Genomic DNA, 55,866 nt, shown 5'->3' with positions numbered 1-55,866 from the left:
CGCCGACGCAGACATCTCCTGGATGAGGGCACCTCCCGGTGCCCCGACCGGCATCCGAGGGGGATCCCATGAACCAGCCCTGCACCTCCACCACACGACGGGTCGCTGCCATCGGCGCAGCCGTCGCCATCGTCACCGCGTCGTCGGCGTTCGGCATCGGCGCCGCGACCGCCGTCGCGGCCGAGCCCACGACCGCCACGAGCACGGCGACACCCGGTACGCCGGCCGAGCCCGCCGCGCCCGTCACGACGGTCGACACCGACGAACAGCCGGGAGGCCCGTCCACCGACCCGACGCCGACTGCGGTCCCCGAAACGGCGACACCAGAGCCCACGGCACCCGCCGCACCGGCGACACCTGCGGCACCCGCGGCACCCGCGGCCGACGACGGCAGCGACCTCGCCTTCACGGAACCGTCGACCGCCGAGGACCCGATCGAGCTCACCGCCACCAGCGGCACGCCCTTCACGCACACCTTCGAGACCACCGGCGGCGACGGCACCGTCGGCTACGCCATCCAGGACGCCCCGTCCTCCGACTACTGGGTCAACGTCGACACCGGCGTCCTGAGCGGCGACCCGAAGGAGGCCGGGACCTTCCGGTTCCAGGTCGTCGCCCTGAGCGGCTCGACCGAGATCACGCAGTACGTCGAGCTGACGGTCGCACCCGGTGACCCCGTGGGCGTGACGTTCGGCGTCGCCACCCCCGACTACAACGGGCTGTGGCAGGTCGAGACCGACGGCACGATCTGGGAACAGGCAGCCGGTCAGGGCCGCGTCCGCATCGTGCCGAGCATCCCCGTCGCCGAGGACACCCCGCTCACGCTCGCCGGGCTCGCGGTCGACGCGTACGGCAACCGGACCACGCCGGGTCCGGACTACCCCCGTTCGACCGTCACGAGCACGGACGACTCCGACTCGGCGGTGTGGAACGACGGGGACTCCTCGAACACCGTGACCTTCGGTGGCACCGGCACCCGGACCGTGACGGTCTCCGAAGGGGGCGTCTCCACGTCCTTCGAGGTCGTGGTCGGCGCCGAGGACACCGACGAGCCCGCCGCCCCGGACACCATCACGTTCACCGAGCCCTCGACGCCCGAGTCCCCCATCCGCATCGAGACCACCGCGGGCGAGCAGATCGAGCGCACCTTCACCGCGACGGGGTCGTCGACGGAGCTGCACTACGTCCTGCTGACCGGCCCGACGGCGTTCCCCGTCCCGGGCAACGAACACCCGATCGCACCGCTCGGCCTCGCCGTCGGTGACACCAGTGGGGTCCTGAGCGGCGCCCCGACGGCGGCTGGCGAGTACGACTTCCAGGTCATGGCGATGAACGGGTCCCGCGCTGCCACCCAGTACGTCCACCTGTCCATCCGTCCCGCCGCGACGGAGGAACTCAGCCTGCTCGTCGGCACGATCGGGTCCCCGAAGGGGTGGCTCCGCGACGCCGAGGGCCTGCGCGAGATCTTCGCGGAGAGCCCGAAATCGATCCCGGTCGACGCCGTCCCGGTGGCCCAGGGGGCGACGATGGTCGTCCGGGTGACGGCCCTCGACGCGTTCGGGAACAGCACGAAGGAGTCCGACGGCGCGCAGCCCGTCGTGACGAGCAGCGTGGCCAGCGACGAAGTGACGATGCCGTACGGCGAGTGGGAGCCCCGCGTCGGGTTCCCGCACGCCTCGCCGCACACCATCACGGTCGCCCTCGGTGACGTCTCGACCACGTTCGACGTGGACGTGCGGCCGTCGGTCGCGACCGTCGGCGACACGACCCCGACGGCCGGCGGCGGTGGGCACCTCGCCTACACGGGCGCTGACGCCTCCGGGCCGCTCGCGTGGGCGCTGGGCCTGCTCGCCGCCGGCGGCGGTCTGCTGGTCCACCGGCTGCGTCGCCGTCGCGCCTGAGACGCGGCCCCGGACGGACGGGAGGCGCGGTGCGGGCCCGCACCGCGCCTCCCGTCCGTCCTTCCGCGCCCACAGGGCACGCCGCGCGTGCGGGGGTCCGGCGGTTTCCCGCACGCACCCCCAACCCGGGTCACATTCCGGTGAATCGTCACAGCCCGGCAACGTCATCCCGCTACGATCCGAGAACGCCGACATTCTCGGCAAATTCACATGATCTGGGCGATGAGCCCGGACCGAATCCCTGGGGGATCCCGTGCACCGCAGCACCTCCACTGTCCGTCGCGCCTGCGCCGTCGGCACCACCGTCGCCCTGGTCGGCCTGACCACCGGCCTCGGCATCATGACCGCGACGGCCGCCAACGCCGAAACGCTCGACACCACGCAGCCGATCGTGGCCGCCGAGACGCCCGCTCCGGTTGTCTCCGACGAGACGCCCACGCCGACGGACCCGCCCGTCGAGACCGCGCCCGAGACCCCGGCTCCGGTCGAGGAAGCCCCGGCGCCCACCCCCGAGGCCACCGAGCCCGCCGCGCCGGAGACCACCGCGCCGGCCGCCACCGAGGCTCCGAAGCCGACCGAGACCCCGAAGCCGGACGTCACGGCCAAGGCCGCCGACGCCACCGTCACCATCGAGGGCACGGCCAAGGTCGGCACCCGACTCGTCGCCGTCGTCACCGGCTTCGACGACGAGGCGGGGTACAAGTACTCCTGGACCGACCAGGACGGCAACGTCCTGTCGAAGGCCGCGAGCTACGTCGTCGACCCGACCGACGTCCGCAAGACCATCACGGTCGCCGTGACGGGCACGCTGCCCGGCGCGACCGAGACCTCCACGGTCGAGTCCGAGGCCACCGCCGCCGTGACGCAGACCCCGGCGTTCCTCGGTGAGGACGGCCAGCCCACCAAGGCCGGTGCCACGCAGGACAGCCCGCTCGAGCTGAGCACCGCCGCCGGTGACGTCTTCTCGCACACCTTCCGTGCGCAGGGCTTCCCGGAGCCGAAGTACAGCCTCACCTGGTTCGACGACGAGGAGCTCGAGGACACCACGTACTTCGACGAGAACGGCGACGAGTACATCCCCGAACCCGACGAGCAGCTGCCCTACGGCATCTCCTTCGACGCCTCGACCGGTGAGCTCAGCGGCGTCACGACCGAAGCGTGGGACTACCAGTTCGCGGTGACCGCGACGAGCGGCACCGAGTCCGTCACCCAGTACGTCTCAGTGACCGTCGAGGCGGGTGCGCCCGCGGGTGTGATGGTTTACACCACGGATCGCGCGACCCTGCTCGCCGACGAGGAGAGCGATGACCAGAAGACCTGGATCATCGAACCCGACGGCAGTGTCATCACGCTGACCCCGGACGAGTTCATCATGGGCGGCCGACCGACGATCAAGCAGGGCGGCACGCTCGTCGTCACCGGCGATCTGGTCGACCGATGGGGCAACTCGATCGAAGACGGTGACGATGAAGAGGTGCCGGAGTCCGCGATGACTCCCCCGACGGTCACGTCCGACGTGGCCAGCGACGTGATCGCGCCCGATCCCGAGTACGGGCCCGACCTGGTGAACGTCACGTTCCCGCACGCCTCGATCCACAACCTGTCCGTGACTGCAGGCGCGTTCAGCACCACGTTCGCCGTCGACGTCCAGCCGACCGCGGTCGCCGGCATCGCCGACCCGACCCCGGTCGCGCCGGCAGCAGCCCCGGTCGCCCCGGTCAACACCGGCGGCCAGCTCGCCTACACCGGTTCGGACACCACCGACGCGCTGCCGTGGGCCCTGGGCCTGCTCGTCGCCGGTGCCGGCCTCATCGGCGCCCGCTTCGCGCGTCGTCGTCGCGCCCAGCGCTGACACCCTGAGACGTCTCCCGTCCGTCGCGTGCCCGCGCGGTGGACGGGAGGCCCGTGACGGCCCCGCCTGCTCCTCCACCGGAGCAGGCGGGGCCGTTTCGCATCCGCGCCCGGCCGGGTCCGCGCCGGTAGCGTTGGCGACATGCCCACGCTGCTGCACATCGACTCCTCGGCCGACCTGTCCCACTCCCGCTCGCGCGCACTGACCGCGGCCTTCGCCGACGCCTGGCGCGCCCGCGGCCCGGAGTACACGGTCGTCCGACGGGACCTGCACGTCGACCAGCTCCCCCACCTGGAGAGCTCGGCGCTGCACTGGGCGGCCGCCGACCGCACCGCCGAGGAGACCGTCGCGCCCGAGGCCGAGGCCCTTCGTCAGGAGGTCATCGACGAGCTCCTGGCCGCCGACGTCGTCGTGGTGGGTGCGCCGCTGTACAACTACACCGTGCCGTCGACCCTGAAGGCCTGGATCGACCGCATCCACGTGCCCGGCATCCTGACCGGCGGCGTGCAGCCCCTGGCCGGACGACCCGTCGTCACCGTGGTGAGCCGCGGCGCGACCTACGACGCCGGCACTCCGACCGAGGGCTGGGACCACGGCTCCCCCGTCCTGCACATCGTGCTCGGCACCGCGCTCGGCATGAAGCTGTACCCGATCACCGTCAGCGCGACCCTGGCCGACCGGCTGCCGGACCTCGCACCGCTGGCCGACCACGCCGCCGCGGAGTTCGCCGACGCGAAGACGACGATCGAGCGCCTGGCGACGACGCTCGGCTGACCCGCGCGTCCGCGGCGCTCGTCAGGCGGGCCGCACCTCGTCGGCCCGCCCGAGCAGCTCCGCGTGGAAGGCCGTCTGCGTCAGCGCGCTCGCGAGCAGGAACCCGGTCATCGACTCGATCCCGCCGCTGAAGGGCACCCGGGCGGCGACCTCGAACAGCGTCGGACGGTCCAGTGCGTCGAGGGCCGCGGCGACGTGGCGGGAGCGTTCCTCCCGGTGCCGAGCCAGGGTCTGCGCGCGGGTGACGACGTCGCGGAACCGGTACTCGTGCCCCGGGCAGACCTCGAGGTCGGCGTACGGGTCGAGCCGCGCGAGGGACGCCAGGTAGTCGCCGAGCGGGTTCGTCGCGGTCCGGCCGCCGAGCCCGATGCCGGAGTTGATCCGCGGCAGCACGTGGTCGCCGGAGAACAGCAGCCCGTCGGCCTCGTCGAGGAAGCACACGTGCCCGCTCGTGTGCCCCGGGGTCCACAACGTGCGGATCGTCCGACCGGGGATCGGCAGCAGGTCGCCGTCCTCGAGCAGCACGTCGGCGTACGGCGCCTCGATCCGGCCCATCCCGATCCGGCGTCCGCTGCCCCACGCCTCGACGACCCCGGCCCGCAGGTGTTCCGGCAGCCCCCACGTCGCGATGTCGGCGTCGTTCCGCTCGGCGTCGGCGCGTTCCCGTTCGAGCGCACGGACCTCGAGGCCGTGCATCGCCACGCGTGCTCCCGTCGCCCGGCGGACGGCCGCCGCGGCACCCAGGTGGTCGGCGTGCAGGTGCGTCACGGCCACGAGCGACACGTCGTCCAGGGTCCGTCCGATCGTGGCGAGACCGTCCCGCAGCTCGGCGAGCCCGCCGTCGGCAGACCACCCCGGGTCGATCACCGCGAGCGACCCGTCCGACCCCTCGACGACGTAGACCAGGGTCGCGTCGGGCACCCCGAACCGGAACGGCACCGCGAGGGTCCAGATGCCCGGCCGGACCTGCTCGACGGGTGGCAGGACGCCGTTGCGGAGCGCGGCGGCCTGCACGGGGCTGATCGGTTCCGGGGCCGGCGCTGCCGGCGGAGGCACGGTCGTCACGCCGGCCACCCTACCGACGCTGGCCGACCTGCCCGGGGTGATCCGGGCCTCCCGGCCGCGCATCGTGAGCAGAAGATGTCGGGTCGTCGAGCCGAACCCGACCATTCCTGCTCACGAAGTGCGCAGCCCCGCCGACTCCCACGAGTAGACAGGACCCATGGAGATCGCACCGATGCTCGCCAAGGCCGTCGCAACCGTCCCCGACCCGGACAGCACGAAGGGCGGGCTGCGGTACGAACCGAAGTGGGACGGCTTCCGCGGCATCGTGACCATCGACGGCGACGACGTCGAGATCGGCAGCCGCGGGGCCAAGCCGCTCACCCGGTACTTCCCCGAGCTCGTCGAGGCGTTCCGCGCCCAGTTCGGCGGCCGCGACCACCCGGTCGTCCTGGACGGCGAGGTGATCCTGCGTTCCGGCGAGCCCGGTGCCGAGCGCCTCGACTGGGAGGCGCTGTCGCAGCGCATCCATCCGGCAGCCTCGCGGATCGCCAAGCTCAGCGTCGAGACGCCGGCGCAGTTCGTGGCCTTCGACCTGCTGGCGGTGGACGGCGAGGAGCTGGTGGACCGCCCCTTCGACGAGCGCCGCGAGCGCCTGGAGCAGCTCAGCGACGCGATGACCGACCCGCTCTTCGTCACCCGCACCACCCTCGACGTCGAGCAGGCGCGCGAGTGGCTCACCACCTTCGAGGGCGCCGGGCTCGACGGCGTCGTCGCGAAGCCCCGAGCGCGGCCCTACGAACCGAACAAGCGCTCGATGCTCAAGATCAAGCACCACCGCACCGCCGACGTCGTCGCCATCGGCTACCGCGTGCACAAGAGCGGCTCCGGCGTCGGGTCGCTGCTGGTCGGCCTGTACGACGCGGACGGCGAGCTCCGCCAGGTCGGCGGCGTCTCCGCCTTCTCGGACAAGCGCCGGGCCGCGTTGATCGACGAGCTCGAGCCCGTCGTGCTCCACGATGCGGACGGGAGGCCCGTCACCGGTGACGGGGAACGGTCGCGGTTCTCGTCGGGTCGCGACACGTCGTTCGTCCGGCTGGCGCCGGAACTGGTGCTCGAGGTCCGGTACGACCAGATGGAGGGCGACCGGTTCCGGCACACGGTGCAGTTCGAGCGGTGGCGGCCCGACCGTGACGCGACGTCGTGCGGGTTCGAGCAGCTCGAGGTGCCGAGTGCGTACGACCTGAACGACGTGCTGTCATGACGACGGAACGCACTGCGGTGTCCGTTTGTCGCTGTTCTGTCACGTTCGGGGAAAAGTAGTTAGCCGAACTAGCGAAGCCGTGCCAGGATGATCTCAGCAGCACGAGGCGTCCAGTTCGGACGCCCGGATCGAAAGCGGTCGACATGAGCACCAGCACGCTTGTCCGCCACCCTCGGCGGAGCCCCTTCACAGAAGTCCGAGAGGCACGGCGCCAGCGCGTCCTGCAGCTCAGCGCGGTCATCAGCGCCATCGCCGGCGTGACCGCCACGGCGCTCGCACTCGTCACGGTCGGACTCGGCTCGTGATCGTCGACGGCATCACCGACGTGCACCGCGGCACCTGGTCGCGACTCACCCGCCTGCACACCGCCAGCATCGGGCTGCCGACGCACACCACGCGCGTTGAGGACCCGGACCGTCAGCGGGACGTCTCCTCCGCCGCCTGAGGTTCGGCTCGGCTGGGCCCGGTTGCTCGGCCGTTGGGCCGCTCGGCCTCAGCTCGGCTTCTTCGCCCGTGAGGGCTGCACGCGCGGTGGCTCCCCCGGCATCTTCGGGAAGTCGGGCGGGAACGGCAGCTCGCCCTCGCCGTTCGCCAGGTCCCGCTCCCACCACTCGAGCAGCGGTGCGATGCTGCCCGGCTGCTCCCCCATCGACTCCCACGGGTCGCCCGTGGTCCGCAGCCGCTCCGGCACCGTGCGGATCGTGAAGGTCGTCGGGTCCGCGGTGCGCAGTTCGTCCCAGGTGATCGGCGTGGACACCGAGGCGTGTGCGAGAGCTCGGGGGCTGTAGGCACCTGCCATGGTCCGGTCGCGGTTCGCCTGGTTGAAGTCGACGAAGATCCGCTGTCCCCGTTCTTCCTTCCACCACGCCGTCGTGACCTGGTCGGGCATCCGGCGTTCGAGCTCGCGCGCCGCGGCGATCACCGCGTGCCGCACGTCGAGGAACTCGTGCTCGGGGCGGATCGGCGCGAACACGTGCAGGCCGCGGTTGCCACTCGTCTTGATCCAGGTGGTCAGGCCGACCTCGTCGAGGACCTTCCGGAGTTCCTCGGCCACCGGAACCGTGTCGCCGAAGTCGGTGCCGGGCTGCGGGTCGAGGTCGATGCGGAGCTGGTCCGGGTGGTCGCTGTCCTCGGCACGAGAGGCCCACGGGTGGAACACCACCGTGTTCATCTGTGCGGCCCACACCGCCACGGCCGGCTCGTCGATCACGAGCTGCGGGTGCGACCGGGCACTCGGGTAGGTCACCGTCACCGAGCGGACGTAGTCGGGCGCACCCTTGGGCGGGTTCTTCGAGAAGAACTGCTCGCCGTCGACGCCGCCGGGGAACCGCTGCAGCGAGATCGGCCGGTCCCCGTTCGCCCGGACGAAGGCGTCGCCCACCGTGACGAGGTACTCCGCGAGGTCGAGCTTCGTGATGCCCGCCTCGGGCCAGAGCACCCGCGAGGGGCTGCTGATCCGGACCTCGCGGTCACCGTCGGGCCCCGGCACCCGCACCATCGTCGCTTCGCTCGCCATGCAGCGGACCGTACACGCGTGGCGGCCGCCCGCCCGCAGCCGGGTGTGCGCCGCCGTGTTCCCGCACGGCAGGATGGGCGGGTGAACGCGTACCTCGGCATCGACCTGGCGTGGGGGCTCGGCTCCGAGCGGAAGGCCGCGAACGAGACCGGGCTGGTCGCGATGGACCACGACGGCACGATCACCAACGCCGGGTGGGCCCGCGGGGTGGACGCCGTCACGGACTGGATCGCCGAGCACCTCGGGCCACGGTCCCTGATCGCCGTGGACGCCTCACTCGTCGTGACGAACCCGACGGGCATCCGCGAGTCCGAGCGGCAGGTCGGGCAGCGGTACGGCCGGTGGAAGGTCGCGGCGAACCCGACGAACCAGGCATCGGCGGCGAGCGCCGGCTCAGCGCTGCTCGACCGGCTGACCGCGCTGGGCGTGGGGTACGTCTCCGACACGGACTCGATGCGCCGACGCACCGGTCCGGCGATGTTCGAGTGCTACCCGTACACGACGCTGGTCGGCGTGGAGGAGCTCGGCTACGACGTGGAACGACCCCGGTACAAGCGGCTCGACCTCCGGATCCCTGCGGCCGAGGCACGTGCCCGTCGCGCCGAGGCCTTCGACGAGCTGGTCCGGCGGCTGCGCGAGACCCCGCTCGACCCGCCGCTGCTGCTCGACTCCCACCCGCTGACGCAGCGGCTCGCCGACCCGTCGGTGCTGCACGGTCCGACGCACAAGCACCGCGAGGACCTGCTCGACGGGGCGCTGTGTGCGTGGACGGCGGCGTTCTGGGAGCGACACGGCGACCAGCGCGTGCAGATCCTGGGAGGTGATCCGGCCCTCCCGTGCGACCCGCTGGACGAGGCGGGCCGCCGGCCCGTCGTGGTGGCGACCGCACGCCCGTCGCAGCGGAGGCCGCGCGGCTAGGGTTGAGCGGTGAGCACGACGACCGAACCCCTGCACATCGGGCTGGTGTCGCTGCACACCTCCCCCGGAGACGAACCCGGTTCGGGCGAGGTCGGCGGCATGAACGTCGTCGTCCGGCACCAGGCCGAGGCACTGGCCGACCTGGGCCACCACGTGGACATCATCACGCGCCGGTCTGCACCGACGCAGCCGGACTCGGTGTCGCTCGTGCCGGGCGTGTGCCTGCGGTTCCTGTCCGCGGGGCCGGCCGAGCCGGTGCCGAAGGGCGAGCACGACGCGTTCATCGAACCGTTCCGCCACGAGCTGGAGCAGCTCGGGCCCTTCGACGTCCTGCACTCGCACCACTGGTTCTCCGGCGCCGCCGCGCTGCCCGTCGCCCGCGAGCGCGGCATCCCCCACGTGCAGTCGTTCCACTCCATCGCCGCCGACCCGGCGACGCCGCTGTCCGAGGGCGAACGTCCCGAGTCGGCGGGCCGCATCGCCGGCGAGGAACTGCTCGCCCGCGAGTCGGACGCCGTCGTCGTGGTGTCCGAGGCAGAGGCCTCGACCGTGCGCACCCGGCTCGGCGGCGACGACGCCCGCATCTGGATCGTGCCGCCGGGGGTCGACGGGTCCGTCTTCCGGCCCGCGGCGGTCGGTGCGCGCCGCGCCGCCACCCCCTACGTGGTCGCGGCGGCCCGCGTGCAGCCGCTCAAGGGCCTGGACCTGGCGATCGAGGCGATCGCGGACATCAGCCTGGAGGCCCGCCCCACCCTGGTCATCGCGGGCGACGTCTCGAGTGAGGCGGGCGACTACGTGGACGAACTGCGTCGGCTCGCCGACGCGCGGGGCATCGCCGACCACGTCACCTTCATCGGGCCGCAGTCGCGCGCCGACCTGGCGTTCCTGTTCCGTGGCGCGGCAGCCGTGCTCGTGCCGTCCCACTCCGAGACGTACGGGCTCGTCGCGCTCGAGGGCTCCGCTTCCGGGGTGCCGGTCGTGGCCGCCGCTGCCGGGGGCCTGCGTGAGGCCGTGGTCGACGGGGAGACGGGCGTCGTGCTCGAGTCCCGTGACCCGCAGGAGTGGGCGGCCGAGATCGAGCGGATCCTGACGGATGCGCCGTACGCTGCCGGGCTCGCCGCTGCGGGGCGGGAGCACGCGGAGCGCCTGAGCTGGGAGCGGTCGGCCGCGGGGCTCGAGGACGTCTACCGCCGGGTGCTCGGGCGCTCGTGAGCGGGACGGGTGGCCGGTTCGCGGCGTTCTGGGCCGCGCTCGACGCGGTGCCCGTCGAGTCGGACGCCGAGGCGCTCTACGACGTCGGATCGGCCGAGGGACGACTCCGGCGAGCGAACCTGACGCGGTACCTGGAGCAGTCCGGGCCGGGGGCTGACACGTTGCTCGTGGCCGAGGCCCCGGGGTGGCGCGGCATGACGAACACGGGTGTGCCGTTCACGAGCATGCGCGAGCTCGGACCCGAGTACGGCGTCCCACCGGAGCCGACGGCACCGTGGGAGGCCTCGTCGCGCGTCGTGCACGCCGCGCTGGAGGGCTGGCGCGGTGCCCTCCCCGTCGCGTGGGCGATCTTCCCGCACCACCCCTTCGTGGCGCCGGACCGGCTGACGAACCGGACGCCGCGGCCCGCCGAGGTCCACTCGGGAGCGCCCGTCGCCCTCGCGCTGCTGGAGGCCCTCGGCGGCGTGGAGCGGGTCCGGGTGGTCGCCGTCGGTCGGAAAGCGCAAGGAGCGCTCGCCCTGGCCGGCATCGAGGCGACCGCCGTGCGGCACCCGGCGCAGGGCGGCGCGACGCAGTTCACCGAGCAGCTGCGGGCGCTGGACCGCTAGCCGTCCGTCCGCCCGGGTGCGTCCAGGTCGCGTCCCGGTCGCGTCCCGCTCAGGCGGAGCGGACCTCAATGCCCTTGGCCGCGAGCCGCTCGGCGACGTGGGCGGGCAGTGGTGCGGCGGCGTACACGGTGCGGAGTTCCGGCAGGTCGAGCAGGTCGTCCCAGTTCTGCGGGTCGAAGCGGTCGTCCGAGCCGTCCCAGCCGGGGTGGACGTCCTGCAGGACCTCGAGGTCGGAGTCCACGGTGATCTCGGTGACGAGCGACAGGTGCGACGGCAGCAGGTCGAGGTCGTCGTAGTACTCGCGCGCCCGGTCGTCCTGCCCGTCGACGTCGAGGTCCTCGTCGGTCTCGTCCTCGGCGTCCGGGTCGTAGGGGTCGAGGACGTCGAGGTCGTAGCAGAGGACGTCGAGCACCAGGAGCTTCGCGTTGAAGTCCGCGAACTCGATGGGCTCCTCGGTGGTGTTCGACTGCTGGTCCATGGCCGGAGCGTATCCGTCGCCGAGCGACCGTGTTGCGATCGCGAGAAACCTTCCTGTGGGACTGGACAGAAAGGCATTCCGCGCGCAAGGGTGACGCATGGCCACCACCAAGACGGACCGCCCACAGCAGGAGCAGCACGAGCTCCGCCGGGTCATCGGTCCCAAGCTCCTGCTGCTCTTCATCGTCGGCGACATCCTCGGCACGGGTGTCTACGCGCTCACCGGCCAGGTCGCGGCCGAGGTCGGCGGGGCAGCGTGGCTCCCCTTCCTCATCGCGTTCGCGGTCGCGCTGCTGACGGCGTTCTCGTACCTCGAACTCGTGACGAAGTACCCCCAGACCGCCGGTGCCGCCCTCTACGTGCACAAGGCGTTCGGCATCCACTTCGTCACCTTCATCGTGACGTTCATCGTGATGTGTTCCGGGATCACCTCGGCATCGACGGCATCGCGGGCGTTCGCGGCGAATCTCGGCGCCGGGTTCGGCATCGAGCTGCCGAACGGCGTGGTGATGCTCATCGCGATGGGCTTCATGCTCGCGGTGATGTTCATCAACTTCCGCGGGGTGAGCGAGAGCGTCAAGACGAACGTCGTGCTGACGCTCGTCGAGCTGTCCGGTCTCGTCATGGTGATCCTGATCGGGTTCTGGGCGATCGCGGGCGGCAACGCGGACTTCTCGCGGGTCGTGATGTTCGAGACGCCGGAGGACAAGTCCCTGCTGCTGTCGATCAGCACCGCGACGTCGCTGGCGTTCTTCGCGATGGTCGGGTTCGAGGACTCGGTCAACATGGCCGAGGAGACCAAGGACCCCTCGCGCATCTTCCCGAAGATCATGCTCACCGGTCTCGGCATCACCGCCGTGATCTACGTCCTCGTGTCCATCTGCGCCGTGGCCGTGGTGCCGATCGGTGAGCTGGCCGGCAACGAGACCCCGCTCGTCACCGTCGTGCAGACCGCCGCACCGGACTTCCCGATCGCCGACCTACTGCCCTTCATCTCGATGTTCGCCGTCGCCAACACCGCCCTGATCAACATGATGATGGCGTCGCGCCTGCTCTACGGCATGAGCAAGCAGGGCGTGCTGCCGGGCTTCCTGTCCCGCATCTCCCCCGCCCGTCGTACCCCGTCGACCGCGATCGTCTTCACCACGCTCATCTCGCTGCTGCTGATCGGGTGGGTCTCGCTCGACCCCGACTCCCCCATCGTCGTCGTCCTCGGTGGCACCACCTCGCTGTTGCTGCTGACGGTGTTCGCCGTCGTGAACGTGACCGTGCTCGTGCTGCGCCGTGACAAGGTCGACCACAAGCACTTCCGCGCGGGCGTCATCATCCCGGTCATCGGCATCATCACGTGCCTGTGGCTCGTCCTGCCGTTCTCGTCCGGTCGTGACCCGCAGCAGTACCAGATCGCCGGCGCGCTGCTGGCCCTGGGCGTGCTGCTCTGGATCCTGACCTGGTTCACCCACGGACGGAAGCAGGCCGAGAAGGCCCCGACCGGACTCGTGACGGAGCCGACGAAGGTGCAGCGCCCGCCGCACGACCACCGCGACGTTTGATGGACGCGACCAGTGTCATCTGGACCGTCGTCATCGCGGTGATCGCCGCGCTGTCCCTGTCCGCCGGAGGCTGGCGCCTGCGTCGGGGTCGGCAGGACGGTCGACGCAGGCGGTGACCGCCGTGCACGAATGACCCGTGACGGTTCTGGTTCGCGAAGCCCCCGCTTCGTGAACCAGAACCGTCATTCGTGAAGCGTGCGACCACGGCGGGCCGCCGCAGGCTTCCCAGGAGGCGCCCGTACGCTCGTGCTGCTCTTCCCGCTCCGCCCGCCCAGCACCCGCCCAGCCCCTCGAGAGGTCCCGTCATGCGCCGTGTCGGCATCACCCTCGCCTCGGTGTTCGGCGCGGGGATCGTGGCGGTCGGCATCGGCGTGGTCGTCCTCGTGGTGATCGCGGTCAACTCGCTCGCCGGCATCGCGAAGTCGAGCGCCGCCACCCCGACGCCCGCGTGCCCGGCCGTCGCCTCGAAGACGATCGGCGGGATGGTCGTGCCGGCCGGACCCGTCGGTGGCTTCTGCCAGGACCGCTTGGTGAACGCCGCGCACGTGATCGAAGCCGCCCAGGCGCTCGGCATCGGCCCCCACACGCAGGCCGTCGGGGTGATGACCGCGATCGGCGAGTCGAGCCTGGTGAACCTGGACCACGGCGACGCCGCGGGCCCGGACAGCCGCGGCCTGTTCCAGCAGCGCGACAACGGCGCGTGGGGCACGTACGAGCAGCGGATGGACCCGTACACGGCCGCGACGATGTTCTACACGAAGCTCGTGAAGGTCCCCGGCTGGAAGACGATGAGCCCGACGCAGATGGCGCACGCGGTGCAGATCAACTCCGATCCGGACCACTACGCGAAGTCGTGGCCGCAGGCGAAGGCGATCGTCGAGGAGCTCACCGGCCAGGACGTGCCGGACGCCGCGCCCCAGGGCTGACCGCTCACGAGGCCACCGCCTGCGTCTCCTCGTCGAACTCGACGATCGCGGCTCCGCCGGAGTGCACGACGACCTGGGCGCGGAGCCGGACGGACTGCTCGTCGAGGGCGCAGGCACAGGCGTCGACCCACTCCCAGTCCACCGGGTAGAGCCGGTCGGCGTCGGGGCGTTCCCACACGAGCACGACGTCGACGGCCCCGAGCTGCGCCACGATGTCGGCGATCAGGGCCGCGAAGTCGTCGACGTGTTCGTCCGGGGAGTACGGCAGGTCGGCGATCGGCAGCAGGAACGGGATCGACATCCCGCGGTCGTCGAGGAACAGCACCCAGCACTGCCGGCGCAGCGGCCGTTCGACGACGGCTTCGACGAGTCGGACGACGTCGTCGTCGGTGCGGACGGGTTCACGGATCAGGCGGTCGAGCATCTCGGTGTCAGGCATGGCTCCAGCGTGGCGAACCGGGAGCCACCGCCCGAGGCGCGATCTGGGTTCTGTGGAGAACCGCTCCACGAACACGGCCTGTGAGGGAAGAGTCCCTCAGATGCCGTGCGTGACCGAGCTGTCGACGAGCAGCAGCGAGGCGAAGAACACCGCCACGATCGCCGCCATGCCGACGAGCACCACCGGCCAGGTCAGCCGACGCCGCACGAGCCGCAGCACGCACACCACGATCGTCGCGACCAGCACCGCCGCCACGATGATCGGTCCCACGACGACGACGGAGTCCCCCAGCGTCTCGTTGCAGGTGTTGCCCGGCGCCGCACACGACACGAACGCCAGCGACATGAGCTTGATCCCCCACCCCGCTGCCAACGCACCGATCGTGAGCACGACGAGCAGCGCGGTGGACGCGACCACGTCCGCAACGCGAGCGCGTCCTGCCAGGGGGTGCCGGGCCTCCCGACCGAAGCGCGCCGGACCGGACCCGAGCGGATCCGGTCCCGACGCAGGACCCGCCCCAGGACCCGCCCCAGGACCCGTCCCGGGGGCCGGGCCGGTCTGACGCGCGGGCGCGCCCATCAGGAGCGCCGGCCGCGCGTCGACCAGAGGGCGAGCACGATGAGGACGGGCTGACCGAACAGGCGGACGAAGCGCTTCTCGTCGCTGTCCAGGCCGAAGGCGTCGCGCCGGTTGACCCACTGCGACAGGTTGCCGGGGAAGATCACCGTGAAGAACAGGGCCGCGACCGAGCCGACGAAGCGGCGGGTCGGCTTCGGAGCGAGCACCAGGGCCGAGCCGAGCGTGATCTCCGCGACCCCCGACGCGAGCACCGTCGTGTCGTCGTCCAGCGGGACGAACTCGGGCACCTGCGCCGTGAACTCCTTGCGCGCGAAGGTGAGGTGACTCGTGCCCGCGACGACGAGGGCCAGGCCGAGCAGGACGCGGAAGAAGGAACGCATGCCTCCATGGTGCCCGTTCCCGCGCCCGGGTGCCCGCGCTGCGCGACTCGGACGTGTTCGAAGCGAGGTTCACTCGCTAACATGCGGCCCATGGGAGCAGTCGCTCGAGACCACGAACCGCCGGCAGCCCCGGCGACCTTCGCGGTGGTGCTCGGACCGGTCGCGTTCTACCTCGGCATCATCGTGCCCGCGCAGTCGACCGTGCAGCACGTGTTGCTCGGTGCGGTGTTCGGGCTGGTGTGCGTGCTCAGTGGCTGGCGGGCGATCCGGATCGCTGGTCGTCGCCGGGCCGTGCAGGTGTGGTCGTGGATCGGCATCGTGATCGGGAGCGCCGGGCTCGTCATGCTCGTCTGGCAGGTGCTCGTGATCGTGACCGGGGGTGCGTTCCCGCCGCCGTTCTGGTCGCCGTACGCCAACCGCTGACGCGGTCCGGCCGGGAGGCCCGAGTCGGGTCCGCCCCGTCGCGCGCGGAACGAGTCGGTCCGGGTCAGGGCCGCCCTGCCTGACGACGCCGGGTCACCAGCCGAGCGTGCCGGGTGCGCCCTTGAACGGCCCGACGATGTCCGCCGTGATCCAGCCGCCGTAGAAGTCGCCGTCCTGGGCCTGGACCCGTTCGCCGCCGACCTCGCACGAGTCCATCGCCGACGGGTAGATCGCGACGCGTTCCCGCAGCGACTCGTAGCCCGGGACCGGTGTCGGGTAGTTCCAGGCGGCACGGCTCGCGACCGTCCCGTCACCGCCCACGACGTCGAAGTAGCGCGCCAGGCCCTTGAACTCGCACATGCTCGAACCCGGTGCCTTGACCAACGCGCCCTCGGCCAGGTCGGCCATCGGCAGGTAGTAGACCGGCGGGTGCGAGGTCTCGAGCACGCGGACGGCATCGGTCGTGTCGGCGACGACCGTGCCGCCCAGACGGACGACGACGCGTGCGGTGACCCGCTCGACGGCGGGTGGGCGGGGGTAGTCCCAGACGGACTCCTGGCCGGGGCCGGGCTCGGTCCTCTTCGGGTGGCGCATGCTCCAGGTGTACGCCCGGTGCCTGCGGTGCAGCCGCGTGCGTGCGCACGATCGTCTCCGGGTGCACCATGGGCGGGTGACGACGACGACACGCACCCTGTTCCGACGGAAGCCCATCGACACGATCGATGACGAGGCCGGGGGCGAGGGCGGCCTGAAACGGCACCTCGGCCTCTGGCAGCTCACCGCGATCGGCATCGGCGGCATCATCGGGGCCGGCATCTTCACCCTCGCCGGCACCGTCGCGAACGGCGTCGCCGGACCCGCGGTGCTGATCAGCTTCCTGGTCGCCGGGGTCGCGAGCGCCGCCGCCGCGTTGTCGTACGCCGAGTTCGCGGGGCTCATCCCGAAGGCGGGCAGCGCGTACACGTACGGCTACGCGGTGCTCGGCGAGATCGTCGGGTGGTTCATCGGCTGGGACCTGCTGCTCGAGTACACGGCGATCGTGGCGGTGGTCGCGATCGGCATCTCCGGCTACGTGGGGTTCCTGGTCGGTCAGTTCGGCATCGACCTGCCCGCGTGGATGCTCGGCGCCCCGGGCACCGGTGACGGCCACGTCATCGACGTCTTCGCGATCGCGCTGTGCCTGCTCACCGCGTTCGTCCTCACGCGCGGCATCCGCAGCGCCGCCCGGTTCGAGTTCGTCGCCGTCGGGATCAAGGTGGCGCTCGTCGTGCTCATCGTCGTGCTCGGCGTGTTCCACATCAACAGCGCCAACTACTCCCCGTACTTCCCGTTCGGCTTCGGCGGCGTGATGACCGGTGCAGCCACCGTGTTCTTCGCCGTGTTCGGCTACGACGCCATGTCCACCGCCGCCGAGGAGTCCACCGACGCCCGCAAGCACATGCCGAAGGCGATCCTGCTGTCCCTCGGCATCTCGATGGTGTTGTACGTCCTGGCGACCCTCGTGCTCACGGGGATGCAGAAGTACACCGACATCGACCCCGCCTCGGGCTTCTCGTCGGCGTTCGCGTCGGTCGGGCTCGGCGGTGTCGCCAACGTCATCGCGATCGGTGCCATCGTCGGCATCGTCACGGTGCTGGTGACGTTCATGCTCGGTGCCTCGCGCGTCTGGTTCTCGATGAGCCGCGACGGCCTGATGCCGAAGTGGTTCGCGAAGACCGACCCGAAGCGGCACGTGCCGACCCGGGTGACGTGGATCCTCGGCATCGCGTCGGCGATCCTGGCCGGGGTGCTGCCGATCGGTGTCGTCGCGGAGCTCACGAACATCGGCATCCTGCTCGCGTTCGTGGTGGTGTGCTCGGCCGTGGTGGTGCTGCGCTACCGGCAGCCCGACCTGGACCGCCAGTTCCGGCTGCCGTTCATGCCCGTCATCCCGATCATCGGCGTCATCGCGTCGCTGTGGCTCGTCACGTTCCTGCAGTGGGAGACGTGGGTGCGGTTCGCGATCTGGTTCGCGATCGGGCTCGGCGTCTACTTCGGGTACTCGCGGAAGCACAGCAAGCTCGCGGGGACCGAGGCGCCTAAGACCCCGTAGCCCGCAACTCGTCCGCAGAATCCGCGGTCGAGCTCATAAGGGCGGGTCGCGGCGTGCAGGGGAATTTGACGCCGTTGCCGGCACGACAAGACCCCCTCGGGTGCCTTCGGGAACTCGAGGGGGTCTTCTGTCGTTCAGCTGAACCTGAGCGCGCCCTCATGGTGAAGTAGTCTCGCCATCATGGGGATGACCTCGATGATCGTCGACTACCGGCGCGTGCCTGTAGTCGGCAGCCTGCTCCGCAAGGTCGGCTACGCGATGGGGTTCGACTGCCCTGCGTCGATCGAAGTGGGGAAGCGTCTGACCATCGAGCACCGCGGTGTCGGCACGGTCCTGCACCCTCGAGTAAAGATCGGCGACGACGTGCGGATCTACCACCACGTCACGATCGGCCGAGCGCGCCTCGACGGGTCATACCCGGGCGACACCTACATCGGGGACGGAGCGATCCTCTGCACCGGTGCCGTGATCCTCACGGGAACGCGTGACCGTCACATCGGCGCAGGCGCCGTGATCGGCGCGAACTCGGTAGTCACCAAGGACGTTCCCGCCGGTGAGGTGTGGGCTGGCAATCCCGCGAAGAAGGTCGGCGACCGCAACTGGGGCTGACGACCACAGACGAATGTCCCGCGGGTTTCCTCGGGAACCCGCGGGGCCCTCCCTCTGTTTCGCCGGGATCGAAGCTTCGAAGGGATCCGTTCAGCGGATAACGGTGCCCGCGGCGACCAGTTCCTCGATGTGAACGGCCCTGAGAGTGCGGCGCGCGAGAAGTTGGATGACGCCTGCTGTGACGCACAACGCTGCATATGCCAGGTTGACCCACAGCTTGAAGTACCAGGGATCAAGCGGTGCATTGCCCAAGAAGAGATGGCTCAACCAGTTCTGGTTGTTGTAGATCGGTACTTCCTGGAACTCCCACCAGACAACCAGTCCGACTTCAACGATGCCTACAACGAAGAATGCGCACCCCCCGATTAAGAGCAGCATGTGCTTCGGAGCTAGGACGCGGTAGGCCAGTCGGCGCACCATTCTGTTCTGCACCGCGTCGAGCATTGTTTGCTCCTCGCCTGTGGGGCTCAACCCCGCGCGCGACTTTTGGAACCGTTCCAGCTGTGCAAGCGCGCTCCGCTCGATGAGGCCGGGCCACAAAGCCGCGATGAGGGCAGCGGGCAGTCCGAACAGCGCCGCAAGCCCCGCCAGGTCCATCATGTCCTCCTACCGTGATCCTAGGAGTGTGTCGAGGTGAGGGAGAAGACCTCCACCTCCGACCAGTATCACGAAACCTGTTCTTAGTGGGGGCTCAGGGCGGTGATCATGTTCACTAGGCGTGCTGAGGACCGCTCATCCTGCTGCTAGATTCAGCGCAACTTTGACACGTGGGGGCAACGAATGACGTCGCTGAACATCGAGCCTCATCGGGCTCGGCTCGACAGTCTGACGGGGCTGCGCTTCTACGCGGCATTCGCGGTGTTGCTGTGTCACGCAGTGCCTCGGTTCGCGCCGATGCCCGTGGTGTCGGAGCTCGCAGAGATCGGCGCCGTCGGCGTCGGCTTCTTCTTCGTGCTGTCCGGCTTCATCCTCGCGTGGACGTGGCGTCCGGCCGATCGGAAACGGGACTTCTGGGCGAAACGGTTCGCGCGAATCTACCCGCTTCACCTCGTGACGCTCGTGGTGGCAGTGGTGCTTTCAGCTCTCGCTGGCGCGTACAACTGGACGAGCGTCGTGATATCGGTTCCGCTGCTCCAGGCCTGGGGCCCGGAGCAGTGGCGGGCTGGCGGGAACGGGCCGAGCTGGTCGCTGTCCGTTGAGATGTTCTTCTACCTGCTGTTCCCGTTCCTCATCGCGCCGCTGATGCGCATGGCGCGCCGTCAGCGGATCGTGGTCGCGCTGGGGGTCGTCGCCGTGATGGTGTTCTGGAACGTTGGCTACTTCGGTTTGACTCGGTTGGACGTCCCCGACACGGCGGTCGTGAGCTCGTACACGAACCCGTTGTACAGGCTGGGTGAGTTCGTTCTCGGCATCCTTGTCGCCGCCGAGTTCCGCGCAGGGTGGAGGCCCAACATCGGGCTTCGGGCCGCGTTGGCCGCGGCCGTTGGTTGGTACGCCGCGGTGGCTGGGGTGAACGCGCTTCTCGCGGACAAGGTGGGACTCGCCACGCTGCCGTACGGTCTCCTCGATTTGGCCTTCCTACCGGCCTCGCTGGTGCTGGTCGTCGCCGCAGCGTCTGCTGACTTGACGGGCGCGCGGTTCGGTCTTCGGGACCGGGCGCATGTCGCTCTCGGAGAGTGGTCGTTCGCGTTGTACCTGCTGCAGATGCTCGTAATCACCGCCGTGATTCAGGTAGTCGGCAGCGACGTACCGCTCGCCGTCGGCATCGCGCTCCTGGCTGGCGTGATCCTCATCTGTGTGGCGCTGTCAGGCCTGGTGTTCCGGTTCTTTGAACGCCCAGTGGAGAGGCAACTTCGACGGTCATTGCTCCCTACCCGCCTATCGCGACCGAGTAAACCGCTGGCCACGCACAACGAGACGTCCGCCGACAGCTCGAAGGGGTCGGCCTGTCCGTCTACACCCCCTCCCCGTCGTGGCTGAGCTAGGTTCGCTCCTATGTGGGATTGGCTGTTCGGGATAGATCTGCGGACCGAGGGCGCCGTGGACACCATCGGCGCACGCTTGTATGACATCGACGTCGTGGAGGGCGTCGTGGCGCTGATGCGGTTGCAGTTGCAGCGGTTCGTCGACCCCAACCGACCGGAAACGGCGCCGCCACATCAGGACATTACGATCCGGATTAGTGTTCACCCCCCAATCGGCAAAGGGTCCGAAGCGTCCGAGATGACCCGCGACGTCTCGCTCGACGAGGTGGTGAACCTTAGTTCGGCGGAACGCCGACGGCTGTCGGTGAGTGGGGCTGGGGCGGCTGTCTCATTCGCAGAAGGTTGGCCCGCGGAGATCGCGGCTAACGACGCCGACTTCCGGCGGGATCTGTCGACGTACCTGCGCGCAGAGGGCCGTCGCCTCATTTCGTGGTGGAGGGTCTGCGCGGCACTCCCTGCTCTGGCCGGCGCCGCTCTCGTGGGGCTTTGGATCGCTGAACTCATCGTCGGTGACCTCGACGGCATATTGGCCACCTTCGGGTCGATCCTGACAGCGGGCGCGGCGGGGGCTGGTGTCGTTGGCACTCGCGCACTTGCAAAACGCAGCGCACGAGAGGTCCCCACCCACCGTTTTCGCGCTGGGACACGTGCCGAGTTCCGTGCGGCAGCCCTAAGTGTGAAAGCAGGGCTCATGACAACGGGTGTCGGCACGCTCCTCGGTGTACTGCTCACTGTCCTCTTCTACAAGGTCTCCGGTATCGACCTCGTCTGAATGCGGGTCACGGCGTCCCGCCACACCCACGCGCATTCGGGGGCTTGACCGAACCCCCACTTGACGAGCAGCGCGCGCTCCGTGTAGGCGATGACGCGCGCCTCGGTCTCCAGGATGCGGTCGGGGAACTGCAGCCAAGCGAGTACGGGGTCGGACGGTACGACGTCGTAGTCGGGCCCGCCCCGTGCTGCTTCCGGGAGCGAGAAGGCCGGGCCTAGCGCCCACCGATCCCGGCGTCGTCGTGCCATCAGTCTCGGCGCGGTGCCAGTGTGCGACGGCTCACGCTCGAGCGGGGTACCCAGGCGCGCTGCAGTCGTCCCTGCCAAGCGATCTCCGCGTACACCGCGACGTCGGACTGGGCGACGGCGAACGCCTTGATTCTCGGGAGCTCCCCGATCTGGTCGAAAACCAACCGGTTGATCCACACGGGCACCGGGGCATCGATCGCTGCCGGCTCACCGATCTCGTCGAGCGGCAACGACACGGCGGCGTAGACGGGAACGTCCTGATGCTCGGGCGGCGCCCACTTGTGCTCGGCCATGACGTCCATGGCGACGACCGCCACTGACAGGCAGTACCGTTCAGGGATGGAAGAGTTCCTCAAGAGCCTTGCTGAGCTCATCGGCAAGGCGGGGGCTTCATTCTCCCTTGTCGCGGGCGTGCTGCTGGGACTGTTCGCCAACGTCCTCCGAGACACCCTGAGCGACCGCCGCGACCGCAACAAAGCTGAGTCCACTCGCGCCCGTGCGGCTGAGGACCTGCGCGAACAGAGAGCTAGAGAAGCGGGGCAAGCGGCTCTGGACGTCGCCCTCAGTGCGTACCAGCATCTTCTTCGCTCGGATGAGCTCGCGGATCAGTGGAAGCGCCGAGAAGGTGTACCCGAGGGAGGATCGATACCACCGCAGGCCGTCAGAACTCGCGATCTCCTCGGTCACGAGTTTGAGGAGGCTATGGCGAAGCTCGAGCTGCAGTACGCCGGACAGCTGAACGACGAGGAACGTCGCGACCTCCTCGAGAGGGGGACTGCCACGGCACTCGCTACCGTCGACTGGGGGTATGGCACTCAGACTCGAACGCCGAGCATGCGCCGAGACGTGGTGCGTCGCTTGGCCGGCGTACTCTCCACCTTCTTAGCTGGTAGCCCGGTTTCCGCTTCAGATCGGGACGCGATCAACGCCCTGCACAAGATTTGGCTTCCAACCGAGGCTGAAGCCGTTGACGAGAACCTAGCCGAGGTTCCTCTGGAGCAGCCAAAGTCCTGGGTCGGGCGGCGCTTCCTCGCATGGTTGGGATTTCGCAAGCGCTCGGCGTGAGACGGCCGGCGGACTGCTGACTAGCCGCGGATCTCTCGTAGGTTCTGCGACTGCCATCCGTCGGGGATCGACGTGAGGTAGGCGTGAAGTCCAGCCGAGTAGTTCGCACCGCTGGCCTCGTGCGGCTTCGTCGCGGTCGACCGGGCCCGAGCCTTGATGGTGGTCTCCCCCGTCGCCTTGCTCGTGACTGTGTTCGCCGGCTGGAGCTCGAACCCGTCGAGGTTCAGCGCAGCGATCGCGGCCTGGCGTGCTTCGCTGATGTTGTCGCCGCTGCCTTCGGACTCTTGCGTCTCGGTCGATCGGAGGGTGCCCGGTACTTTCGTCACCCATTCGGTATCGGCTACTCGGCTGGCGAGGCCTCGACCGCGTCGAACCCGCCGGCCGGCATCACGGTGACTCGCCACGCGGAGGTGACGGACTCATCGAAGGCGTGCCAAGCGCGGTTGTCGTCACGCGGATCGATCGGAGACCCATCGAGGGCAAGGGCGTCGCCCTGCCGAGTGCGTTTCCGGTCCGACGTCCACAGCAGTCCGTGCGGGTTCGGTTCCTCCGCAGCAACCTGCACACGCCGTTCGATGATCGACCGCAACGGATCCACCAGCGGCACCACACGCCAACCTGCAGCGGACTTCGGCCGGGACAACCACAGCCCACCAGTCAGGTGCCGGAACTCTTGATCCTCCGGAGCGTCCAGATGCCGTTCGGGACACTTCGCCCCCTGCCGCCCGCCGCGGCGCGGCCCGCCAGACGAGTGCCTCATGCAGCCATGCGACCACGAGAACCGCTTCAACTGCCACGACAGGTCGAGCTCGTCGGTGACACGGTCGAGCTCGAGACCAAGGAGCTCCCCCTGCCGCGCACCCGTGAGCAGGGCTGCAGCGATGCGGGAGCCGACCCGATCGTGCTGCACTGTCTCGAGGATCCGTGCTCCGTCGTCCGCGGTGAGGGCAACCAGCTGCGCTGGCTTCTTCTTAGGTGTTCCGACCAGAGTCGCGACGTTTCGCGGGATGTGCTCGTATCGGACAGCGTCACGCAACGCGAGAGACAGCACTCGGTGCGCCTGCTGCGCAGTGGCGCCACCGAGCCCGCGACCACGGATGAACTGCTCGACCTGTCCGACGTGACTTGGCGTGAGCGCGCGGAGTCCAACGGTTCCGATCGCCGGCACGATGTACTGCTCGATCGAGGTCCGGTACGACGCGATGGTCTTCGGGGCGATCTTCTTCGAGTGGATGTTGGGGAACCAGTCCCGCAGCCACGACTCGAGCGGCTGCCCGTCGTCGACTGCTATGTCCGCGAGAGCGGCAGCGAGTGCAGCGCGGTGCTCAACGCTGAGTCCGCTCACGAGCTCGTGCCAGGTCGTGCCCTGAGCGTCGGGCCACGACAACCTCGGAGTCAAATGTCACTTGTGCCACTTCCGCGCGGGCGCGCCGATCGAAGCTGGTATCGGTTGCGTAACTCCCCCGCCGATCACCCTTTGGGTCGCGTCCAGGGGATGAACGTCAGCGCTCCGCTAGGGCCTGAGCAGTCGCGGTCGAAGCAACCCAGTCGATGTTCGCTTCGGCGGCTGCAGCATGGAACTTCACGCGGCCTCGAATTGCGGTTTCCGTGCCGGCAAGCAGGTCGTTGTTGAGTTCCGCGATCAACGACGCAGCTGCGTCCTGGAGCGCGCGGTACGCCTCGACATCTTGCGCCTCGAGGAAAGTGATGAGCTTGGTTGCCGCCGCAGCCGCTGCCTTGCGTGCTTCTGCAGTTGATTGGTCGGCGTGTTCGATTGCCCAGGTGTGGAGCGCAGCCAGAAGCACGGCGGCTTCGTCGTGTGCGGATCCGGAGAGCGCGGCGACGTGGGTGTACCGGTTCGCGGCCATCTCGACGAGACCTTCGGACTCGAGCCGAGCAATCGCTTCACGCACAGGCGTGCGTGAGACACCGAGCCAGCTCGTCAGTTCCTCGTCGTTGAGGCGTTCGCCGGCCTCGAGCGTCCCGTTCTCGATGGCGGTGCGCATCTGTTCGTAGACGACATCGCGAAGGAGTCGGCGGGGACAGCGTGTTGCCGGGGAGCTGAGTCGCTGTCATGCTTCGGCCATGGTGTCGAACGACGCCGACACACGAAAGTGGTCGGACTCTCTCCTTGACCTCTTCGGACCGCTAGCCACAGCCCTCCGGAAGAATTACGTCCTCAGTGGCTTCATTGCTCTGACAGCGGTGGCCATCGGTCTCCTGCCGAAAATCTTCGTCGACGACGACGGGGTACCGCGAGGGTGGACGACGCCCGTCGTGATCGTGAGCATCTGCTTAGCTGCTGCCGCTGTGGCTCTCGACCGGATCGGGGACGACTTCGACAAGCGCGCAGCGAGACGCAAGACCGACGCTGAGCTGCAGGAGGCGAAAGATGCGGCGATGCTCGAGTACACCGGCAGTGTTGCCACCGCTGAGCGTTCGGTCTCGGAGCTCAACATCTTCATGCTCGAGGCGATCGAAGTGATGTTCCTAGAAGCGTCATCCCGGTCCACTGAGATCCTCGCGCTCAGGCGTCAGCTTGCTCGATCCGCAGCCAACTCGATTGGGCCGAACACGCGGGCGACCTACTACACCTTGCTGTCCCGCATACCCGGCAATCGCGTACTCGGAGACCCGAAGCACGGAGCGACCGTGGGTAGGCGCGACAAGCCCGAGAGGCCGTGGCGCGAGTCTGAGAACGCACACCACGACATCTGGCGTCTTCTTGACCAACCAGACGAGCACCCTGATGTCCACAACTACCCGGACGTCGTCTCTGACCTCGTGTGGGAGAACGTGCGGTACGACACGTTCCTCACTGTTCCCGTCAAAGCGCACGGGGTGGTGTTCGGCGTCCTGAGCGTGAACAACGCCGCCGCTGGCTCGATCGGGGAGGTTCAGCGCTCCGTGATCGTTGCCATGGCTCGAGCGATGGCCCTAGTCCTCGCATCGGATACAGGAGCTCGCACGCTGAAAACTCTGGCCGCCGGCGGCGATTTGTCGCACGGTGCGATTACGTTGTACGAAGACGACACGGACACTGAGAGGACGTGAGACGCATGACGAGCATCCAACACACGACGTCTGGTCACACCGACAAGTCATCCAGTCCCACAAACGACGCCCGCACCACAGCGGAGCGGCGTGACGCCGAACGGCGCGCATGGTTGCGAGCGCAAGCGATCTCGCTTGGCACTCACCGGCCCAACTGACACAGCTCGAAGCTGCCCCCTCCGTCCCTGACGGAGGGGGCAGCTTTTTGCTGAGCGCTCGAGTCCGCAGCAAGTCCGCACCAGCTCCACTCCAGCACTTGAACCAGCCACAACCAGCACCAGGTCGATCCGCGCCAAATCAGCGATCACACCACGAGCCATCACCCACCTTCACCCCCGGGTGTGTACTTCGGGTACTCGCGGAAGCACAGCAAGCTGGCCGAGCCGGCGAAGCGCTGAGCGCAGCCGACGGAGCGCTGAGCACAGCCGACGCCCGCGCCCCTCAGCGCCGCAACGTCTCCCGCGGGTACTCCCCGAACCGGGCCGCGTACACCGACGCGAACCGCCCCATGTGCGCGAAGCCCCACCGCCGGGCGACGTCCGCCACCGAGGTCGCCTGCGGGTCGAGGATCCGCAGTTCCTCGTGCACCCGTCCGAGCCGCACCTCGCGCAGGTACGTCATCGGCGAGCGCTCGAACGCCCGCTGGAACGACTCCTGGATCCCACGGATGCTCAGCCCGGCCGCCTGCGCGATGTCGGCGACGGTGAGCGGTTGGTGGGCGTGCGCCTGGATGAACTCGACCGCGGCCCGGAGCCGTCCGTCGCTGCGGGTGCCGTAGCCCGCGGGGAACCGCTCGGCCTGCAGCGGGTACATGCGGAACAGGGCCCGGGCGACGTCACGCTGCGCCTCGTGCCAGGCGAGGGACTCGTCGCCCTCCTCGCGCAGCGCACGGAGCGCGCCGGACACGGCGGTCCGCCACAGGCCCAGGGCTGCGGAGTCAGGCGTCGTCGTGGTGTCGAACGCCATGGTGCCGTCGACCAGGTGGTCCTCGGCGGCGACGTCGAGCACCAGGTCACGGCGCAGGTGCACCAGGCGCTGGTCCCAGTCCTGGTACTCCATCTCGAACCGGCGCTCGACGGGGAACAGCGTCGGGACGCCGGGCTGCATGCGGACCTCGTCGCGGCCGACGTCGACGCGGGCCTCGCCGCGTTCGAGCCACTGGACGACGACCTCGCCCTCGGTGGCGACGTCACCGCGCAGGTAGCCGTGCATCTGGGAACGGCGGACACTCAGTCGTTCGTCACCGACACCGACGTACTTGAACCAGTACTCCTGGTCGAGGGCGCGGGAGTACCAGGCCTTGCCGGCGTACATGCCGGCGAGCGAGCTGATGGCTTCGTCGGTGTCCTGACCGGCCACGGCGACGAGCGAACGCGGCGAAGCGGGGCGCGCAGCAGGATCGGAACCCGGAGCGGGCGCCTGCGACTCGGTCGTGTCGGTCATGGGAACACCTCTCTCTCCTGGAGCAGAGCGGTGTGGTCACCTCCGGGTGGTCCCCGGCCTGCCCTCTCACGCTAGGGAGCAGCGGGTGGACGTACAACCGGGTTGCGTTCCGCGGCCTAACGGCCGGTCCAGCGCACCCAGCCGTGCACCTGAGCCGCCGCGCTCTCGAAGGACGAGTGCCCGCCGGTCAACGAGTGGTCCGGGGAATCGACGGTGTACGTGTCGGTCCGGGTGATGTCGCACACGACCTCGGCGTCGATCCACCCGTTCCAGTGGTCGGCTGAATCGCGTACCCACCGCAGTCGGTCCGGCATGCGTTTCCAATCGGTTCCGTGGACCGCAGTCGTCGCGCTCCGAGTAGGACGGTAGTCCTGTCAGATGTCCGTCGCACAGGGTGGCGGCTCGGATCGTCGGTGGCGACTGGCACGATGGTCCCGTGCCTGCTGCCCCGATGATCGACGCCGTCGACGTCATCCGCTTCGTCGGGCCGCAGACCTTCGGCCGCGCACGCGACGTCGTCCGCGCCGGCCTGGTCGACGACGCCACCTGGCACGACGACGACCGCACGGTCACCGCGATCGTGTCCGGCACCGCCGACGACCCGTACGAACTCCGCGTCGACACCACCCCGGCGCGCGGCGACTTCGTCCGCCCGGTCCGCAGCACCTGCAGCTGCCCGCTCGGCGGCGACTGCAAGCACGTCGCGGCCGCGCTCCTCACCATCAACGCCCGCGCCCTCGCCGCGAACGCCGGCCCACGCCCGGAAACGCCGGCTCCGCCGCCCTCGGACTGGAGGCACGACCTCGCCCGCCTCGCCGGTGACGACGAGCGGGCGCCCACCCCGCAGGGCACCCGGATGGGACTGCAGTTCGAGTTGCGTGATGCGGTCCCCGCGAAGCTCGCCTCGCGCGCCCGCGCCGCCGGCCGCGCCCTGCCGGCGCCGTCGCGCAGCGTGCGGCTCGGCGTCCGGCCGGTGACCCGCAGCGACGCGGGCAACTGGGTGCGCGGGCAGCTGACCTGGGGCACGCTCCCCTACTCGCAGAACCGGCTCGGCGTCGGTGCCGAGCAGCACGCCTGGTTCCTGCAGCTCGCTGCCCTGCACCGCGCCGGGCAGCTCGCGGGGCTGCCGGGTGAGAGCGACTGGCTGCACCTCGACGACTTCCGGAGCCCCCTGCTCTGGCCGCTCCTGCAGCAGGCCGCGGCGCTCGACATCGCGTTCGTCACCGGCAAGCGCGAGGGCGGTGCGGTGCTCGGCACGCAGGCGCAGGTGCTGCTCGACGTCGCTCGGCACGACGACGCCGTGGTGATCGGTGCGAGTGCCGTGCTCGACGGCCGCCCCGTGGTGCCCGGAGCCGCGCGGATGATCGGCGACCACGGCGTCTACGTGTTCCGCGAGAGCCCCGAGTTCACGGTCGCCGTCGCCCCGACCCCGGCGCCGGTGCCCGAGGACCAGCGCCGCATGCTCGTCGAGGGCACCCGGATCACCGTTCCGACCGCCGAGGTCGACGAGTTCCTGGCCGACTGGTCACCCCGGTTGCGCGGTGCCCTCGGGCTGGTCAGCTCCGACGGCTCGGTGGAGCTGCCGGAGCGCACCCCGCCGGAGCTCGTGCTCACCGCGACCTTCGAGCCGGCCCGAGCGCCGCGCACCGACGACCGCGTGCACCTGCACTGGCGCTGGCACGTCGACGGCCGGAAGGACCCGGTGTCCCTGCACGGCCCGCTCCCCGACCTGTCCGGGCTCCGTGCCGCCGACGATCCGACGGGCACCGACGACACTCCCGTCGCAGACCCGGCCGCGGCAGTGGAGCCGACCACGTCGACGACGCCGGCCGACGACGCGACGCAGGTCGGGCCTCCCGTCCGCACTGCCGGACCCGGTGGCGGACTGGACTGGTTCCAGGACGGCACCATCGACGGGGCCGACGTCGCGGTGTTCGCGAACGAGTTCCTGCCCGAGCTGCCGTCGCTCGGCGTCCGCACGGTCGTGCAGGGTGAGCGGCTCGACTACGAGCGGTTGAGCGGGCGGCCGCACATCCGGGTCACGACGATGCCGTCGGACAAGCACGACTGGTTCGACCTCGGCATCATCGTCAGCGTCAACGGCAAGCAGATCCCCTTCACGCCGCTGCTCACCGCGCTCGCGGGTCGGCAGCGACGGCTCAAGCTCGTCGACAACTCGTACCTGTCGCTGGCCGACCCCGCGTTCGACCGGCTCAAGGAGCTCATCGACGAGGCCCGCGACCTGGACGAGTGGGAACCCGACCAGCCGATCGCCGTCACGCCGCTGCACGCCGGGCTGTGGACCGAGTTCGACCTGCTGGCCGACGAGACCTCGCACGACGAGCGGTGGCAGGCGATCACCTCGGGGCTGCTCGGGGCGACTCCCCCGGGTGACGTCCCCGTGCCGGACACCGTGCACGCCGACCTGCGGCCGTACCAGCACGCCGGGTACGCGTGGCTGTCGTTCCTGGTGACGCACGGCATCGGCGGGGTGCTCGCCGACGACATGGGGCTCGGCAAGACCCTGCAGGTGCTCGCGATGGTCGCTGCCCGTCGTGCCGCGGAGCCCGACGCGCCCCCGTTCCTGGTCGTCGCACCGACGTCGGTCGTCGGCAACTGGGCCGCCGAGGCAGCGAAGTTCGTGCCGTCGCTGCGGGTCGCGACGGTGACCTCGACATCGTTGAAGGACCCCGGGCTCGTCGCCCGGACCGCCGCTGCGTCGGACATCGTCGTCACCTCGTACGCGCTGCTCCGGCTCGACGCCCGCGCCTGGACCGACCTGCCGTGGTCGGCGCTGGTGCTCGACGAGGCCCAGTTCGTGAAGAACCCGCAGTCACAGACCCACCGCGTCGCCTCGGAGTTGCAGGCACCGGTGAAGTTCGCGATCACCGGCACCCCCCTCGAGAACGGCCTGACGGACCTGTGGGCACTGTTCCACATCGTCGCGCCGGGACTGCTGTCCACCTGGACCCGGTTCGGCGACGACTACGTGAAGCCCCTCGCCTCGCCCGAGCTCCGCGGCGAGGCCCGGCAGGAACTCACCGGGCGGCTGCGCCGACGGATCCGGCCGCTCATGCTCCGCCGCACGAAGGAGGCCGTCGCGGCCGACCTGCCGCCGAAGCAAGAACAAGTCGTCCGGGTCACGCTCGACCCCGGGCACCGGGAGCTGTACGAGCGCACCCTGAACCGGGAGCGCCTGAAGGTCCTCGACCTGATCGACGACCTGTCGAAGAACCGGATGATCGTGTTCCGGTCGCTGACGCTGCTGCGGATGCTCGCGCTGTCGCCGGCGCTGGTGTCGTCCGGGTCGGCGTCAGCGGACTCGGACGTCACGTCGGGCTCGACCCCGATCCCCTCCGCCAAGCTCGACCTGCTGCTCGACGAACTCGAACAGCTCGCAGCAGAGGGCCGTCGCGCCCTGGTGTTCAGCCAGTTCACCTCGTTCCTGCGGATGGTGTCCGACGCCCTCGACGCCCGAGGCATCGGCTACGAGTACCTCGACGGCTCCACCCGCAAGCGCCCCGAGGTCATCGAGCGCTTCCGGCAGGGCACCGCCCCGGCGTTCCTCATCTCGTTGAAGGCGGGCGGGTTCGGGCTCACCCTGACCGAGGCGGACACCGTGTTCGTCCTCGACCCGTGGTGGAACCCCGCCGCCGAATCCCAGGCCGTCGACCGCACGCACCGCATCGGGCAGACCCGGTCGGTCAGCGTCCAGCGGTTCATCGCTGAGGACACCATCGAGGAGAAGGTCCTCGCCCTCGCCGCCCGCAAGGCCGAACTGTTCGCCACGATGATCGACGACGACGCCCTGTTCGCCGACGACCTGACCGCCGACGACATCCGCTCGCTGCTGACCTGACCCGCCGCCCGCCGGCTCCCCCGCTGTTCGCCCGCCGCTGCGCTGCCGCGCCAGATCCGCACCGTGCGAAATCCGCCAACCCGTGCGAGATTGCCCGCCCCGTGCCACGCCACAACCCCGCACCGAACAACCCCGACCGCACACACCGACCAACCCCGCACCGTGCCGCGCGCGCCGTCCCGGTATGTCGGTCACGCACGAGATGATCGTCCCTGTCTCGCCAGACCCGTCCCACCGCACCGCGGGACCCGCACCACGTTCCGCCCCGCACCACCTGGAGTCCCACCGCATGACGTCCCGCCGACGCCGCAGCCGCATCACCCTGTCCTCCGTCCTCGTCGTCCTGGCCCTCGCCGTCGGCGGGTACGCGCTCGACGCGTCCGGCGTCCTCGGGTCGGACGCCGACGCGGCGGGCACGACCGCGGCGGGCGGTCCCACGGCCGGGGAGACGACCACCATCGGACCGCAGCAGGCGTCTTCGGGGGCGACCCCCGCCTCCAGTCCGACCGTCAGCCGCGGAACCGACGCCGACGCGGTCCGCGCACGCACCCAGCTCGCCGACCTGCCCGTGAAGGGCAAGGCCGCCGGCACCGGCTACGACCGCACCGGTGACTTCGGCAGCGCCTGGCTGGACGTCGACCACAACGGGTGCGACACCCGGAACGACGTCCTCGCCCGCGACCTCGCCGACATCACCCGCGAGGGCCGCTGCAAGGTCCTCACGGGCACCCTCGTCTCGCCGTACACCGGCGCGACGGTGGACTTCGTGCGCGGCAACACGACCTCGACCCTCGTGCAGATCGACCATGTCGTCGCGCTCGAGAACGCCTGGCGCACCGGGGCCCAGCGGCTCACCGAAACCGAGCGGCATGCGATGGCGAACGACCCGGTGAACCTGTTCGCCGTCGACGGCCGGTCCAACTCGCAGAAGGGCTCCGGCGACGCGGCGACCTGGCTCCCCGCGAACAAGGCGTTCCGCTGCACCTACATCGAGCACCAGGTCACGGTGAAGGCGAAGTACCGCCTGTGGGTGGCTCCGGCGGAGCGGGACGCGATGGTGCGGGTGCTGGACGCCTGCTGACGTCGGGCGGGTCCGGCGCCGCTGGGTGTCGGCTCGGAGGCCCGGCGCACCTCCGCCCCGCGTGGCAGGCTGCGGGCATGGCTGAGCAACTCACGGTCCCACAGGCATTCGCGCTCTTGCAGGTCGAGCCCGACGGACGCCACGCGCTCGATGGTTCGACGCTCGACACGGGTCTCGCGGGGGCCGTCCTCGCCGATCTCGCGCTGCGCGGTGCCGTCTCGCTGCAGGACGGACTCGTCGCCGTCGTGAACGGTGCCGCAACCGGCGACCCCGTGCTCGACGGCGTGGTCGGCTCCATCGCAGCGGCCGGTGCACCGCGCAAGGCGAAGTGGTGGGTGAGCCGACTCGGCAAGCAGCGGCTGCGCGACGACGTGTTCGCCGGCCTCGTCGCCAGGGGCATCATCAGCGTCGAGCAGGGCAAGGTGCTCGGCCTCTTCCCCACCACGAAGCACCCGGAGCGGGACGGAGCCCCGGAGGCACTGCTGCGTTCCGGCATCGGGGACGTGCTGGCTGGCCGAGCAGGACCCACGCCGTTCTCCGCCGCGGTCATCGGCCTGCTCGACGCGACGAACACCCTGCGCAAGCAGTTCGGCGCCGTCGACAAGGACCTGGTGAAGGGGATCACCTCGGGTACCTGGGCGAGCCCGGCGGTGAAGGCCGTGCTCGAGGAGATCGAGGCCGCGACGATGGTCGTGATCATGGCGGCGACCATGGCGACGGCGACCTCGATCGTCACGAGCTGAGGCAGGCAGCGCGATGGTGCGGGTGCTGGTCGCCTGCTGACTCCGCGGTTAAACGACAGGTGTAGTCTAGGCATCTCAATGCAGATGCATCGATCGGACTCGCTGCCCCACCGCGGACCCCGAGCCCTTCACCGTCGAAGACCTCAGGAGGCCTCCCACCATGCCCGAAACCACCACCGGCACCACCCGCTTCGCCGACCGCGTCGTCCTCATCACCGGCGGCGGCTCCGGCCTCGGCCGCGCGACCGCCGTCCGCCTGGCAGCCGAGGGCGCTGCGCTCTCCCTCGTCGACGTCTCCGAGCAGGGTCTCGAGGCGACGAAGACCGCCGTGCTCGAGGCCACCCCGGACGCGCAGGTCCTGACGACCGTCGCCGACGTGTCCGCCGAGGCCCAGGTCGACGCCTACGTCACCGCCACCACCGAGCGCTTCGGCCGCATCGACGGCTTCTTCAACAACGCGGGCATCGAGGGCAAGCAGAACCCCACCGAGTCCTTCACCGCCGCCGAGTTCGACCGCGTCGTGTCGATCAACCTCCGCGGCGTGTTCCTCGGCCTCGAGAAGGTGCTCAAGGTCATGCGTGAGCAGGGCTCCGGCATGGTCGTGAACACCGCGAGCGTCGGCGGCATCCGCGGCATCGGCAACCAGTCCGGGTACGCGGCCGCCAAGCACGGCGTCGTCGGCCTCACCCGCAACTCCGCCGTCGAGTACGGCCGCTACGGCATCCGCATCAACGCCGTCGCCCCCGGTGCCATCTGGACGCCCATGGTCGAGAACTCGATGAAGCAGCTCGACGCGGAGAACCCGCGCAAGGCCGCCGAGGAGTTCATCCAGGTCAACCCGACGAAGCGCTACGGCGAGGCTCCCGAGATCGCCGCCGTCGTCGCCTTCCTGCTGTCCGACGACGCGTCCTACGTCAACGCGACGGTCGTCCCGATCGACGGCGGGCAGTCGGCCGCGTACTGAGTCCGTCACCTCCGACGCCCGGCGCACGTCCGCGTCCGCCGGGCTTCGGCCTGGAGGCGCGGCTCGGCCCCGCCGTGTGCGCCGACCGTGACAGCATGGCTGGTGTGAGTACCGATCAGACCAACGGGTCAGCCTTCGGCCGCGGGGTCGACAAGGCCCCGCCGACCGCTGCCGCCGAACTCCGCCGCCGGATGGCGGCCTCGCCCGCGGGCTTCCTGCGCAGCGCGGCGTGGGTCCCCTGGAAGCCGGCGGGCGCTCCGGAGGCCGGCAGCGTCGCCCACGTCATGATCCGGGACAAGCCCTTCGTGCCCGTCTTCACCGACCCGGCCGAACTCGCCGCCGGTCTGCCCGAGGCCGAGGGGCGTCCGGTGCCGATGTCCGAGCTCGTGTCCGCGCTCCCCGAACAGTTCGGCATCGTGGTCGACCCCACGAGCGCGGCCGAGGCGAACTTCCTGCACGCGGATGTCCTCGCCCAGATGCGGGTGCAGATGCAGAGCGGCGTCCCGACCAGCGACGACTGACCCGCTCCGTCTCACCGTCCGCTCCGGGCGAGTGCGGGGCGTTTTCCGCTGCGTGACGGTTCTGGTTCACGAACCCCGGGGTTCGTGAACCAGAACCGTCACGCAGCGCTGACTCACCCAGCGTGCTCCGCGACGACCACACAGGGCACGGACACCACGATCGCCATGACGGTCGCGGTGCCCACAGCGACCGCCCAACCCTGCGACCTCGTCCGTCGGATGACCTACCCGAGGCCGAGGGCATCCGGTGCCGATGTCCGCGTCATCGTAGCGGTCTGCCACCTTCCCTCCTGGCCAGCCCATCAACCCAGTTCTGGGGATCGCTCACGTCGGCGTCGCCGATCAAGATGGGTCCGTCGTACTGAGCAGACGGGGGAACGACGATGCCGTTGGGCGGGCCAGGACCACGAGATTGGTCCCCTCCGGAGTACTCGTCAGGACCCTCGCGAAGCGGTGCTCGCCGGCTGCCGACACTCCACGCACCCTCACCGCTGCTGAACGCGAAGCCACGCCGGCGCACGAGGCCCTGGGCGTTCGCGACCCTTGCGATGCTGCTCGGCTTCGGCAGCGTGGTCATCGCACTCGTCGAGCCGCAACAGTCCGGGATCCAGACGGGCTTCATCGTCTCGACGATCGGCATCTCGGCGATCGTCTTCGGCGTGCAGGCGATCAAGACAGCACGATGGGGCTCGGCCACTGCGCGGGCGTTCGGTCGCGGAGGTGCGATCCTCGGCAGCGTCGGGACGGCGCTCATGGCGTACGCGGTCATCGGGTCTGCTCTGGCCGGTTCCGGTGTCCACCTGCCAGCACTCTCGCTCCCCCTCGATGGCCGGAGCGCTGCAGTCGGACCGGTTGCGATCCCGCAACGCCCGGCCGTCGCTGTTCCGGTGGAGTCTGCTGTTCCGGCAGCTACGCCGGAACCTGCCGCGCCGCCAGCTCCGGCGACTGTCGAGACCGAGCGGTCGGCCGTCGTACAGAGCGCCGGCACGCTCGCCTTCGTCATGGAGCAGAGGTTCGGCACCGGTCCGTACCCGTCGACTCTGTCCGTCGGGATGACCGCGCCGGAGCGGATCCTCCTGCCCGACGGCACCGGGCTCGTTGCCGTTCCTGATGGCGCACGCGTCCTGTACTCCGTCGCCCCGGACGGCACCGCGTGGACCGTCACGATCATCGGAGCACAGTTCGGGGCGGTGGCGACCTACAGCTCGACCATCGGCACCGTCGAGTCGGGCTGACTTCCCGCTGGTCAGCGGCGCGGTTCGACGAGCTCGATGAAGCGGGACAACAGCGAGAGTCCCGCGATCGACGGGGGCAGCCCCGTGTTCAGCGCCGGTGAGTGCACGAGGTAGGCCGCCCACTTCGCCCGCGAGATCGCCACGTTCAACCGGTTCGGCATGAGCAGGAAGTCGAGGCCGCGCGGGATGTCCGCCGCACTCGACGCCGCCAGGGACACGATCGACACGACAGCTTCTCGTCCCTGGAACAGGTCGACCGTGCCGACCTGGGTGCCGGTGAAGCCAGCGCGGTCGAGCTCCTGCCGGATCAGTGCCCCCTGCGCGTTGTACGGCGCCACCACGATGACGTCCTCGTCGGTCAGCGCACGGGTTTCGGAACCGTCGGTCCAGGTGCGGCCGACGACGTCGCCGACGAGCGCGACGACCCGGGCGGCCTCTTCAGCAGAGGACGTCGTGTTGCCCGCGTGCACGACCGGCACGGGGTGCACACACGCGTCGATGCCGTCGAGGTGCCGCCCGGAGACCATCGAGGCGAGCTGCCCGTCGTAGGACAGGGCCGAGACGGATTCGGTCAGCGCGGGCTCCATGCGGCGGGTGCGGGCGAGGAAGTAGCCGAACTCGGGCGGCAGGACGTGTTGGCCGTCTGCGAGCCAGCCGAGCGCGGACTGGTCGACGGGCTCGGGGTGGGAGCCCTGCGACACCTGGGGCAACTGCTGGGGGTCCCCGAGCAGCAGCAACCGCGTGGCGGCGACGGACGACGCGATGGTCGGGGCGAGGGAGAACTGCCCGGCCTCGTCGACCACGAGCAGGTCGAGGGAACGGCGCTCGATCGTCGACTCGTTCGCGAACGTCCACGCCGTGCCACCGACGACACCGCCGGTGCCCGAGGACTCGCACGAGGACAGGAACGCGGCGACCGCGGCACCGTTCTTCACGGGGGTCCACGCCGCGGCGTCGAGCTCGTCCTCGGTCGCGCCGGACTTCGGCACCTTCACGACGCGGTCCGCGGGGACGCCGGCCTTGACCACGGAGGCAAGGAAGTTCTCCGACGTCGCGTGTGACTGGCCGACGACCCCCACGCGCCAGCCGTACTCGCGGACGAGCCGGGCGACGACGTTCGAGCCGACGTAGGTCTTGCCCGTGCCGGGAGGGCCCTGGATCGCCAGGTACGACCGGTCGAGGTCGAGCAACGTTGACACCACCGCCGACACCGTGTCGTCGCCCTGCACCGGGACGATCGGGCCACGCGGGGGCACCCGACGCAGCAGGTCGTGCGCCGGGTCGGGCAGCATCGCCGGCAGCTCGTCGAGCACGGCCTGACCCCACCAGGCGATCGCCTCGGGCTGGGGCTTCGCGCGGGGCGGTGCCGACGGGGCGAGGGCCACCGGGAACTCGTGGTGCGGTTCGCCACCGACGGGCAGTCCCTCTTTCACAAGGACCTCGACGGCATCGCCGTTGTCCCATACGTCCACGATCACGGCGCGCGACGACGCGCCCTTCGACCCGGGGCCCGGTGAGGCGACCGATGGCGGAAGCGGGTCGTCGTAGACCAGGTGGGGCGTGCCTCCAGGCCGGAGCCGCGAGCCGGGCGCGAGCGTCCCCGACAACCGGAGTTCCCGCGACTGCGAGCGGGCACGCGGCAGCGTGTCCCAGTCGCGCTCGACGGACGCACGCTCCACGACCAGGACGTCACGCGTGTCGGCCCAGTCGTCGACCGGGTTCCGCAGGCGGTCGAAGTGGTCCTGCCAGAAGGTCTTGGCCTCGCGGCGGTGGTAGTCGATCGCGGCTGCGGCGAGCGCCAACGCGGTCTGGTCAGGGGTGCGGTCGAGGGCGTCGACGTCCTCGAGTTGCGCGGCGAGCGCGACGTACACCGGATTGGGCTCGCGCTCGACGGGGATCGGCGGGACCTCGAGCTCGAGCGCGGGGTCGGCCGCATCGGGGTCGTCGGTACGCAGCGAGCGGAGCCAGTCGCGCAGGCGCAGGGTCGAGCGGCAGTCGTAGGCGTTGTAGTCGGCGACCTGGTCGAGCATCCGCTGCCCCTCGGCGGCGTCGCCGTTCCGGAGCTCGTCGATCGCGTCGACGTAGGCGGTGATGCTGTCCGCGGCGTTCGTGACGTCGCTCTCGCGCAGGTCCGAGCCCATGTACAGCGGTTCGAGCTTCTTGATGGAGTAGCTGTGGCTGCCGACGACCAGGGCCTTCCGGACGATCGGGTACAGGTCGACCAGGACCCCGGCGCGCAGCAGGTCGTCGACGGCCTCTTCACCCACGCCGTGCCGGGCGGCGAGCGACAGCAGGTGCGTCCGCTCGTAGGCCGCGTAGTGGTAGATGTGCATGCCCGGGTACTGCTGCCGCCGGGCCTCGATGAACGCGAGGAACTGCTCCAGCGCGACTCGTTCGTCGCGGATGGTGTGCGCCCAGAACGCGGTGAACTCAGCGCGGTCGTCGACCAGGCCGAACAGGTAGTCGAGGCCCCAGTGCACGCCGTCCTCGGTGTGCAGCGGGTCGCCCTCAAAGTCGAAGAAGACGTCTCCCGGGTCGGGTGCCGGGATCGCGTCGAGCGCACGGGCGTCGAGGACCTCGAAGCGCGGCTTCACGGGCCGGCCCGGCCCGTCGGCGCCCTTCCGTCGCGCGTCTTCCGATTCGATCTGGAGGCTCGCCTGACGTACCAGCCGATCCTGCGTCGCGCGGGACAAGCCCGGCACTGCCCGGGTTCGAACCGCCAGGTCGTCGATCGTCCGCACCTCGTGCTTGATCAGCTTCGCCCGCTGGTCGAGGCGCATGCCCGCGACGAGGACGAGGTCGCGGTGCTCGGCCACCTGGGTCGAACAGATCGCACAGCGCCCGCAGCTGGAGTACCGCGGGTCACCCCACTGCAGGGCCTCGTCGGCAGCGATGCGCTCGGCGATGACCCGCTGCAGCTCGGCGCGCTGCGTGCGGTACACCGGCGCGATGTCGGCGAGGTCGTGCGTGGTGGTCGTCCGGTCGCCGAGCACCAGGTGCACTTGCTGCCCGGTGGGGATGCCGTGCGCCTGCATCTGCTCGGCGTACGCGGCGAGCTGCAGCAGGGCGCTGATCTTGGCGTGGCGTGCGAGCTTGGTGTCGTAGACCTCGTACTCGCCGCGGTCGTTGCGGATGATGAAGTCCGCGAAGCCGATGAACCCGGGGGCGTCTGCCGTCGGCGCTGTGTGGAACGTCGGCTGGTAGAGCACGTCGGCACCGTCGGCGAAGGCCTGTCGTGCTTCGGCTGCGGCGCGTACGTAGTCCGGCGGGGCGGGGCGGTCGAACTCGACGACGGCGCGGGTCTGCTTGAGGATGTCGAGGTAGTCGAGCTCGTGCTGGTCCCCCAGCCGAGCCGTGCGCTCGAGCATGTCGTCGTGCACGTCGGGCAGGGCTTCCCCGCGACCGAGCTTGGCGTCGAGGCGGCGAAGGAACGCCCACTCGCAGGCCGACCACGTGCTCAGGTCACTCGGGCTGAGCAGCACGTGCCCATCGACGCCGATCTGCATGCGCTCCCCCTTGCTCTCCGGTGCCCTGAAAGCCTAGGGGTGGGCGCCGACACCGGTTGCTCGGGCTGTCAGCTGCCGACCGGCACGAACCGGGGCCCGTCGTACCCGTCACGCGTGACGTGCGCGGTGAAGTCGGCGAGCGAGCGCACCCAGTGCCCGCGTTCGCCGTACAGCGCCTGGTACACGACCACGGGCTCTTCGGTCTCCACGTCACGGGCGACCAGGACCACCTCGTAGTCGTTGCCCTTGAAGTGGCGGTAGCGGCCCGCGGTCACGTCGTCAGTCACCCGACCGAGGGTACGGCCCGAGCGGTGGGACCATGACCGCGCGTTCTGCTTGACTGAGCAGCACGGGGAACGAGCACCACGGGGGAACCACTTGACCACACTGAGCAGTCGCGAGCGGAACCGTCGCGCACAACGCGTCTTCTTCGTCGCCCTGGCGGTCGTCGTGGCGGGAGCGGACGTCTGGCTGCACTTCCACGCCGGCGCCATCCACCCCTCGGTCTTCTGGGTCCCCACGGTCGTCGGACTCGTGTACGGCGCCGTGGTGTGGCCGCTCGGCCTGCGTCAGGAGTCGAGGTGGTGGCCGAACCTGGTCGGGGCGGGGTTCCTCGGGGGCTTCCTCGTCCTCATCGCGACGAAGACGTTTTCGCCGCACGCCTGGTTCCTGGCGGTGGTGATCGGTTCCTTGCTGTTCCAGGCCGCCCTCCCGCCGAAACGACCCGCGGCGCGGGTCGCCGCCAGGCTCCCCCTGACCGAGGTACGACCCTGGACCGGCTCGGGAGTCACGGCCACGGCCGTCGAGCACCCCTTCCGCAAGAGTCGGACGAAGCCGGCCGTCGCGCTCACCACGCAGGACGGAGCCACCGCGTTCCTGGTGACGGAGCTCGCCTCGTTCTTCGACGGTGAAGCGGCGATCGCAGAATCGACGAACGGCGAACAGCTGACCTTCCTCACCAGGAAGGGCGTCGCGGCGAAGTCGTCCATCCTCGACGACGCGACGCCGGGGATGGCCGACGGCACGCTGTTCCTGCACTCGGCGAAGGACGAGTCGCGACCTTCCGCCGTCTTCAGCGACGACGACGCCGCAGCGTTCGAGCAGTGGGTCCGCACGCTCCCCGAGGACTGAGCACCCGCCAGGCCCGGCGCGACGCGCACACCTCGCGGTCACATCCGGTCACGTTCGACAGCAGTTCGTCAGCCGGGCGTATCGTCGCCGTGTGAACGTCGGAACCGCAGTGGCCGTGCTCGTGGGGGTCCTCGCGCTCGCGACGGTCCTCGGTCTCCTGCTCCGCCACCGGACCGGACGAGCCCGACCGGTGGGCACCGCCACGTCGTCGAGGCAGGACGCAGACGGCCTCGCGCTCGACAACGACTACGGCGCGGCCGCGACCCTCGTCCAGTTCTCGACGCCGACGTGTGCTCGTTGCCCGGCCACGCGCCGGCTGCTCGCCGCCGTCGCCGGTCAACACGAGGGCGTTCGCCGCATCGAGATCGACCTCGCGGAGCGACCCGAACTCGCGAGCCGCTTCGAAGTCCTGCAGACCCCGACGGTCCTGCTGCTCGACGCCGACCGCTCGGTCCACACCCGCTTCGGAGGCCCACCCCGCCCACCCGAGCTCGCCGCAGCCCTCGCCACTGTCCTGACCGCAGGAACCGCAGGCACCACAGGCACCGCAGACACGACCGGCACCCAGGAGTCCCGATGACCACCACGAACGACACCGACCGAGGCATCGACCCGCGCTCCCCACGCTTCGGCGCCGCCATCACGACGGTGCTCCTCGCCGCGACGATCGTCCTCACGCTGATCCCCGAGACGTGGGTCGCCGGCATCGTGCTGCTCGCGGTCATCGTCGTGCTGTTCGCCGTCGGAGGCATCGCCGGCATCCGCCGACACCCCTACGGCGCGATATTCCGCCGCGTCGTCCGCCCGCGCCTCGCCCCGCCCGCCGAACTCGAGGCCCCGGAACCCCCGACCTTCGCCCAACAGGTCGGCCTGTTCGTGACCGCGGTCGCCCTGCTCCTCGCGCTGCTCAGCGTGCCGTACGCCGCCCCGATCGGTGCCGCGGTCGCCCTGGTCGCCGCGTTCCTCAACGCTGCCTTCGACGTCTGCATCGGCTGCCTGCTCTACGTGTGGCTGGTCCGGGCGGGCGTCTTCCGTCCGCGGCGCGGCGTCGCCTGACGGCGTCCGGCCTGGAGGCCCGCCTCGCCTCGACCGCACCGCCAGCGCCTGACGGGTGCTCGGCTCCAGAACACGGCTCTGCCCCGCCCCGTAGGGTGAGCGGGTGGGGGAAGACGAACGAATCATCCGACGCGCCTGGCGTCGTACCGCCCTGGTCGTGTCGATCGCCGCGGTCGCGGGGGCAGTTGCAGGTTGGGCAACCTCGCGGGACGAGGGCGGTTGGACCGTCGCCCTGGCGATCTTCACGTGCGTCGCCGTGTTGGTCGGCATGTCCGGAATACTCTCGTTGCTCCCCGCCACGGCACGCGCGTCGTCGACCATGACGCAGGCGACCGAGGGCCTGACGAGAGACCGCCGCAAGGTCATCAAAGGAGCCATCCGCTCGGGCGTTCCGCTCGCGGAGGACGCGGGCCCCGAACTGCAGCACCGCGCGCTCACCCTCGCTCGCGGGACCGCAATGTTCAACGGGATCTTCCTGGGGCAGGGCCTCCTGCTCTTCGCAATGGTCGCTGCTCCTCACTTCGCTCGTGTCCTCAGCGGCGGCGGCGATGTGGTCTTCAGCCGGATCATCCTGGCGCTCTTCGTCGTCGAAATGGTGTTCGTCGTGCCGTTGCTGGTCGTCCGAGGCCGCCGCGCTTGGCGCTACGCAGAAGCCGCGGCGGCCGACAACGAACGCCGCATCGACACTCCGGTTTCCGTCGTATGACCACCGCGACGGAGGCACCAGAGACGCCCGAGGCGATCGCCCGCCGAGCCTGGCGCAGAACCGTCGTCATCGTCACGATCGGGGTGGTCCTCGGTGCGGTCGGCGGGTCGCTCTTCGCACGGCAGGACAGCGCGCTCGAGACCACCCTCGCGATCGTCGGCATCGCTGCAGGAGTGGGTGGTCTTCTCGGCACCTTCTCGATGCTCACCACGACGCTCCGCCGATCCTCCGACATGCAGGCGCCGATCGATGGGCTCTCACGCTTCGGCCGGAAGACGCTCGCGCAGGCGATCGCGAGCGGGACCCCGATCGAACCAGCCGACTCCGACCTCGCACGACGGGCATTCGACCTCGCCCGTCTCCGCGCCGCCTACCAACCGGTCGCGCTCGGCCAGTTCCTGCTGCTCTACGTGGGGATTGCTGGCCCGCAGATCCCGAACCTGTTCGACGACGACTCGTTCGTAGCTGGCCTCAGTCGCATCATCTGCGGAGCACTCCTCGTCGTGGCTGCCGCCATGTCCCCCGTCATTCTGCGTCAGACCCGGGCTGCACGACGCTACGTGCAGGCGGCCACCGAAGCAGCCGCCCGCCAGCGCTGACTCAGTAGGCCTGCCGCACCCGCGACACCGACAGCCGCAGAGCGGGCTCGTACGAGGAGCCGTTGAGCGCCGTGATCGTCCAGTGGTACCGGTCAGGCCGGGTCATCACGCCCCAGTCGCTCCGGCCGCACTTGTTCACCTTCGACCCCATGCTCTTGTCCGGCAACAGGCCGCGCTCGTCGTAGAGCCGGACGGTGGCGGATCGGAATCCGCTCGCGTTCCCCGAGATCCGGCAGCTCGCGAACGTCGTGGCAGTCCGCACCTTGTCCTTGTGCGAGTCCTGCCAGCTCCTCGAGTTCTTACCGATCGCGACACCGGTCAGCTTCGACGACCAGGAACCCTCGGCGAACGCCGGCGCTGCCGCGAACACCGTGGCGGCCACGACTCCCCCTGCGACGGTTGCCGCGAGACGACGACTGAGATTGACCATTGCACTTCCCCCTTGAGGCGACGACTCGGGCTGTCCGAGCCGAGTGCACGCTACTGTACGGTGAAACACCAGTACAAGGTTTCAAGGGGGCGCAGTGGGCATACAGATCGACGAACTGACTTTCGGGTACCGGCGGGACCACACGGTGCTCTCCGGGTTGTCGACGGTGTTCCCGACCGGAGCGAGCGTCCTGCTCGGGCCGAACGGCGCTGGCAAGTCGACCCTGCTCGGGCTCGTCGCCGACACGCTCCGCCCCCGCGTTGGGACGATCAGCATCGAGGGACTGGGGGAACCGGGGACGCGCGGAGACCGCCGACGGTACCGCCGCGGCGTCGCATGGCTTCCGCAGCGGAGCGGCGCCTTCCCCGGCTTGACCGCTCGAGAGCACGTCGCCTACTGCGGCTGGTTGAAGGGCTTGTCGCGCGCCGACGCCTGGGATCGCTCGACGGCCGCCCTGACCGCCGTCGATCTCGCCGCCCGAGCCGACGCACGAGCGTCCTCGTTGTCGGGCGGCCAGATCCGGCGGCTCGGCGTTGCTGGCGCGCTGGTGTCCGGCGCACAGTGGATCCTGCTCGACGAACCGACGGCCGGACTCGATCCGGCACAGCGCGCGCGGTTCGCTCGGGTGATCCAGAACCTGCCAACGGAAGTGTCCGTCGTCGTCTCGACGCACCAGACCGAGGACGTCGCCGCAACCTACGACCACGTGACCGTCCTCGTCGACGGCCGGGTGCCGTTCGCTGGTTCAGTCGGGGCGTTCACCGAGCCGTTCGCTGGCTTCTCGCCCACCGAGGCGATCACCGCTTCGTACGCGCGGTTCACGAGTGAGGACGACTGATGCGCCCGATCATCCCGTGGCGCAGCCGAGCGGCAGTGTGGCTCCTCATTCCTGGATTGCTCGGCGTCGTCGCGTACAGCGTGCAGTTCGCAGGTGAGACGACGGTCGCCGGCTACTGGCCCGCGGCGATGGCCGGTTCCGCGATCTACCTGGTCTTCTCGTGCGGCGTCGCGGCCACCGCCGGCGCCTGGGAAGGGAAGCGCTTCCGAGCTGCGGCGCCCGCAATCGAGACCAGCAGCCGATCCAGCGCAGCAGTCATCGCCGATCACCTGTGGACACCACTTACCGGCGGCCTGTTGCTCCAGGTCGTCGCGGTCGCACTCATGAGTCGGGACACCTGGGGTGCTCCCGGTGGCCCATCGCCGCTCGTCGGCCTGGCCTTCGCGGGGATCCTGTTCTTCCACAGCTGCATCGGATTCGCACTGGGGCGGTGGCTCCCGCCGGTGGCGTCCATCCCGCTGAGTCTGCTCGTCTCGTACAGCTGGCTCGGCTTCACCTGGTCCGTGGACTACTTCCCGCTCCGGTACCTCGCCGGTCTCGTGATGGCGGACTGCTGCTCGGTCGAGACCGCGCTCGACACCCGGGCACCGGTCATCGCGACGGCGTTCAGTCTGCTCGCCGGGTGCAGTCTGCTCGTCATCGCGGTCGCTCGACGCTCGAGTAGTGACCGTGCGCGCCGGTACGGACTCCAGATCGGCGCCAGCTCGTTCGTCGTGATCACCCTCGTCGCGCTGACCGCCGGCTCCGGCCTCGGCGCGGCACCGATCGTCGACCGCCCGCAAGCGCAGGCGATCTGCAGCGGCGCGGCGCCGACGATCTGCCTCTTCCCGGAGCAACGCGACAGCGGCAACTCAGAATCCGTCATCCGCAAGGCTGCGGAGAACCTCGGCCGCTCGGGCATCACGGTGCCGTCGACCATCCGCGCGAGCAACGCGCCATCGAAGGCCGAAGTCCTGAACATGGTCGTCCAGGTCCGGATGACCGACGCCGACGTGCTCCACAGCATCACCACCTCCTTGCTCGGTGACGCCGAGGTGGCCTACTGCGGCACCGAGCAGGACGACGCCGAACGCCTCAACGATGCCGCTGTTGCCAACCGATGGCTCATCGACGTCGCTGCCGAGGGCATCGTGAACGCAGACCAGGTCGAACCCGCCCTCGAGCTGGACGACCCCGACGTTCTGCGAGCCCTCCGTCGTGCTCCGGCCCCCGCTCAGGCCACGTGGGTCACCGCGACGGTCGACCGGCTGACGGATTGCTCGGTCGGCCACATCGCGGTGCCGTCCTCGTGATCTGGTGGCTGCGTGTCCACCGAACCCTGCCGTTGCTCGGACTCACGACCGCCCTGACGATGCTCTCGATCGCGCTCGGCCCGATCGGCATGCTCTTCCCCTCTTTCGGCGGCGGCGCGCCGTTCGCGCTGATCCCCGTCGCGGCCGTGCTCCCGCTGGTGATCGCCATCGCGACGAGCGCTTCGGTCACCCGCGCACCGTTCCCCGCGCCCACTCGGCGGACGGACCTGCTCGAGCTGGCCACCGTCATCGCGGTGGTCGCGCTGGTGAACGTCACCGCGAGCATCGGCCTCGCGGTCGGCGCCGAACCCGAGGCCGCGGTCGCGACCGCCCGGAACACGATCGCGTTCTGCGCACTCGCACTGGTCAGCCGAGCGGTACTCGGCGACCGGTACCAGTCCGTGCCGGGCGTGCTCTACCTGTTCGTCGCAGCGCTGTTCGGTCGGGGGACCCCGGACCAACCAGCCGGATGGGCCGGAGTCGTGTCGACGAACACCGACCCCGCGTCGTGGGCGTTCGTCCTCCCGCTGGTGATCGCCGCCACCGTCAGTCCGCTGGCACACAGGTCGGGCAGAACGACGTAACACGCAATTTACTTTCGGCACTGGCGCTCACCTGCAAAAGACGCTTTCATGGCGGGATGACGATCACCGAGCGGCCCGAGCGATCCGAGCGGTCCGAGCGCGCCGATGCCTTCGCCCTCGTCCGCACCCAGTCGGCGAGCATGCCGTCGAGCATGCGCGCCATCGCCGACGCCGTCCTCGACGACCCGGCAGCCGCGGCCACCACCAACGCCACCGACCTCGCCGGCCGAGCCGGGGTCTCCCCCGCCACCGTCTCCCGGTTCGCCCAGCACCTCGGCTTCGCGAACTTCGCCGCCCTGCAGCGGAGCATGACCCGCGCCGTCGAACGCGGTATCCACGAACGTGAGTCGACCGAGATCCACGCCGGTGTCGCGGTCGACGACGACGTCGCCACCGTCATCGCGAAGGTCACCGAGGACGTCCGCGCGGTGATGGCCGACACCCGCGCCGCACTCGACCCGCACGCACTCGAGGCAGCGGCAGCCGCCGTGAGCGACGCCCGCCGCGTCGTCCTGTACGGCGTCGGCGCGAGCGGCATCGTCGCCCGAGACCTGCACCTCAAGCTCGAACGCATCGGCATCGTGAGCTCGATCGCCGACGACCCGCACAATGCCCTGACCCTGGCGAGCGTCATCGGCGAGCACGACGTCCTGGTGCTGGTCAGCCACTCGGGGTCCACCGTCGAGACCCTCGAGGTCGCCCACGCCGCCCGAGCCCAGCACGCCACGATCGTCGCGATCACCGGCCACGCCTTCGCCCCGCTCGCCACCACCGCCGACCACGTCCTGCTCGGTGTCGCCGGTGCCGAGAGCGCCCTGCGCCCCGCGGCCATGGGCAGCCGGATGAGCCAGCTCGCCATCGTCGACACCCTGTTCATCGTCGTCGCGCAGCGCACCGACGAGCGGTCCCAGCCGCTCCTCGCCCGCAGCCGCGACGCCGTCCGCACCCACCACCGGAACTGAGCACCACCATGAACCAGACGCACGAAACCCACGACGCCCTCCGCGACGAACTCGCCGCCCTCACCACCGAGGCGACCGACCACTCGCTGGACGACATCGACACGATCTCCACGCTGGAAGCTGCCCAGCGCATGAACGCCGGAGACCGCAGCGTGCCTGCGGCACTGGAGCCGTGCCTCCCGGCCATCGCCCTGGCGGCAGACTCGATCGCCGCAGCCTTCACGCGTGGCGGCCGACTCGTCTACGTCGGCGCCGGTACGCCGGGCCGGCTCGGCGTCCTCGACGCCAGCGAGTGCCCGCCCACCTTCGGTACCGACCCGAGCCAGGTGGTCGGCCTGATCGCCGGCGGCGACCCCGCCCTGACCACCGCGGTGGAGGGCGCGGAGGACGACGAAGCGGCCGCCGTCCGCGACCTCGACGCGCTCGGCCTGACGGCCGACGACGTGGTCGTCGGGATCAGCGCGTCCGGCAGGACGCCCTACGTCATCGCGGCCATCCTGGAGGCCCGGCGCCGCTCCGCCCTGTCGGTCTCCGTCGCGTGCAACCCCGACTCGGTCGCGGGTCGGGAGGCGGACATCGCCATCGACGTCGTCGTCGGCCCCGAGTTCGTCGCCGGCTCGACCCGCCTGAAGGCGGGCACCGCGCAGAAGCTCGTGCTCAACATGCTCACCACGCTCGCGATGGTGCGCAGCCACAAGACGTACGGCAACCGCATGGTCGACGTGCGGGCGACGAACGCGAAGCTCGTCGCGCGGGCGTTCTCGCTCGTGCAGGACGTGACCGGCGCTCCCCCCGCCGAGATCCAGGCAGCGCTCGATGCCTCGGACGGCGAGGTGAAGACCGCCATCGCCGTGATCCTGACCGGCGCCTCGGCTGCCGATGCCCGCGAGCGCCTCGATGCTGCTGCTGGCTCGTTGCGCGCCGTGCTGTAGACCCCGTTCCCCCTTTTCCGTTTCCTTTCCCCGAGGAGCACAGCAATGCCCGATGCACAGCAACTCGCTCAGCAGATCCTCGACGCCGTCGGCGGTTCCGCGAACATCGCCGACGTCGAGAACTGCATGACCCGCCTGCGGGTCGAAGTCGTGTCCGACTCCTCCGTCGCGCTCGAGGACCTCAAGGCCACCGACGGCGTCATGGCCGCCATCGCGGCCGGCTCGAACCTGCAGATCGTGCTCGGCCCGGGTCTCGTCGACCGCGTGGCCGACGGCCTGGAGGCCCTGCGCGCGGCCGCCCCGCCGGCTGCGGCTGGTGGGCCTGGTGCGTCGCCTGAGGAGCTCGCTGCTCGCGGTGCGTCCATCAAGGCGAACGCGCGATCCCGTTCCGACGGTCGCACCATGCGCGCGATCCGGAAGATCTCCGCGATCTTCATCCCGCTCATCCCCGCACTGATCGCGTGCGGGCTCATCGCCGGGATCAACGGCATCCTGACGAACCTGGGGTGGGTGCCTGCGCTGACGCCGTTCCTCGGCGTGCTGTCGTCCGGGTTCCTGTCCCTGCTCGCCGTGTTCGTCGGGATGAACGCCGCGAAGGAGTTCGGCGGCACGCCCATCCTCGGCGGCGCGGTCGGCGGGATCATCGTCGCGGCCGGTGTCGCGAACGTCACGGTGTTCGGCGAGACCCTGGCGCCCGGGCAGGGCGGTGTGCTCGGTGCGCTGGCCGGCGGCATCCTCGCCGCCTACGTCGAGCGCTTCATGCGCCGGGTCACGCCGGACGTCATCGCGCTCATCGTGGTGCCGACCGTCACCGTGCTCGTCGCCGGTTCGATCACCCTCGGCGTGCTCATGTCCGTCGCCGGTGTCGTCTCAGTCGCGATCGGGACCGCTGCGACCTGGCTGCTCGCGAACGGTGGAGCCTTCGCCGGCTTCGTGCTCGGAGGCCTCTTCCTGCCGCTCGTCATGACCGGGATGCACCAGGGGCTCATCCCGATCCACACCACCCTGATCGACCAGACCGGGTGGACCGTGCTGCTGCCCGTGCTGGCGATGGGTGGTGCCGGTCAGATCGGAGCCTGCATCGCGCTGTGGGTGCGGTTCCGTTCGAACGCTTCGTTGGTGCGGACCATCCGCGGTGCCCTACCGGCTGGCTTCCTCGGTGTCGGTGAGCCCCTGATCTACGGCGTGACGCTGCCCCTGGGGCGGCCGTTCATCACCGCGTGCATCGGTGGGGCGTTCGGCGGCGGTGTCGTCGGGCTGTTCGACCAGCTCGGGCACTCCGTCGGGGCGATCGCCATCGGGGCCTCGGACCTGTCGCTCATCCCGCTGCTGAACGGGTCGTCCGGGTACGGGTGGGCGTTGCTCGGGTACGGGTCGGGGCTCGTGGTGGCGTACGTGGTGGGGTTCGTGGCGACGTTGTTGTTCGGGGTGTCGGAGTCGGTGCGGGCGGATCTGGATGCGCAGTCGGCAACTTCGCCGGGAGACCCTGTCGCTCCGGATGCACCGCTGAACGTGCCGGTCTCGCCAGTCGGAGCGACCGCGGCCGACTCGCGCTGATCGCCCGTTCCTCCACATAGCGATCCACTGCCGATCCGTTCACAGACCATCTCTCCGATCCTGGCCCGAACAGTCGTCACGCGAGGATCAGAGCGTGGAGAAGTGGGAAGCAGACGATGCTCGTAGGCGGCACATGGCTCGCTTCGGTCGGCGGGACACTGCGCCGGAGCTCGCGCTTCGCCGAGAGCTGCACCGGCGCGGCCGCCGGTTCTTCGTAGATCGTCAGGTCAGCCGCCAGTGCCGCGTTCGACCCGACCTCGTGTTCCCGCGTGCACGGATCGCGGTCTTCGTCGACGGGTGCTTCTGGCACTTCTGCGAGGAGCACGCCCAGCTTCCGAAGGCGAACGCCGAGCTGTGGCGTCGGAAGTTGCTCGCCGATCGTCAGCGGGACGCACAGAACCAGGCCCTCCTGGTGTCGGAAGGCTGGCGGGTGTTCCGGTTCTGAGAGCACGAACGTCCCGAGGATGCAGCCGCCTCCGTCGAGCACGCCCTGGATCAATGGAGTGCAATCGCTCGTTCCGCGCCGAGCTTCTCAGGCAGGATGGAACGCATGATCGAGGTCGTCGCCGGCGTACTCACTCGGCCTGACGGTCGCGTACTCACATGTCGAAGGGCACCTGAACGATCAGCGGCGGGCCAATGGGAGTTCCCTGGCGGGAAGGTCGAGCCGGGAGAGCTCGCTGCGGAAGCCCTGCGACGCGAGCTCCGCGAAGAGCTCGGTCTGGACGTCGTCGTTGGCGAACCGATCGACCGCTCCATCACGCGTGTCGGCAACGTCGACATCGACCTCGCCACCTACCGAGTCGCCTGGACCGCGGACGGACCGACGTCGAGCACGGACCACGACGAGTTGCGCTGGGTGCTCCCCGTCGAACTCGGCTCGCTCGGTTGGGCCAAGCCAGATCTGCCCACCGTGAAGATCCTGAGCAGCGCCGCGGCTACGGCCTGACCTCCTGGAAGTCACCGCTCGAGATCGGCCACCACACGGTGATCCCGACCGAGGTGCACAGCTCCACCATCGAGGGTTGGGGCTCGGACGGCAGGAGGACCGCCGGGGTCACCGTCAGACCACGACGTCGCGCGACCGCCGCGTAGTCGAGCGCCTGCCCGATCGCGGTGCGGACGTAGGCCCGCGCGGTCGACTTCTTGGCCTCGACGACCTGGCCGATCGTCGGGTCGTAGAGGTCGGGCACGATCGTCACACCGCCCTCAGTGAGACGCAGCACCTGCACATCATCACCCCGAGCGCGGAGCCATTCGCCGAACCGCGTCTGCAGCTCGAACTCGCGACGGGAGACGGATCGCATCGACTCGCCTTCGTCGACCCGCCGCACCTGATACTCGCTGAAGTCGAGCGGTTGCCAGGCGGACGTGGCTGAAGAGGCACCGATCGCTGACGCGCGGCCGGAAGGGTCGCCGGCCTCGTCGACGAGGGCGGGCAAGAGCGACGTGTCCGCTTCGACGGCGACGAGGTTGAACACCAGTCCGTCCCGCTCAGGAGACGACCCGGTCCCGGGGAAGCGCTCCCAGGTGTAGGGAGGATCAGCGAGCGCGAAGCTCCCGACGTAGGTCACGGTCCCCTGGCCCCGGAACACGCGGATGGGGCGACCGATCGCCTCGGAATCCGCCAGCGCCTTGTTGTTGCCGGTCAGCTTCTGGTCGCCGTTCTGCCCTTGCCCGCTGTAGCGGAACAGGCCGTCACCGCGGAGGCCCTCGTGCACGCCGTAGCCATGTTCCCCGCCGCCGTCGTTCGTGAAGACGAGCATTTCGTTCGTCTTCACGACACGCGTGATGCCGTCCTGCCAGCTGCCACCGCCGAGACGGCTGTGCAGCTCGCGCCGTCCGATGCTCGTGCCGATCGGGATGTCCCAGACCATTTCCATTCCCCTCGTTATGGAAACGCTAGGCGACGACCGACGAGCTGCTCGAACGCTGAGCAGCCCCCAGAACGGGGAGCTTTCTTGACGGTTGCTCACGAGAGAGGATGTCGCAGTACCGGAGCGTTCGAGGGGGACGCCGGTGTGATCAGGACACTCCTCGGGGAGCACCACCATGACCATCGCGGGAACCTCTGCAGGGGCAGAAGCTCGACGACTCCGCAGCCGCGCCGACGAACACCGGCGGCAGGCGGACGAAGCTGAACAGCAGGCGGGACGCTACGAGATCGCCGAGCGCACCGAGGCCGAGACCGCTCAACACCCCTGAGTTGATGAGCGAGGCCGAACGGGAGCGGCGGGAGCTCGAGCGGCGGGAGCTGTACGTGGGCATGACGCGTGCGAGGGACGGGCTTTGGGTAGGGACGAACCCTCACTGAGCACTGCCAAGGATTTCCCTTCCTCGCAACACACTTCCAACCCGCTCAGAATGAGCACCGAACAAGGAACAGAAATGCCCTTTCCTCTAGACGAGATGCTGGTCGTCGGCGTCGCCTCGAGCGCGCTCTTTGACCTGTCCGATTCCCACAAGGTCTTCCTCGAGCACGGCGAGGACGAGTACCGTAAGTACCAAGAAGAGCACCTCGACGACACGCTTCTCCCGGGTGTCGCATTCCCGTTCATTCGACGTTTGCTCTCTCAACGACCTCGGCCCAGACGGTGAGCAGTTGGTCGAAGTGATCGTCCTCTCCCGGAACGACCCGGATACGGGACTTCGAGTCATGCGGTCTCTCGAAGCGCACGACCTCGCAATCTCGAGGGCGATTTTCATGCAGGGCCGGTCGTCGCACGAATACATGGAGGCGCTCAACATGTCGTTGTTCCTCTCCGCCAATGACGACGACGTCCGGGCTGCGATCGACCGCGGCCTGCCGGCTGGTCGCGTTGTCGGCACGCCGGCAGAGGATTCAGCCGGTCGCGACCTGCGCATCGCTTTCGACTTCGACGGCGTCCTCACAGACGACTCCTCCGAGATCATCATGCAGGCCTCCGACCTTGCGACCTTCCACGAGAACGAGGCCTCCCACGTCGAGGAAGCGATGCCGGAGGGGTTGATGGCACAGTTCCTGCGCGGCATCAATCGCATTCAGGACATCGAAGAGGACCTAATTCGAAGCGATGCGACGTACAATCGTCGCGTGCACGTCGCGATCGTGACCGCGCGAAATGCGCCGGCTCACGAACGAGTCGTTCGGACTCTGAAGGGTTGGGGCCTCCGGGTGAACGATGCGTTCTTCCTCGGTGGCGTCGAGAAAGCACGCGTCCTGCGAGTTCTTCGTCCGCACATCTTCTTCGACGACCAGGTCGATCACTTGCGCGGCGCAGCGAACGAAGTCCCGAGTGTCCACGTCCCCTTCGGAGTCGTCAACGCAGCGAACGGAGCGCCTTCCGACGCTGTTGTCGACACGGAAGAGCCGCCGATCAGCGAGCCGCAGGGCCAGCCGGTCGATCAAGCCAGCTAGTCTCGATCTCGCTCCAACCCGGTCTTCGTGCCGGCCGCACCTCAAGGGGAACCGCGTCATGGTCATGTCCATCCACGATTTGCTCGACGTCTACGCAACCATCGCTCCGGACAAGCGAACCAAAGGCCGCCTCTTCGAGAGGTTGACTCGTGCGTACCTGACAACCGATCCGAAGTGGACGGCTCGCTTCGACGAGGTGTGGCTCTGGCAGGACTGGCCTGACCGGAACGGCAAGACCGACACCGGGATCGATCTCGTTGCACGGGAGCGCCACGGTGGTGGCTTGTGCGCCATCCAGTGCAAGTTCTACGACCCGGGCAACACGGTTCAGAAGGGCGACCTCGACTCGTTCTTCACCGCGTCGGGAAAGGCGGCGTTCTCTTCCCGCCTGATCGTAGCCACCGCCCCGCTCGGGAAGAACGCGCTCGAAGCGCTCGTCGATCAGCAGCTGCCCACCGCGCAGATCCCGATTGAAGAGTTTGAACACTCCGGTATCGACTGGTCCGAGTACTCCTTCGACCACCCCGATTCGTTAGCAGCCCCGCAACAGAAGATGCTCCGCCAGCATCAGGTCGAGGCGCTGAACGCCGTGCGGGCCGGGTTTGCCGAGTCGGCGCGGGGCAAGCTGATCATGGCCTGCGGAACAGGCAAGACTTTTACAAGCCTCCGGATTGCGGAGGATGTCGCCGGGCGCGGAGGCAACGTATTGTTCCTCGTTCCCTCAATCGCATTGTTGTCGCAGACCTTGCGGGAATGGTCTCAAGAACGCGCGATGCCGCTTCGCGCCTTTGCGGTCTGCTCCGACAGCAAGGTCGGGCGGGTGTCGGAGGACTTCACCGTTGCTGACCTTGCATACCCGGCAACGACGAACACCACGCAGCTCCTCACAGAGGTCGCGAAGAGCTCGGCGCCCGACGGACTGACCGTCTTCTTCTCGACGTACCAATCAATTGACGTGATCGCGAAGGCCCAAGCAGAGGGTCTCACCGACTTCGACCTCGTGATCTGCGACGAGGCACACCGCACCGCTGGATTCATCCGGCAAGGCGCGGAAGAGTCGGCGTTTCTCCGCGTGCACTCGGACGAGTCGATCCGTACGCAGGCGCGGCTCTACATGACCGCGACGCCGAAGATCTACGCCGAATCCGCCCGCAGCCAGGCGGATGAGAACTCGGCGGTGCTGTACTCGATGGACGACGAAGCCGCGTTCGGGCCCGTGTTCCACCGGCTCGGGTTCGGGGAAGCCGTCGAACGGGACCTACTCACCGACTACAGGGTCCTGGTCCTCACCATCGACGAGGACTCCATCGGATCCGCGTTCCAGGAAACGTTCGCCGCCGACGGGGAACTGAACATCCCCGACGCTGCCCGCATCGTGGGGATCTACAACGGCCTCGCCAAGCGGGGCGTGCAGGGCATCGACACGACCGCCCCGAACGCGCACAAGCCGCTGCGCCGTGCGGTCGCGTTCTCTCGCTCCATCGCCGACTCGAAAACCGTACGCGGATACCTCGACGGCTACGACGGCGTCGACGGCGTCCGCGCGGACAGCATCGCCGGACGCCGCATAGACCGGGACGCCAACGGCGGCGAGCAGACGTTTCGCCTCGAAGCGGACCACGTTGACGGCGGCATGAACATCCTCGAACGCAACCAGAAGCTCGACTGGCTGAAAGCCGACACGGCAGGTGAGAACGTCTGCCGCATCCTCACCAACGCGCGCTGTCTCTCCGAAGGCGTCGACGTGCCCAGCTTGGACGCGGTCATCTTCCTCAACTCTCGCGACAGCCCCGTCGACGTCGTCCAGTCCGTCGGCCGCGTCATGCGCAAAGCCCCCGGCAAGGACTACGGCTACATCGTCCTCCCCATCGCAGTACCAGCGGGACAGTCACCCGAGCAAGCGCTCAACGACAACACCAAGTTCAAGGTCGTCTGGGACGTCCTCCGCGCACTTCGTGCGCACGATGAACGCTTCGAAGCGAAGATCGAACAAATCGATCTAAACGGCCGCACTGACACCGGTCCCGTCATCGCGACCAACTACACCGACGCCGACCTCCCCGAGCCCGCACCGGGCACGGCGACACCGGAGACGTCGCAGATCCCGCTCGACATGAGCGTCCTCGGCGCGGACTGGCAGAACGCCATTTACGCCCGCATCGTGGACAAGGTCGGCGAACGCGACTACTGGGAAAACTGGGCCAAAGACGTCGCCGAAATCGCCGGTCGGCAGATCGCTCGCATCACCAGCCTCGTCGACGGCTCCAACGAAAGTCTCCGCACCGAGTTCACCCGCTTCGTCAAGGGCCTGCAGGACAACCTCAACCCCGGTGTCACCGAATGGCAGGCGATCGAGATGCTCTCACAGCACCTCATCACCCAACCCGTCTTCGACGCCCTCTTCGCCGGCCACGCCTTCAGTGACCACAACCCGGTCTCGCAGGTCATGCAACGCATGGTCGACGCCCTCGAAGAGCAGAACCTCACCACCGAAACCAGTGACCTCGCCGGCTTCTACGCCGGCGTGCAACGAACCGTCGCTGGCATCACCGACGCCTCCGGCCGTCAGACGATCATCAAACGGCTCTACGAGAAGTTCTTCACCGGCGCTTTCCGGGGAACGTCCGAACGGCTCGGCATCGTCTATACACCCAACGAGATCGTCGACTTCATCCTCCGAAGCGCCGACCGGCTCTCCCGCGACCACTTCGGCGCCGGCCTCACCGACCACGGCGTCCACGTCCTCGACCCGTTCACCGGCACCGGCACCTTCATCGTCCGCCTCCTTCAATCCGGCCTCATCATCCCGGCCGACCTGGCACACAAGTACCGGCACGAGCTCCACGCGAACGAGATCGTGCTGCTCGCGTACTACGTCGCCGCAGTGAACATCGAAGCCACCTACAACGGCCTCCAGGGCGGCGAGTACGTGCCGTTCCCCGGCGTGGTCCTCACCGACACATTCCAGACCGCCGAGGACGACGACACCTACGACGACCAGGGCGTGTTCGGCGACAACAACGAACGCGTCAAGCAGCAGAACGCCCTCGACATCCGTGTCATCGTCGGCAACCCGCCCTACTCATCCGGGCAAGACTCCGCAAACGACAACAACCAGAACCTCAAGTACCCCTACCTCGACAAGCGCATTGCCAACACCTACGCGGCCAGGTCGACCGGGCAGAACAAGAACAGCCTCTACGACTCCTACATCCGCGCCATCCGCTGGGCGTCCGACCGGATCAAGGACCACGGCATCGTCGCCTACGTCACCAACGGCGGCTTCCTCGACGGCAACACCGCAGCGGGCCTCCGCCTCGCCCTCCAAGACGAATTCACCGAGCTCTACATCCTCAACCTCCGCGGCAATCAACGCACCGC

Annotated in this window: 55 protein-coding genes and 3 pseudogenes (1 of these 58 only partly in view); 40 read left to right on the top strand and 18 right to left on the bottom strand. The window is 69.5% G+C overall.

Annotated elements, in window-relative coordinates:
• The first annotated feature begins 68 nt into the window (after window positions 1-68).
• From DEJ08_RS07080 to DEJ08_RS07070, 3 genes are all read left to right on the top strand, one after another.
• Window positions 69-1,901, top strand: a complete 1,833-nt coding sequence (locus DEJ08_RS07080; RefSeq protein WP_111055006.1) for a hypothetical protein — start codon at window positions 69-71, stop codon at window positions 1,899-1,901.
• Window positions 1,902-2,154: 253 nt separating this feature from the next.
• Window positions 2,155-3,753, top strand: a complete 1,599-nt coding sequence (locus DEJ08_RS07075; protein WP_111055007.1) for a putative Ig domain-containing protein — start codon at window positions 2,155-2,157, stop codon at window positions 3,751-3,753.
• Window positions 3,754-3,894: 141 nt separating this feature from the next.
• Window positions 3,895-4,527 carry an FMN-dependent NADH-azoreductase gene (locus DEJ08_RS07070; protein WP_111047389.1) on the top strand — a complete coding sequence of 211 codons (633 nt, stop codon included), beginning with the start codon at window positions 3,895-3,897 and terminating at the stop codon, window positions 4,525-4,527.
• Window positions 4,528-4,548: 21 nt separating this feature from the next.
• Here DEJ08_RS07070 and DEJ08_RS07065 read toward each other — a convergent pair whose 3' ends face one another.
• On the bottom strand, window positions 4,549-5,592 hold the full coding sequence (locus DEJ08_RS07065; protein ID WP_181439029.1) for an MBL fold metallo-hydrolase: 1,044 nt from the start codon (window positions 5,590-5,592) through the stop codon (window positions 4,549-4,551).
• Window positions 5,593-5,749: 157 nt separating this feature from the next.
• Between DEJ08_RS07065 and DEJ08_RS07060 the strand changes: the two genes are divergently transcribed.
• The 3 genes from DEJ08_RS07060 (at window position 5,750) to DEJ08_RS07050 (ending at window position 7,238) form a co-directional block, all read left to right on the top strand.
• A complete protein-coding gene (locus DEJ08_RS07060) occupies window positions 5,750-6,793 on the top strand; it encodes an ATP-dependent DNA ligase (RefSeq protein WP_111055009.1) in 1,044 nt (347 codons plus the stop codon).
• A 143-nt stretch (window positions 6,794-6,936) separates the two neighbouring features.
• Window positions 6,937-7,098 carry a hypothetical protein gene (locus tag DEJ08_RS07055; RefSeq protein ID WP_163343780.1) on the top strand — a complete coding sequence of 54 codons (162 nt, stop codon included), beginning with the start codon at window positions 6,937-6,939 and terminating at the stop codon, window positions 7,096-7,098.
• Window positions 7,095-7,238, top strand: coding sequence for a hypothetical protein (locus DEJ08_RS07050; RefSeq protein ID WP_155896788.1), 144 nt, complete (start codon window positions 7,095-7,097; stop codon window positions 7,236-7,238). The genes DEJ08_RS07055 and DEJ08_RS07050 overlap by 4 nt, the downstream gene beginning before the upstream one ends.
• Before the next feature lie 48 nt (window positions 7,239-7,286).
• Here the strand turns inward: DEJ08_RS07050 and ligD are convergent, their stop codons facing one another.
• On the bottom strand, window positions 7,287-8,309 hold the full coding sequence (gene ligD / locus DEJ08_RS07045) for a non-homologous end-joining DNA ligase (RefSeq protein ID WP_111055010.1): 1,023 nt from the start codon (window positions 8,307-8,309) through the stop codon (window positions 7,287-7,289).
• 81 nt (window positions 8,310-8,390) lie between these two features.
• Between ligD and DEJ08_RS07040 the strand changes: the two genes are divergently transcribed.
• Genes DEJ08_RS07040 through DEJ08_RS07030 form a run of 3 tightly spaced genes read left to right on the top strand, consistent with a single transcriptional unit; the run spans window position 8,391 to window position 11,047 of the window.
• Complete coding sequence (locus DEJ08_RS07040; RefSeq protein ID WP_111055011.1) at window positions 8,391-9,227, top strand: DUF429 domain-containing protein; 837 nt, start codon at window positions 8,391-8,393, stop codon at window positions 9,225-9,227.
• 9 nt (window positions 9,228-9,236) lie between these two features.
• Entirely contained in the window at window positions 9,237-10,439 is a 1,203-nt protein-coding gene (locus DEJ08_RS07035) for a glycosyltransferase (RefSeq protein ID WP_111030293.1), read from the top strand.
• A complete protein-coding gene (locus tag DEJ08_RS07030; protein ID WP_111055012.1) occupies window positions 10,436-11,047 on the top strand; it encodes a uracil-DNA glycosylase in 612 nt (203 codons plus the stop codon). The genes DEJ08_RS07035 and DEJ08_RS07030 overlap by 4 nt, the downstream gene beginning before the upstream one ends.
• 49 nt (window positions 11,048-11,096) lie before the next feature.
• Here the strand turns inward: DEJ08_RS07030 and DEJ08_RS07025 are convergent, their stop codons facing one another.
• Window positions 11,097-11,525: a DUF6892 domain-containing protein gene (locus tag DEJ08_RS07025; RefSeq protein WP_111055013.1), complete on the bottom strand. Its 429-nt coding sequence runs from the start codon at window positions 11,523-11,525 to the stop codon at window positions 11,097-11,099.
• Window positions 11,526-11,622: 97 nt separating this feature from the next.
• Here DEJ08_RS07025 and DEJ08_RS07020 point away from each other — a divergent pair, with 97 nt between their 5' ends.
• Together DEJ08_RS07020 and DEJ08_RS07015 are read left to right on the top strand one after the other, a co-directional pair.
• The gene (locus tag DEJ08_RS07020; protein WP_071404196.1) at window positions 11,623-13,077 is read left to right on the top strand and encodes an APC family permease; all 1,455 of its coding nucleotides are present in this window, start codon (window positions 11,623-11,625) and stop codon (window positions 13,075-13,077) included.
• 305 nt (window positions 13,078-13,382) lie between these two features.
• Window positions 13,383-14,003, top strand: a complete 621-nt coding sequence (locus DEJ08_RS07015) for a hypothetical protein (RefSeq protein WP_071404197.1) — start codon at window positions 13,383-13,385, stop codon at window positions 14,001-14,003.
• A gap of 4 nt (window positions 14,004-14,007) precedes the next feature.
• Here the strand turns inward: DEJ08_RS07015 and DEJ08_RS07010 are convergent, their stop codons facing one another.
• The 3 genes and pseudogenes from DEJ08_RS07010 to DEJ08_RS07000 form a co-directional block, all read right to left on the bottom strand.
• Window positions 14,008-14,442, bottom strand: coding sequence for a hypothetical protein (locus DEJ08_RS07010; protein ID WP_071404198.1), 435 nt, complete (start codon window positions 14,440-14,442; stop codon window positions 14,008-14,010).
• Window positions 14,443-14,538: 96 nt separating this feature from the next.
• Window positions 14,539-15,054 (bottom strand): annotated as a pseudogene (locus DEJ08_RS07005) (DUF6264 family protein); the annotation flags it as partial.
• Window positions 15,021-15,401 (bottom strand): DoxX family protein, encoded by a 381-nt coding sequence (locus tag DEJ08_RS07000; protein WP_111055015.1) that lies wholly within the window; start codon window positions 15,399-15,401, stop codon window positions 15,021-15,023. The pseudogene DEJ08_RS07005 and the gene DEJ08_RS07000, both read right to left, overlap by 34 nt.
• A 90-nt stretch (window positions 15,402-15,491) precedes the next feature.
• On the opposite strand from DEJ08_RS07000, the gene DEJ08_RS06995 reads away from it, so the two are divergent.
• A complete protein-coding gene (locus DEJ08_RS06995; protein ID WP_111095059.1) occupies window positions 15,492-15,824 on the top strand; it encodes a hypothetical protein in 333 nt (110 codons plus the stop codon).
• A 93-nt stretch (window positions 15,825-15,917) separates the two neighbouring features.
• On the opposite strand, the gene DEJ08_RS06990 is transcribed toward DEJ08_RS06995, so the two are convergent.
• Window positions 15,918-16,418, bottom strand: coding sequence for a DUF427 domain-containing protein (locus DEJ08_RS06990; protein ID WP_071247210.1), 501 nt, complete (start codon window positions 16,416-16,418; stop codon window positions 15,918-15,920).
• A gap of 76 nt (window positions 16,419-16,494) precedes the next feature.
• Here DEJ08_RS06990 and DEJ08_RS06985 point away from each other — a divergent pair, with 76 nt between their 5' ends.
• Together DEJ08_RS06985 and DEJ08_RS06980 are read left to right on the top strand one after the other, a co-directional pair.
• Window positions 16,495-17,916 (top strand): amino acid permease, encoded by a 1,422-nt coding sequence (locus DEJ08_RS06985; protein ID WP_111055017.1) that lies wholly within the window; start codon window positions 16,495-16,497, stop codon window positions 17,914-17,916.
• 180 nt (window positions 17,917-18,096) lie between these two features.
• Window positions 18,097-18,525 (top strand): acyltransferase, encoded by a 429-nt coding sequence (locus DEJ08_RS06980; protein WP_111055018.1) that lies wholly within the window; start codon window positions 18,097-18,099, stop codon window positions 18,523-18,525.
• 90 nt (window positions 18,526-18,615) lie between these two features.
• Here DEJ08_RS06980 and DEJ08_RS06975 read toward each other — a convergent pair whose 3' ends face one another.
• The gene (locus DEJ08_RS06975; RefSeq protein ID WP_284180517.1) at window positions 18,616-19,122 is read right to left on the bottom strand and encodes a hypothetical protein; all 507 of its coding nucleotides are present in this window, start codon (window positions 19,120-19,122) and stop codon (window positions 18,616-18,618) included.
• 183 nt (window positions 19,123-19,305) lie between these two features.
• Here DEJ08_RS06975 and DEJ08_RS06970 point away from each other — a divergent pair, with 183 nt between their 5' ends.
• Together DEJ08_RS06970 and DEJ08_RS06965 are read left to right on the top strand one after the other, a co-directional pair.
• Window positions 19,306-20,505 (top strand): acyltransferase family protein, encoded by a 1,200-nt coding sequence (locus DEJ08_RS06970; protein WP_111055020.1) that lies wholly within the window; start codon window positions 19,306-19,308, stop codon window positions 20,503-20,505.
• Between the two features lie 60 nt (window positions 20,506-20,565).
• Complete coding sequence (locus DEJ08_RS06965; RefSeq protein ID WP_146248520.1) at window positions 20,566-21,282, top strand: hypothetical protein; 717 nt, start codon at window positions 20,566-20,568, stop codon at window positions 21,280-21,282.
• Window positions 21,283-21,529: 247 nt separating this feature from the next.
• Here DEJ08_RS06965 and DEJ08_RS06960 read toward each other — a convergent pair whose 3' ends face one another.
• A complete protein-coding gene (locus DEJ08_RS06960) occupies window positions 21,530-21,847 on the bottom strand; it encodes a hypothetical protein (RefSeq protein ID WP_111055023.1) in 318 nt (105 codons plus the stop codon).
• Window positions 21,848-21,869: 22 nt separating this feature from the next.
• On the opposite strand from DEJ08_RS06960, the gene DEJ08_RS06955 reads away from it, so the two are divergent.
• On the top strand, window positions 21,870-22,595 hold the full coding sequence (locus DEJ08_RS06955) for a hypothetical protein (RefSeq protein WP_146248521.1): 726 nt from the start codon (window positions 21,870-21,872) through the stop codon (window positions 22,593-22,595).
• A 20-nt stretch (window positions 22,596-22,615) separates the two neighbouring features.
• Here DEJ08_RS06955 and DEJ08_RS06950 read toward each other — a convergent pair whose 3' ends face one another.
• The 3 genes and pseudogenes from DEJ08_RS06950 to DEJ08_RS06940 all read right to left on the bottom strand — a co-directional run.
• Complete coding sequence (locus DEJ08_RS06950; RefSeq protein WP_111055026.1) at window positions 22,616-22,921, bottom strand: hypothetical protein; 306 nt, start codon at window positions 22,919-22,921, stop codon at window positions 22,616-22,618.
• Between the two features lie 14 nt (window positions 22,922-22,935).
• Window positions 22,936-23,940: a site-specific integrase gene (locus DEJ08_RS06945; protein ID WP_181439030.1), complete on the bottom strand. Its 1,005-nt coding sequence runs from the start codon at window positions 23,938-23,940 to the stop codon at window positions 22,936-22,938.
• A 157-nt stretch (window positions 23,941-24,097) separates the two neighbouring features.
• Window positions 24,098-24,607: pseudogene (locus tag DEJ08_RS06940) on the bottom strand (GntR family transcriptional regulator); the annotation flags it as partial.
• 73 nt (window positions 24,608-24,680) lie between these two features.
• Between DEJ08_RS06940 and DEJ08_RS06935 the strand changes: the two are divergent.
• A complete protein-coding gene (locus tag DEJ08_RS06935; RefSeq protein ID WP_111055029.1) occupies window positions 24,681-25,649 on the top strand; it encodes a hypothetical protein in 969 nt (322 codons plus the stop codon).
• A 441-nt stretch (window positions 25,650-26,090) separates the two neighbouring features.
• Here DEJ08_RS06935 and DEJ08_RS06930 read toward each other — a convergent pair whose 3' ends face one another.
• The gene (locus DEJ08_RS06930; protein ID WP_111055030.1) at window positions 26,091-27,092 is read right to left on the bottom strand and encodes an AraC family transcriptional regulator; all 1,002 of its coding nucleotides are present in this window, start codon (window positions 27,090-27,092) and stop codon (window positions 26,091-26,093) included.
• 116 nt (window positions 27,093-27,208) lie between these two features.
• On the bottom strand, window positions 27,209-27,406 hold the full coding sequence (locus DEJ08_RS06925; RefSeq protein WP_027465181.1) for a hypothetical protein: 198 nt from the start codon (window positions 27,404-27,406) through the stop codon (window positions 27,209-27,211).
• A 122-nt stretch (window positions 27,407-27,528) separates the two neighbouring features.
• Here DEJ08_RS06925 and DEJ08_RS06920 point away from each other — a divergent pair, with 122 nt between their 5' ends.
• From DEJ08_RS06920 to DEJ08_RS06895, 6 genes are all read left to right on the top strand, one after another.
• Window positions 27,529-30,951, top strand: coding sequence for a DEAD/DEAH box helicase (locus DEJ08_RS06920; RefSeq protein ID WP_146248522.1), 3,423 nt, complete (start codon window positions 27,529-27,531; stop codon window positions 30,949-30,951).
• Window positions 30,952-31,240: 289 nt separating this feature from the next.
• Window positions 31,241-32,032, top strand: a complete 792-nt coding sequence (locus tag DEJ08_RS06915) for an HNH endonuclease family protein (RefSeq protein WP_258367181.1) — start codon at window positions 31,241-31,243, stop codon at window positions 32,030-32,032.
• A gap of 77 nt (window positions 32,033-32,109) precedes the next feature.
• A complete protein-coding gene (locus DEJ08_RS06910) occupies window positions 32,110-32,775 on the top strand; it encodes a GOLPH3/VPS74 family protein (RefSeq protein WP_111055033.1) in 666 nt (221 codons plus the stop codon).
• A 160-nt stretch (window positions 32,776-32,935) separates the two neighbouring features.
• Window positions 32,936-33,739 (top strand): SDR family oxidoreductase, encoded by an 804-nt coding sequence (locus tag DEJ08_RS06905; RefSeq protein ID WP_111055034.1) that lies wholly within the window; start codon window positions 32,936-32,938, stop codon window positions 33,737-33,739.
• A 95-nt stretch (window positions 33,740-33,834) separates the two neighbouring features.
• A complete protein-coding gene (locus DEJ08_RS06900; RefSeq protein WP_146248523.1) occupies window positions 33,835-34,260 on the top strand; it encodes an SseB family protein in 426 nt (141 codons plus the stop codon).
• A gap of 548 nt (window positions 34,261-34,808) precedes the next feature.
• Window positions 34,809-35,495, top strand: coding sequence for a hypothetical protein (locus DEJ08_RS06895; RefSeq protein ID WP_111055036.1), 687 nt, complete (start codon window positions 34,809-34,811; stop codon window positions 35,493-35,495).
• A gap of 11 nt (window positions 35,496-35,506) precedes the next feature.
• Here the strand turns inward: DEJ08_RS06895 and DEJ08_RS06890 are convergent, their stop codons facing one another.
• Window positions 35,507-39,001 (bottom strand): TM0106 family RecB-like putative nuclease, encoded by a 3,495-nt coding sequence (locus tag DEJ08_RS06890; protein ID WP_111055037.1) that lies wholly within the window; start codon window positions 38,999-39,001, stop codon window positions 35,507-35,509.
• A 68-nt stretch (window positions 39,002-39,069) separates the two neighbouring features.
• Complete coding sequence (locus DEJ08_RS06885; protein ID WP_258367184.1) at window positions 39,070-39,288, bottom strand: DUF1653 domain-containing protein; 219 nt, start codon at window positions 39,286-39,288, stop codon at window positions 39,070-39,072.
• A 91-nt stretch (window positions 39,289-39,379) separates the two neighbouring features.
• Here DEJ08_RS06885 and DEJ08_RS06880 point away from each other — a divergent pair, with 91 nt between their 5' ends.
• From DEJ08_RS06880 to DEJ08_RS06860, 5 genes are all read left to right on the top strand, one after another.
• Window positions 39,380-40,132 carry a hypothetical protein gene (locus DEJ08_RS06880; protein ID WP_111055038.1) on the top strand — a complete coding sequence of 251 codons (753 nt, stop codon included), beginning with the start codon at window positions 39,380-39,382 and terminating at the stop codon, window positions 40,130-40,132.
• A 91-nt stretch (window positions 40,133-40,223) separates the two neighbouring features.
• The gene (locus DEJ08_RS06875; RefSeq protein WP_111055039.1) at window positions 40,224-40,712 is read left to right on the top strand and encodes a thioredoxin family protein; all 489 of its coding nucleotides are present in this window, start codon (window positions 40,224-40,226) and stop codon (window positions 40,710-40,712) included.
• A complete protein-coding gene (locus DEJ08_RS06870; protein WP_111055040.1) occupies window positions 40,709-41,188 on the top strand; it encodes a DUF4395 domain-containing protein in 480 nt (159 codons plus the stop codon). Before DEJ08_RS06875 ends, DEJ08_RS06870 begins: the two co-directional genes overlap by 4 nt.
• A gap of 157 nt (window positions 41,189-41,345) precedes the next feature.
• A complete protein-coding gene (locus DEJ08_RS06865; protein ID WP_111055041.1) occupies window positions 41,346-41,894 on the top strand; it encodes a hypothetical protein in 549 nt (182 codons plus the stop codon).
• On the top strand, window positions 41,891-42,493 hold the full coding sequence (locus DEJ08_RS06860; RefSeq protein ID WP_111055042.1) for a hypothetical protein: 603 nt from the start codon (window positions 41,891-41,893) through the stop codon (window positions 42,491-42,493). The genes DEJ08_RS06865 and DEJ08_RS06860 overlap by 4 nt, the downstream gene beginning before the upstream one ends.
• A gap of 1 nt (window position 42,494) precedes the next feature.
• Here the strand turns inward: DEJ08_RS06860 and DEJ08_RS06855 are convergent, their stop codons facing one another.
• Entirely contained in the window at window positions 42,495-42,923 is a 429-nt protein-coding gene (locus tag DEJ08_RS06855; protein ID WP_128779626.1) for a hypothetical protein, read from the bottom strand.
• Between the two features lie 94 nt (window positions 42,924-43,017).
• Between DEJ08_RS06855 and DEJ08_RS06850 the strand changes: the two genes are divergently transcribed.
• The 8 genes from DEJ08_RS06850 (at window position 43,018) to DEJ08_RS06815 (ending at window position 50,037) form a co-directional block, all read left to right on the top strand.
• Window positions 43,018-43,761, top strand: a complete 744-nt coding sequence (locus DEJ08_RS06850; protein WP_111055043.1) for an ATP-binding cassette domain-containing protein — start codon at window positions 43,018-43,020, stop codon at window positions 43,759-43,761.
• The gene (locus DEJ08_RS06845) at window positions 43,761-45,053 is read left to right on the top strand and encodes a DUF7224 domain-containing protein (RefSeq protein WP_146248524.1); all 1,293 of its coding nucleotides are present in this window, start codon (window positions 43,761-43,763) and stop codon (window positions 45,051-45,053) included. The genes DEJ08_RS06850 and DEJ08_RS06845 overlap by 1 nt, the downstream gene beginning before the upstream one ends.
• A 32-nt stretch (window positions 45,054-45,085) precedes the next feature.
• Complete coding sequence (locus DEJ08_RS06840; RefSeq protein WP_146248525.1) at window positions 45,086-45,637, top strand: hypothetical protein; 552 nt, start codon at window positions 45,086-45,088, stop codon at window positions 45,635-45,637.
• A gap of 56 nt (window positions 45,638-45,693) precedes the next feature.
• Complete coding sequence (locus DEJ08_RS06835; RefSeq protein WP_181439031.1) at window positions 45,694-46,599, top strand: MurR/RpiR family transcriptional regulator; 906 nt, start codon at window positions 45,694-45,696, stop codon at window positions 46,597-46,599.
• Between the two features lie 8 nt (window positions 46,600-46,607).
• Complete coding sequence (murQ, locus tag DEJ08_RS06830; RefSeq protein WP_111055046.1) at window positions 46,608-47,531, top strand: N-acetylmuramic acid 6-phosphate etherase; 924 nt, start codon at window positions 46,608-46,610, stop codon at window positions 47,529-47,531.
• 45 nt (window positions 47,532-47,576) lie between these two features.
• Entirely contained in the window at window positions 47,577-49,088 is a 1,512-nt protein-coding gene (locus DEJ08_RS06825; RefSeq protein WP_111055047.1) for a PTS transporter subunit EIIC, read from the top strand.
• A 94-nt stretch (window positions 49,089-49,182) separates the two neighbouring features.
• On the top strand, window positions 49,183-49,533 hold the full coding sequence (gene vsr, locus DEJ08_RS06820; protein ID WP_284180516.1) for a DNA mismatch endonuclease Vsr: 351 nt from the start codon (window positions 49,183-49,185) through the stop codon (window positions 49,531-49,533).
• Between the two features lie 105 nt (window positions 49,534-49,638).
• Window positions 49,639-50,037: a (deoxy)nucleoside triphosphate pyrophosphohydrolase gene (locus tag DEJ08_RS06815; protein ID WP_258367186.1), complete on the top strand. Its 399-nt coding sequence runs from the start codon at window positions 49,639-49,641 to the stop codon at window positions 50,035-50,037.
• Here DEJ08_RS06815 and DEJ08_RS06810 read toward each other — a convergent pair.
• A complete protein-coding gene (locus tag DEJ08_RS06810) occupies window positions 50,027-51,148 on the bottom strand; it encodes an SRA domain-containing endonuclease (protein ID WP_181439032.1) in 1,122 nt (373 codons plus the stop codon). The genes DEJ08_RS06815 and DEJ08_RS06810 overlap by 11 nt on opposite strands.
• Between DEJ08_RS06810 and DEJ08_RS06805 the strand changes: the two genes are divergently transcribed.
• The 3 genes and pseudogenes from DEJ08_RS06805 to DEJ08_RS06790 all read left to right on the top strand — a co-directional run.
• Complete coding sequence (locus DEJ08_RS06805) at window positions 51,141-51,293, top strand: hypothetical protein (RefSeq protein ID WP_181439033.1); 153 nt, start codon at window positions 51,141-51,143, stop codon at window positions 51,291-51,293. The two genes, DEJ08_RS06810 and DEJ08_RS06805, sit on opposite strands and share 8 nt — an antisense overlap.
• Before the next feature lie 159 nt (window positions 51,294-51,452).
• Window positions 51,453-52,485: pseudogene (locus DEJ08_RS06795) on the top strand (5'-nucleotidase).
• A gap of 58 nt (window positions 52,486-52,543) precedes the next feature.
• On the top strand, window positions 52,544-55,866 hold the 5' portion of the coding sequence (locus DEJ08_RS06790; RefSeq protein WP_111055051.1) for a DEAD/DEAH box helicase. The gene runs 1,465 nt beyond the window's last position; the window shows 3,323 of its 4,788 coding nt (coding positions 1-3,323); the start codon lies at window positions 52,544-52,546; its stop codon lies beyond the right edge, outside the window.

The organism is Curtobacterium sp. MCLR17_054, from assembly GCF_003234335.2.
GTDB lineage: Bacteria > Actinomycetota > Actinomycetes > Actinomycetales > Microbacteriaceae > Curtobacterium > Curtobacterium flaccumfaciens.
This window is presented reverse-complemented; position numbering and strand designations above follow the sequence as displayed.

Excerpts from the sequence above, each read along its gene's own strand:
- DEJ08_RS06845 (WP_146248524.1), top strand. The coding sequence starts at position 43,761 with ATGCGCCCGATCATCCCGTGGCGCAGCCGAGCGGCAGTGTGGCTCCTC.
- DEJ08_RS06915 (WP_258367181.1), top strand. The coding sequence starts at position 31,241 with ATGACGTCCCGCCGACGCCGCAGCCGCATCACCCTGTCCTCCGTCCTC.
- DEJ08_RS06895 (WP_111055036.1), top strand. The coding sequence starts at position 34,809 with ATGCTGCTCGGCTTCGGCAGCGTGGTCATCGCACTCGTCGAGCCGCAA.
- DEJ08_RS07020 (WP_071404196.1), top strand. The coding sequence starts at position 11,623 with ATGGCCACCACCAAGACGGACCGCCCACAGCAGGAGCAGCACGAGCTC.
- DEJ08_RS06975 (WP_284180517.1), bottom strand. The coding sequence starts at position 19,122 with ATGGACCTGGCGGGGCTTGCGGCGCTGTTCGGACTGCCCGCTGCCCTC.
- DEJ08_RS06870 (WP_111055040.1), top strand. The coding sequence starts at position 40,709 with ATGACCACCACGAACGACACCGACCGAGGCATCGACCCGCGCTCCCCA.
- DEJ08_RS06835 (WP_181439031.1), top strand. The coding sequence starts at position 45,694 with ATGACGATCACCGAGCGGCCCGAGCGATCCGAGCGGTCCGAGCGCGCC.
- DEJ08_RS06970 (WP_111055020.1), top strand. The coding sequence starts at position 19,306 with ATGACGTCGCTGAACATCGAGCCTCATCGGGCTCGGCTCGACAGTCTG.
- DEJ08_RS06935 (WP_111055029.1), top strand. The coding sequence starts at position 24,681 with ATGGTGTCGAACGACGCCGACACACGAAAGTGGTCGGACTCTCTCCTT.
- DEJ08_RS06805 (WP_181439033.1), top strand. The coding sequence starts at position 51,141 with ATGACCATCGCGGGAACCTCTGCAGGGGCAGAAGCTCGACGACTCCGC.
- murQ (WP_111055046.1), top strand. The coding sequence starts at position 46,608 with ATGAACCAGACGCACGAAACCCACGACGCCCTCCGCGACGAACTCGCC.
- ligD (WP_111055010.1), bottom strand. The coding sequence starts at position 8,309 with ATGGCGAGCGAAGCGACGATGGTGCGGGTGCCGGGGCCCGACGGTGAC.
- DEJ08_RS06860 (WP_111055042.1), top strand. The coding sequence starts at position 41,891 with ATGACCACCGCGACGGAGGCACCAGAGACGCCCGAGGCGATCGCCCGC.
- DEJ08_RS06990 (WP_071247210.1), bottom strand. The coding sequence starts at position 16,418 with ATGCGCCACCCGAAGAGGACCGAGCCCGGCCCCGGCCAGGAGTCCGTC.
- DEJ08_RS07010 (WP_071404198.1), bottom strand. The coding sequence starts at position 14,442 with ATGCCTGACACCGAGATGCTCGACCGCCTGATCCGTGAACCCGTCCGC.
- DEJ08_RS07025 (WP_111055013.1), bottom strand. The coding sequence starts at position 11,525 with ATGGACCAGCAGTCGAACACCACCGAGGAGCCCATCGAGTTCGCGGAC.
- DEJ08_RS06815 (WP_258367186.1), top strand. The coding sequence starts at position 49,639 with ATGATCGAGGTCGTCGCCGGCGTACTCACTCGGCCTGACGGTCGCGTA.
- DEJ08_RS06890 (WP_111055037.1), bottom strand. The coding sequence starts at position 39,001 with ATGCAGATCGGCGTCGATGGGCACGTGCTGCTCAGCCCGAGTGACCTG.
- DEJ08_RS06925 (WP_027465181.1), bottom strand. The coding sequence starts at position 27,406 with ATGCCGGACCGACTGCGGTGGGTACGCGATTCAGCCGACCACTGGAAC.
- DEJ08_RS07060 (WP_111055009.1), top strand. The coding sequence starts at position 5,750 with ATGGAGATCGCACCGATGCTCGCCAAGGCCGTCGCAACCGTCCCCGAC.
- DEJ08_RS07070 (WP_111047389.1), top strand. The coding sequence starts at position 3,895 with ATGCCCACGCTGCTGCACATCGACTCCTCGGCCGACCTGTCCCACTCC.
- DEJ08_RS06810 (WP_181439032.1), bottom strand. The coding sequence starts at position 51,148 with ATGGTCATGGTGGTGCTCCCCGAGGAGTGTCCTGATCACACCGGCGTC.
- DEJ08_RS06980 (WP_111055018.1), top strand. The coding sequence starts at position 18,097 with ATGGGGATGACCTCGATGATCGTCGACTACCGGCGCGTGCCTGTAGTC.
- DEJ08_RS07000 (WP_111055015.1), bottom strand. The coding sequence starts at position 15,401 with ATGCGTTCCTTCTTCCGCGTCCTGCTCGGCCTGGCCCTCGTCGTCGCG.
- DEJ08_RS06905 (WP_111055034.1), top strand. The coding sequence starts at position 32,936 with ATGCCCGAAACCACCACCGGCACCACCCGCTTCGCCGACCGCGTCGTC.
- DEJ08_RS07055 (WP_163343780.1), top strand. The coding sequence starts at position 6,937 with ATGAGCACCAGCACGCTTGTCCGCCACCCTCGGCGGAGCCCCTTCACA.
- DEJ08_RS07015 (WP_071404197.1), top strand. The coding sequence starts at position 13,383 with ATGCGCCGTGTCGGCATCACCCTCGCCTCGGTGTTCGGCGCGGGGATC.
- DEJ08_RS06910 (WP_111055033.1), top strand. The coding sequence starts at position 32,110 with ATGGCTGAGCAACTCACGGTCCCACAGGCATTCGCGCTCTTGCAGGTC.
- DEJ08_RS06825 (WP_111055047.1), top strand. The coding sequence starts at position 47,577 with ATGCCCGATGCACAGCAACTCGCTCAGCAGATCCTCGACGCCGTCGGC.
- DEJ08_RS06995 (WP_111095059.1), top strand. The coding sequence starts at position 15,492 with ATGGGAGCAGTCGCTCGAGACCACGAACCGCCGGCAGCCCCGGCGACC.
- DEJ08_RS06900 (WP_146248523.1), top strand. The coding sequence starts at position 33,835 with ATGGCTGGTGTGAGTACCGATCAGACCAACGGGTCAGCCTTCGGCCGC.
- DEJ08_RS06930 (WP_111055030.1), bottom strand. The coding sequence starts at position 27,092 with ATGACCGACACGACCGAGTCGCAGGCGCCCGCTCCGGGTTCCGATCCT.
- DEJ08_RS06955 (WP_146248521.1), top strand. The coding sequence starts at position 21,870 with ATGGAAGAGTTCCTCAAGAGCCTTGCTGAGCTCATCGGCAAGGCGGGG.
- DEJ08_RS07080 (WP_111055006.1), top strand. The coding sequence starts at position 69 with ATGAACCAGCCCTGCACCTCCACCACACGACGGGTCGCTGCCATCGGC.
- DEJ08_RS06855 (WP_128779626.1), bottom strand. The coding sequence starts at position 42,923 with ATGGTCAATCTCAGTCGTCGTCTCGCGGCAACCGTCGCAGGGGGAGTC.